The organism is Cobetia sp. BL01 (assembly GCF_056493605.1).
On sequence record NZ_JBVBEE010000014.1, the window covers coordinates 1 to 52,546 of the forward strand.

At 63.9% G+C, this 52,546-nt stretch carries 45 protein-coding genes, 3 tRNA genes and 1 pseudogene; 23 read left to right on the forward strand and 26 right to left on the reverse strand.

The window, feature by feature from the left end; translation table 11 throughout:
• Nucleotides 1-597 precede the first annotated feature (597 nt).
• On the reverse strand, nucleotides 598-1,494 hold the full coding sequence (locus ACZYGA_RS16545; protein ID WP_077373522.1) for a Tim44 domain-containing protein: 897 nt from the start codon (nucleotides 1,492-1,494) through the stop codon (nucleotides 598-600).
• A 74-nt stretch (nucleotides 1,495-1,568) separates the two neighbouring features.
• Between ACZYGA_RS16545 and ACZYGA_RS16550 the strand changes: the two genes are divergently transcribed.
• A complete protein-coding gene (locus tag ACZYGA_RS16550) occupies nucleotides 1,569-2,174 on the forward strand; it encodes an isochorismatase family protein (protein ID WP_240499636.1) in 606 nt (201 codons plus the stop codon).
• A 27-nt stretch (nucleotides 2,175-2,201) separates the two neighbouring features.
• Here ACZYGA_RS16550 and yaaA read toward each other — a convergent pair whose 3' ends face one another.
• From yaaA to ACZYGA_RS16565, 3 genes are all read right to left on the reverse strand, one after another.
• Complete coding sequence (gene yaaA, locus ACZYGA_RS16555; protein ID WP_077373525.1) at nucleotides 2,202-2,990, reverse strand: peroxide stress protein YaaA; 789 nt, start codon at nucleotides 2,988-2,990, stop codon at nucleotides 2,202-2,204.
• Nucleotides 2,991-3,098: 108 nt separating this feature from the next.
• Complete coding sequence (locus ACZYGA_RS16560; protein ID WP_479399683.1) at nucleotides 3,099-3,551, reverse strand: DMT family transporter; 453 nt, start codon at nucleotides 3,549-3,551, stop codon at nucleotides 3,099-3,101.
• A gap of 68 nt (nucleotides 3,552-3,619) precedes the next feature.
• Complete coding sequence (locus ACZYGA_RS16565; protein ID WP_077373531.1) at nucleotides 3,620-4,651, reverse strand: NADP(H)-dependent aldo-keto reductase; 1,032 nt, start codon at nucleotides 4,649-4,651, stop codon at nucleotides 3,620-3,622.
• Nucleotides 4,652-4,965: 314 nt separating this feature from the next.
• Here ACZYGA_RS16565 and ACZYGA_RS16570 point away from each other — a divergent pair, with 314 nt between their 5' ends.
• Together ACZYGA_RS16570 and ACZYGA_RS16575 are read left to right on the forward strand one after the other, a co-directional pair.
• Entirely contained in the window at nucleotides 4,966-5,451 is a 486-nt protein-coding gene (locus ACZYGA_RS16570; protein ID WP_077373534.1) for a tetratricopeptide repeat protein, read from the forward strand.
• Between the two features lie 198 nt (nucleotides 5,452-5,649).
• Nucleotides 5,650-6,150: a 3'-5' exonuclease gene (locus tag ACZYGA_RS16575; RefSeq protein WP_077373537.1), complete on the forward strand. Its 501-nt coding sequence runs from the start codon at nucleotides 5,650-5,652 to the stop codon at nucleotides 6,148-6,150.
• A gap of 94 nt (nucleotides 6,151-6,244) precedes the next feature.
• Here the strand turns inward: ACZYGA_RS16575 and ACZYGA_RS16580 are convergent, their stop codons facing one another.
• Nucleotides 6,245-7,213, reverse strand: coding sequence for an NAD(P)H-quinone oxidoreductase (locus ACZYGA_RS16580; RefSeq protein ID WP_279856333.1), 969 nt, complete (start codon nucleotides 7,211-7,213; stop codon nucleotides 6,245-6,247).
• Nucleotides 7,214-7,399: 186 nt separating this feature from the next.
• On the opposite strand from ACZYGA_RS16580, the gene olsF reads away from it, so the two are divergent.
• Entirely contained in the window at nucleotides 7,400-9,166 is a 1,767-nt protein-coding gene (olsF, locus tag ACZYGA_RS16585; protein WP_479399685.1) for a bifunctional ornithine lipid synthase OlsF, read from the forward strand.
• Between the two features lie 16 nt (nucleotides 9,167-9,182).
• Here olsF and ACZYGA_RS16590 read toward each other — a convergent pair whose 3' ends face one another.
• A complete protein-coding gene (locus ACZYGA_RS16590; protein WP_077373546.1) occupies nucleotides 9,183-9,737 on the reverse strand; it encodes an LOG family protein in 555 nt (184 codons plus the stop codon).
• A gap of 300 nt (nucleotides 9,738-10,037) precedes the next feature.
• On the opposite strand from ACZYGA_RS16590, the gene ACZYGA_RS16595 reads away from it, so the two are divergent.
• The gene (locus ACZYGA_RS16595) at nucleotides 10,038-11,378 is read left to right on the forward strand and encodes a sodium-dependent transporter (RefSeq protein ID WP_479399687.1); all 1,341 of its coding nucleotides are present in this window, start codon (nucleotides 10,038-10,040) and stop codon (nucleotides 11,376-11,378) included.
• A gap of 120 nt (nucleotides 11,379-11,498) precedes the next feature.
• Here the strand turns inward: ACZYGA_RS16595 and ACZYGA_RS16600 are convergent, their stop codons facing one another.
• The 9 genes and pseudogenes from ACZYGA_RS16600 to ACZYGA_RS16640 form a co-directional block, all read right to left on the reverse strand.
• Nucleotides 11,499-12,026, reverse strand: a complete 528-nt coding sequence (locus ACZYGA_RS16600; protein WP_479399689.1) for a DUF501 domain-containing protein — start codon at nucleotides 12,024-12,026, stop codon at nucleotides 11,499-11,501.
• Entirely contained in the window at nucleotides 12,004-12,333 is a 330-nt protein-coding gene (locus ACZYGA_RS16605) for a hypothetical protein (protein WP_077373554.1), read from the reverse strand. The genes ACZYGA_RS16600 and ACZYGA_RS16605 overlap by 23 nt, the downstream gene beginning before the upstream one ends.
• Nucleotides 12,334-12,390: 57 nt before the next feature.
• Nucleotides 12,391-12,870: an aminoacyl-tRNA deacylase gene (locus ACZYGA_RS16610; RefSeq protein ID WP_077373557.1), complete on the reverse strand. Its 480-nt coding sequence runs from the start codon at nucleotides 12,868-12,870 to the stop codon at nucleotides 12,391-12,393.
• A gap of 95 nt (nucleotides 12,871-12,965) precedes the next feature.
• Nucleotides 12,966-13,355, reverse strand: a pseudogene (locus tag ACZYGA_RS16615) (acyl-CoA thioesterase); the annotation flags it as partial.
• A gap of 48 nt (nucleotides 13,356-13,403) precedes the next feature.
• Complete coding sequence (locus ACZYGA_RS16620; protein WP_084207779.1) at nucleotides 13,404-14,225, reverse strand: hypothetical protein; 822 nt, start codon at nucleotides 14,223-14,225, stop codon at nucleotides 13,404-13,406.
• A complete protein-coding gene (locus ACZYGA_RS16625; RefSeq protein WP_479399691.1) occupies nucleotides 14,225-15,244 on the reverse strand; it encodes a zinc-binding dehydrogenase in 1,020 nt (339 codons plus the stop codon). Before ACZYGA_RS16625 ends, ACZYGA_RS16620 begins: the two co-directional genes overlap by 1 nt.
• A 216-nt stretch (nucleotides 15,245-15,460) precedes the next feature.
• Entirely contained in the window at nucleotides 15,461-17,002 is a 1,542-nt protein-coding gene (locus ACZYGA_RS16630) for an alanine/glycine:cation symporter family protein (protein ID WP_084207780.1), read from the reverse strand.
• A 67-nt stretch (nucleotides 17,003-17,069) separates the two neighbouring features.
• Entirely contained in the window at nucleotides 17,070-17,507 is a 438-nt protein-coding gene (locus ACZYGA_RS16635) for a universal stress protein (RefSeq protein ID WP_077373569.1), read from the reverse strand.
• A gap of 399 nt (nucleotides 17,508-17,906) precedes the next feature.
• Nucleotides 17,907-18,332, reverse strand: a complete 426-nt coding sequence (locus ACZYGA_RS16640; RefSeq protein ID WP_077373572.1) for a hypothetical protein — start codon at nucleotides 18,330-18,332, stop codon at nucleotides 17,907-17,909.
• A gap of 121 nt (nucleotides 18,333-18,453) precedes the next feature.
• On the opposite strand from ACZYGA_RS16640, the gene ACZYGA_RS16645 reads away from it, so the two are divergent.
• The gene (locus ACZYGA_RS16645) at nucleotides 18,454-19,617 is read left to right on the forward strand and encodes a MalY/PatB family protein (RefSeq protein ID WP_404627447.1); all 1,164 of its coding nucleotides are present in this window, start codon (nucleotides 18,454-18,456) and stop codon (nucleotides 19,615-19,617) included.
• Between the two features lie 517 nt (nucleotides 19,618-20,134).
• Here ACZYGA_RS16645 and ACZYGA_RS16650 read toward each other — a convergent pair.
• The 5 genes from ACZYGA_RS16650 to ACZYGA_RS16670 all read right to left on the reverse strand — a co-directional run bounded on the left by ACZYGA_RS16650 (nucleotide 20,135) and on the right by ACZYGA_RS16670 (nucleotide 22,174).
• A complete protein-coding gene (locus tag ACZYGA_RS16650) occupies nucleotides 20,135-21,103 on the reverse strand; it encodes a tetratricopeptide repeat protein (RefSeq protein WP_084207782.1) in 969 nt (322 codons plus the stop codon).
• Nucleotides 21,104-21,220: 117 nt separating this feature from the next.
• Entirely contained in the window at nucleotides 21,221-21,700 is a 480-nt protein-coding gene (locus ACZYGA_RS16655; RefSeq protein WP_404627449.1) for an EVE domain-containing protein, read from the reverse strand.
• A 158-nt stretch (nucleotides 21,701-21,858) separates the two neighbouring features.
• Nucleotides 21,859-21,935: transfer RNA gene (locus ACZYGA_RS16660), tRNA-Met, on the reverse strand.
• A gap of 43 nt (nucleotides 21,936-21,978) precedes the next feature.
• Nucleotides 21,979-22,055 (reverse strand) — tRNA-Met (locus ACZYGA_RS16665).
• Nucleotides 22,056-22,097: 42 nt separating this feature from the next.
• Nucleotides 22,098-22,174 (reverse strand) — tRNA-Met (locus ACZYGA_RS16670).
• Nucleotides 22,175-22,544: 370 nt separating this feature from the next.
• Here ACZYGA_RS16670 and phbB point away from each other — a divergent pair.
• A complete protein-coding gene (gene phbB / locus ACZYGA_RS16675) occupies nucleotides 22,545-23,291 on the forward strand; it encodes an acetoacetyl-CoA reductase (protein ID WP_077373584.1) in 747 nt (248 codons plus the stop codon).
• A 251-nt stretch (nucleotides 23,292-23,542) separates the two neighbouring features.
• On the opposite strand, the gene ACZYGA_RS16680 is transcribed toward phbB, so the two are convergent.
• Nucleotides 23,543-26,365 carry a DUF349 domain-containing protein gene (locus ACZYGA_RS16680; protein ID WP_404627451.1) on the reverse strand — a complete coding sequence of 941 codons (2,823 nt, stop codon included), beginning with the start codon at nucleotides 26,363-26,365 and terminating at the stop codon, nucleotides 23,543-23,545.
• A 605-nt stretch (nucleotides 26,366-26,970) separates the two neighbouring features.
• Here ACZYGA_RS16680 and minC point away from each other — a divergent pair.
• From minC to sbcB, 4 genes are all read left to right on the forward strand, one after another.
• Entirely contained in the window at nucleotides 26,971-27,753 is a 783-nt protein-coding gene (gene minC, locus ACZYGA_RS16685) for a septum site-determining protein MinC (protein WP_077373590.1), read from the forward strand.
• An 83-nt stretch (nucleotides 27,754-27,836) separates the two neighbouring features.
• Nucleotides 27,837-28,655 carry a septum site-determining protein MinD gene (minD, locus tag ACZYGA_RS16690; protein WP_077373593.1) on the forward strand — a complete coding sequence of 273 codons (819 nt, stop codon included), beginning with the start codon at nucleotides 27,837-27,839 and terminating at the stop codon, nucleotides 28,653-28,655.
• Nucleotides 28,652-28,912 (forward strand): cell division topological specificity factor MinE, encoded by a 261-nt coding sequence (gene minE / locus ACZYGA_RS16695; RefSeq protein ID WP_043336475.1) that lies wholly within the window; start codon nucleotides 28,652-28,654, stop codon nucleotides 28,910-28,912. Before minD ends, minE begins: the two co-directional genes overlap by 4 nt.
• Nucleotides 28,913-29,021: 109 nt before the next feature.
• Nucleotides 29,022-30,497: an exodeoxyribonuclease I gene (gene sbcB / locus ACZYGA_RS16700; protein WP_404627453.1), complete on the forward strand. Its 1,476-nt coding sequence runs from the start codon at nucleotides 29,022-29,024 to the stop codon at nucleotides 30,495-30,497.
• Between the two features lie 184 nt (nucleotides 30,498-30,681).
• On the opposite strand, the gene ACZYGA_RS16705 is transcribed toward sbcB, so the two are convergent.
• Both ACZYGA_RS16705 and ACZYGA_RS16710 read right to left on the reverse strand, forming a co-directional pair.
• Nucleotides 30,682-33,645 (reverse strand): insulinase family protein, encoded by a 2,964-nt coding sequence (locus ACZYGA_RS16705; RefSeq protein ID WP_404627455.1) that lies wholly within the window; start codon nucleotides 33,643-33,645, stop codon nucleotides 30,682-30,684.
• A 209-nt stretch (nucleotides 33,646-33,854) separates the two neighbouring features.
• Entirely contained in the window at nucleotides 33,855-34,565 is a 711-nt protein-coding gene (locus ACZYGA_RS16710) for an SOS response-associated peptidase (RefSeq protein WP_479399693.1), read from the reverse strand.
• 299 nt (nucleotides 34,566-34,864) lie between these two features.
• Here ACZYGA_RS16710 and ACZYGA_RS16715 point away from each other — a divergent pair, with 299 nt between their 5' ends.
• Together ACZYGA_RS16715 and ACZYGA_RS16720 are read left to right on the forward strand one after the other, a co-directional pair.
• Complete coding sequence (locus tag ACZYGA_RS16715) at nucleotides 34,865-35,509, forward strand: TetR/AcrR family transcriptional regulator (protein ID WP_077373605.1); 645 nt, start codon at nucleotides 34,865-34,867, stop codon at nucleotides 35,507-35,509.
• Nucleotides 35,506-37,398, forward strand: a complete 1,893-nt coding sequence (locus ACZYGA_RS16720; RefSeq protein WP_404627457.1) for an MFS transporter — start codon at nucleotides 35,506-35,508, stop codon at nucleotides 37,396-37,398. Before ACZYGA_RS16715 ends, ACZYGA_RS16720 begins: the two co-directional genes overlap by 4 nt.
• A 143-nt stretch (nucleotides 37,399-37,541) precedes the next feature.
• Here ACZYGA_RS16720 and ACZYGA_RS16725 read toward each other — a convergent pair whose 3' ends face one another.
• From ACZYGA_RS16725 to ACZYGA_RS16735, 3 genes are all read right to left on the reverse strand, one after another.
• Entirely contained in the window at nucleotides 37,542-38,801 is a 1,260-nt protein-coding gene (locus tag ACZYGA_RS16725; protein ID WP_176494508.1) for a multidrug effflux MFS transporter, read from the reverse strand.
• Nucleotides 38,802-39,030: 229 nt separating this feature from the next.
• Entirely contained in the window at nucleotides 39,031-40,308 is a 1,278-nt protein-coding gene (locus ACZYGA_RS16730) for an HlyC/CorC family transporter (protein ID WP_077373614.1), read from the reverse strand.
• 99 nt (nucleotides 40,309-40,407) lie between these two features.
• Nucleotides 40,408-41,205, reverse strand: coding sequence for a cytochrome C assembly family protein (locus tag ACZYGA_RS16735; protein WP_479399695.1), 798 nt, complete (start codon nucleotides 41,203-41,205; stop codon nucleotides 40,408-40,410).
• A 342-nt stretch (nucleotides 41,206-41,547) separates the two neighbouring features.
• Here ACZYGA_RS16735 and ffh point away from each other — a divergent pair, with 342 nt between their 5' ends.
• The 10 genes from ffh (at nucleotide 41,548) to ACZYGA_RS16785 (ending at nucleotide 52,298) form a co-directional block, all read left to right on the forward strand.
• Nucleotides 41,548-42,990 carry a signal recognition particle protein gene (ffh, locus tag ACZYGA_RS16740; protein ID WP_077373620.1) on the forward strand — a complete coding sequence of 481 codons (1,443 nt, stop codon included), beginning with the start codon at nucleotides 41,548-41,550 and terminating at the stop codon, nucleotides 42,988-42,990.
• 226 nt (nucleotides 42,991-43,216) lie between these two features.
• Nucleotides 43,217-43,468 carry a 30S ribosomal protein S16 gene (rpsP, locus tag ACZYGA_RS16745; RefSeq protein ID WP_065392604.1) on the forward strand — a complete coding sequence of 84 codons (252 nt, stop codon included), beginning with the start codon at nucleotides 43,217-43,219 and terminating at the stop codon, nucleotides 43,466-43,468.
• Nucleotides 43,469-43,476: 8 nt separating this feature from the next.
• Entirely contained in the window at nucleotides 43,477-44,043 is a 567-nt protein-coding gene (rimM, locus tag ACZYGA_RS16750) for a ribosome maturation factor RimM (protein WP_065392605.1), read from the forward strand.
• Between the two features lie 25 nt (nucleotides 44,044-44,068).
• On the forward strand, nucleotides 44,069-44,821 hold the full coding sequence (trmD, locus tag ACZYGA_RS16755) for a tRNA (guanosine(37)-N1)-methyltransferase TrmD (protein ID WP_065392606.1): 753 nt from the start codon (nucleotides 44,069-44,071) through the stop codon (nucleotides 44,819-44,821).
• A 196-nt stretch (nucleotides 44,822-45,017) separates the two neighbouring features.
• A complete protein-coding gene (gene rplS / locus ACZYGA_RS16760; protein WP_043336437.1) occupies nucleotides 45,018-45,374 on the forward strand; it encodes a 50S ribosomal protein L19 in 357 nt (118 codons plus the stop codon).
• 241 nt (nucleotides 45,375-45,615) lie between these two features.
• Nucleotides 45,616-46,524, forward strand: coding sequence for a site-specific tyrosine recombinase XerD (gene xerD, locus ACZYGA_RS16765; protein WP_077373623.1), 909 nt, complete (start codon nucleotides 45,616-45,618; stop codon nucleotides 46,522-46,524).
• A 39-nt stretch (nucleotides 46,525-46,563) separates the two neighbouring features.
• Nucleotides 46,564-47,334, forward strand: coding sequence for a DsbC family protein (locus ACZYGA_RS16770; protein WP_077373626.1), 771 nt, complete (start codon nucleotides 46,564-46,566; stop codon nucleotides 47,332-47,334).
• A 175-nt stretch (nucleotides 47,335-47,509) separates the two neighbouring features.
• Complete coding sequence (locus ACZYGA_RS16775) at nucleotides 47,510-48,826, forward strand: homoserine dehydrogenase (RefSeq protein ID WP_077373629.1); 1,317 nt, start codon at nucleotides 47,510-47,512, stop codon at nucleotides 48,824-48,826.
• 115 nt (nucleotides 48,827-48,941) lie between these two features.
• Nucleotides 48,942-50,333 carry a threonine synthase gene (gene thrC / locus ACZYGA_RS16780; protein ID WP_084207791.1) on the forward strand — a complete coding sequence of 464 codons (1,392 nt, stop codon included), beginning with the start codon at nucleotides 48,942-48,944 and terminating at the stop codon, nucleotides 50,331-50,333.
• A gap of 114 nt (nucleotides 50,334-50,447) precedes the next feature.
• Nucleotides 50,448-52,298, forward strand: a complete 1,851-nt coding sequence (locus tag ACZYGA_RS16785) for a single-stranded-DNA-specific exonuclease RecJ (protein ID WP_404627464.1) — start codon at nucleotides 50,448-50,450, stop codon at nucleotides 52,296-52,298.
• The last annotated feature ends 248 nt before the right edge of the window (nucleotides 52,299-52,546 follow it).

Consider the following 52,546-nt stretch of genomic DNA (forward strand, 5'->3'; position numbering starts at 1 on the left):
GAAAAAGTGGCACGAAAGAGAAGAGCGACAAAGGAAGGACTGCGTCGTGCTTGCCAAGAGAAGCTGTAGACGGGGAGCAGAGTTCCAGGGAGTCGCAGGGGGCAAGAGGGTGTGGAAAACCTCGCTGTACGATTCCTTGGGGTATTCACATCGTGTCGACTGTCGGGGTGATGCACGTGAGCGCCGTGAGGCTCGCATGAGTCCGTTGTTTCCGAGAGCGGAGGAAGTGCCATGGCGGCTTATCTTTATCGAGCGTCAAGCGTCGCGGGTTTCGCACCTCGGAGTTGCTCGACTTTTTCTTCATCAGGGTGAACTAAAGCGTCATGCCAGACTCTGAGTAGGTGAGTTTCGACGTTCCCTTGCTTAGAAACTTGTCTGTGCTATCCCATCAGCAGACTTTTTGAGATATGGCACTCCTGCCTTGCAGTCGAGCAGCCAGTCCGCCGGCCACTTCCCCAGTGGCCGGTTTTTTTATGTCTGCCGTCTGGCTCCTTGCCTTGCAGGCATGAAAAAGCGGCCGGATGAGTGATCATCCGGCCGCTCTGGTATCTGATGGAGTCCTCAGTGTGAAGACCGCATCAGGGAGGGAGGAGCTGTTTAGCTGTTCTGCTCGATACCCTGAATGTACCAGTCTGCACCATCGCGTAGCTCACGGACCAAGTGCCAGGTCTCGTTGAACTCGTTCTGCTCGCCATTCTCGTCGAGCACGCCGTGGAACAGCACTGTCGCTTCCGCCTGCTTGCCGATTTCCTGCACGCTGCCCAGTTCAGCGAACAGACGCACGACTTCGGTACGGTTGTTGGCTGGCTGCTGAGCGCGTTCTTCGCGCAGCATGTTGTAGAGCTCCGGCGTCACGTATTCCTGGATGCGCGGCAGGTCATTGTTGTCCCAGGCGCGTTGCAGGGTCATGAAGTGCTCCTTGGCACCACCGAGGAACTGTTCCTTGTCGAACCAGGCAGGCTCACTGACGGGAGCTCCGCCGCCCAGCCCTGCACCGATACCGCCAGCAGGCGCCAGCGACTCGCCCTGCTCCTGGTGCGCTTCACGTGCCTGCACGTTACGTGGCTGATCATCGTGACGGGGGGAGGCGCTACCGCTGCCTGCCGGCCCGCCGCTCGCCATGGCGGCCTTCTTGCGCGCGCTCAGGAACTTGAAGGCGATGAAGGCGATCACCGCGATGATCAGGAAGTCTGTCATGCGCAGACCATCGAAGGCGCCGCCGAAGAACAGCGATGCCAGCAGACCACCTGCCAGCAGACCTGCCAGCGGACCGGCAAACTTGGACAGACCGCTGGAGGGCTTGGACTTCGCTGCAGTGCTGCTGTTGGTGGCCTTGTTGCTGCCAAACAGTGAGCTGGAGGATTTTCCGCTGTCAGCGGATCGTGAGTAGCTACCGAAACTCTTGCCGCCGCCGAGGCGCTTGGCCTCCGCGTGTTCGACGCTCAGACCGAAGCCGAGCAAGCCGACCATCAGCATGATGAACAGATGGCGCATGTGGGATCTCCTTGGATGCGCTAGCGTGTAAGTGGAAGCCCCATTCTAGCCCTAGAATCGACGTGGGAGGACCAATGGACGACGAAAAGTCTCAACACCTGATGGCGAGGCGGTCATTGTTGTTGCTGATCGACTTTCAGGCCCGCCTGATGCCGGTACTGAGTGGCGGAACCGAAGCCATCAACAGTGCCATCTGGCTGGGCGGCATCGCCCAGGCGCTGGAAATTCCCGTGTGGCTGACGGAGCACTGTCCGGACAAGCTGGGCGAAAGTGCTCCCATGACACACTTGCTGAGCGAGCGAACCCGCTGCTTCACCAAGCGCAGCTTCAGCGCGCTGGAGGCGCAGGATTTTCGAAAGGCGCTGGAGCAGAGCGGATGTGATCAGCTGGTGGTATGTGGTGCCGAGGCGCATGTCTGCGTGATGCAGACCGTGCTGTCACTATGCGGTGCGGGGTATCGAGTGGCGCTGGTAGCTGATGGTGTCGCCAGTCGCCGCCCGCGTGAGGCAGCATTGGGAGTGACCCGCTGCGAGGCGGCGGGGGCCAGTGTCGTCAGCGCCGAGATGGTGGCTTACGAATGGCTTGGAAGCGCGGATCACGTCCTTTTCGGCGATATTCATCGCCGTTATCTCAAACCCCGGGCAGGAGAGCACCTGGCGTTCCCCGGGCTGGGTGGGTGAGTCGCAGGGCGACCTGCAAGGCGCGCGTCAGGCGCGTGCCGCGTCGGCTTCACTGCGCGTGAAGACCAGCGTATCGCCCTCTGAGGCGGCATTGGAGAAGCGGTAACCGGCCACATCGAAGTCCTTGAGGTCCTCGGCCGTCTCGATATCGTGCTTGAGCATCCAGGCGCTCATCAGGCCGCGTGCACGCTTGGCGTAGAAGCTGATGATCTTGGACTGACCATTCTTCTCGTCCTTGAAGACCGGCGTCACGATACGGTGGCGGAATGCCTTGGCGTCGATGGCCTTGAAGTACTCGTTGGAGGCCAGATTGACCAGTATTGGCGTGCCACTGTCTTCGACGGCCTGCTCCAGTGCCGGCGTCAGCGTCTTGCGCCAGTAGGCGTAGAGGTCCTTGCCGGCCGGGTTGCTCAGGCGGGTGCCCATCTCCAGGCGATACGGCTGGATGAGATCCAGCGGACGCAGTAGCCCGTAGAGGCCGGAGAGAATGCGCAGCCTGTGTTGCGCGCGCTCGAATTCTTCCTCGCTAAACGTTTCTGCCGCCATGCCCTGATAGACATCTCCCTGAAAGGCCAGTACCGCCTGCTTGGCGTTGTCTGGCGTGAAGGGGGGCTGCCATTCCTGAAAGCGAGCGGCATTGAGGCCGGCCAGCTTGTCGGAAAGCTTCATGAGGCTTGCGATGTCCTGCGGTGATTGCTCGCGCAGGATATCGATCAGTGGTTGAGCCTGATCAAGAAAGTCGGGTTGGGTATGACGGGAGGTCACGGGGGCGCTGTCGAAATCCAGCGACTTGGCGGGCGAAATCACACTCAGCATGAAGACCTCCTGACAGGGGAAAGGTCTCAGTATATCAGGCAGACAAGATGGCCCCGAGTCCGTCGGGACTATCGGGGCCATAGATTGCGATGCGTGACGCCAAAGGCATCAATAGCGTCGGATCAGGAAGACGCCAGCGAACAGCAACAGCACGCCCGCCACGCGCCCCAGCGAGAGATCTTGCTGCGGGAAGGTTGCCCAACCGAAGTGATCCAGAACGACCGAAGCCGTCAGCTGGCCCGCCAGGAAGGTGGCCATCATGGTGGCCGCGCCCAGCTTGGGTACCAGGATCACGCTGGCTGCCACGAAGAAGGCCCCCAGCAGACCACCGGTCCAGCTCCACCAGGGAGCCGCTTTCAGGGCACCAATACCCGGCATGGGCAATCGCATGGCCAGCACGATACCGATCAGGGCGATCGAGCCGATCACGAAGCTGACCATGGCGGCCATGAGCGAACTGTGGGTCTGCAGGGCCAGCGTGGAATTGACGCCGGCCTGGATCGGCATCATGGCACCGGCGGCCACGGCCATGAGAATCATGCTCAGTTCAGCGGGATTCATGGGGTTTCCTTGGAGACGAACAGGCCGGTCATTACGACCGGCCTGTCGGGTTGCGCGTCAGGGGCAGATCAGGGGCAGGGGTTCGGCGCGGTGTTGTGGATCATCTCGATCTCGGCCAGCACCTCGTCGCTCAGTTCCACCTCGAGGCTTTTGATGTTGCTCTCCAGCTGCAGCATGGTGGTGGCACCGATGATGTTGCTGGTCAGGAACGGACGCGTGTTGACGAAGGCGAGTGCCATCTGCGCCGGGTTCAGGCCATGACGGCGTGCGATATCCACGTAGCAGGCGATGACGTGCTGGGCCGGCTCCGCGTTGTAGCGCTGGAAGCGCTCGAACAGGGTCAGACGCGCGCCTTCCGGACGGGCGCCATCCAGGTACTTGCCGGACAGGGTGCCGAAGGCCAGCGGCGAATAGGCGAGCAGGCCCACATCTTCGCGGTGCGCGAACTCGGCCAGCCCGACCTCAAAGCTGCGGTTGACCAGATTGTAGGGATTCTGGACGCTGGCGACGCGCGGCAGATTCAGGCGCTCGGCCAGATTCAGGCACTGCATCACGCCCCAGGGCGTCTCGTTGGACAGACCCACGGCGCGAATCTTGCCCGCGGTGACCAGTTCGCCAAGGGCGGAGAGGCTTTCTTCCAGCGGCGTCATGTCCTCGTCTTCCACCGGCTGGTAACCCAGCTTGCCGAAGAAGTTGGTCTTGCGATCCGGCCAATGCAGCTGATAGAGGTCGATGTAATCGGTGCCCAGGCGGCGCAGGTTGTCGTCACAGGCGGCGATGATCTGCTCGCGGGTCAGGCGTGAACCACCGCGGAGGTAGTCCATGCCCGGGCCGGTGACCTTGGTGGCGATCTTGACCTGATCACGGTTGCCGCGTGCGGCCAGCCAGCTGCCGATGTACTGCTCGGTGCGGCCCTGGGTCTCGCCATTGGGCGGGACAGGGTACATCTCGGCGGTATCGATGAAGTCGATGCCGGCATCGAGCGCACGATCCAGCTGCTGGTGGGCATCGGCTTCGCTGTTCTGCTCACCAAAGGTCATGGTGCCAAGGCACAGCAGACTCACGTCAATGCCGGTGCGGCCTAGAGCTCTACGTTGCATGCAGGATTCCCCTGTCGGGTGGTTGGCAAAAGCGGGTAAGGCGAGCGTGCGTCGCCTGCGTGTGTCAGGGCAGGTGCGGCGGCGGTTTCACTCGCGGGACGGCGCACATATTAGCAGCGTAACAAAAACCCACAAGGCGGGCTTGAGTCCCCCTGATTGCGCGAGTATGCTTGGCGCCCCGTTGTCAGGGGAGCAGCCTCGCGAGGCCGCCCGCATGGGCAAACTGACAGCGTTGGCAAGGAGAACAGCGTCGCAGGCTCAGGAAAGGGCCAGATACGGCGTCATCCCTCTTATCTGTTTCAAGGTTACTCGTCATGCCGCAGGCCTCAACCCTGATGACCGGACTGAAATACCGCCTGGCGGAGCGTCTGTTCCACGCCTCCTGGCTTTCCGGCTCTCAGCAGAAGCATCGTCTGACCATGCGTCTGTTCAATCACTGCGCCAAGGCCGGTCATACCGGTGCGCTGTCATTGTACGGCCACATGCTGTTCCAGCGCGGCAGTTCGGCGCAGGAAAAGGCCAAGGGTGCCCGTTTCGTCGTCAAGGCGGCACAGGCGGGTGACATCCATGCCCAGTACCAGGCAGGGTGCATCTACGAGCATGGCTGCGCGCAATACCAGAGTGACCCGGCCAAGGCCGTGACCTGGTATGCACGTGCGGCAGAGCGTCATCATGCGCTTGCCGCGCAGCGTCTGGCACGTGCCTATCGTGAAGGCTCGCTGGGGCTGGCGGTCTGCCCGCACAAGGCGGAGCACTGGGAAGCGCATGCACGCAGCGGTGACGAAGCCGCCCTCCACTGAGCCAATCCGACGGCTGCTGCCGTCGTCGATCGCCTCCTCTGACAGCGCCCTCCTCGTGAGGGCGCTGTCGTCTCCGTCTCTTCTGATGCCAACCGGATGAGCAGGACTCGCCAAACGGGGGGCAATTCCCGTAACCTGAAGACATTCAACCCCTTCTTGCCTGGTCCTTGGCTGCCTGAGATACCGTGGGAGACGCGTGTGACGCTGCCTATTCTGCTCGATATTGAAGCCTCCGGCTTTGGCCGCGGCAGCTACCCGATCGAGATCGGTCTGGCGCGTACCGATGGCAGCAGCTGTGCCTTCCTCATCCAGCCGCTGGAAGAGTGGGTGCACTGGGACCCCAAGGCTGAGCTGTTGCATGGCATTTCACGCGCCCGATTGGCACGTGAAGGCCGCCCGGTGCGGGAAGTGGCGCAGTGGATCAATGATGAGCTGAGCGAGACACGCATCGCGTACAGCGACAGCTGGGGCTACGACAATACCTGGTTGTCGTTGCTGTTCCATCATGCCGGCATGCTGCCGCACTTCCGGCTGGAAGCGCTGCGCCGGCTGCTGGATGAGGAGCAGCTGAATCGCTGGGCCGAGCTCAAGGAAGCCGTGATCGCCGAAGGCGGCATCCAGCGCCATCGCGCTGGAGATGATGCCCGTCTGCTGCAACTGACCTGGCAGAAGGCCCAGGCCATCGAGCGCAACGACTGAGCGTTCAGCCCGGCGAAAGATGACCGGCATGAAAGCCCCTGCAGAAGGCAGCCCATCGGGCTGCCTTCTTGCGTTCTGCCAGTCGACGACGGACTCAGGCCCCGCTTACCGCCAGCAGCACCTTGCCGGTGCTGGCGTTGTCCTGCACATAGGCATGTGCAGCCTCGGCGTCCTGGATCGGCCAGCTCTTGTCGATATGCGGACGTATCTCGCCTCGCGCCAGGCGTGGCCAGACGTGGACATAGAGTGCATCCAGCACCATGCCCTTGCCCTTGGGCGAGCGGGAACGCAGGGTCGAGCCGATCAACCGCTGGCGCTTCATCAGCATGCGCCCCAGATCCAGCTCGTCCATGCGTCCGCCCATCAGGCCGATCAATACCATGCGGCCATCCTGATTCAGAACCTGCTGATTGCCTGACAGGTAGCCGCCGCCGACCGGGTCGAGAATCATGTCGGCGCCGCCCCATTCGTTCACGGCATCGACGAAACTGCCATCGTGGCGATTCCAGCCGGCATCGGCCCCCAGCCGCAGGCAGGTGTCCAGCTTCTCCTGACTGCCGACGGTCACGAAGCAGGGATGGCCGAACAGGCCGCACAGCTGGATGGCAGTGGTGCCGATACCGCTGGCCCCGGCGTGCAGCAGGACGCGTTCCTTGTGCTTGAGGTTGCCCTCGATGAACAGGTTCAGCCAGGCGGTGGCGAACATCTCCGGCAGGGCGGCCGCCTCACGCAGGCCGAAGCCCTCCGGCACCGGCAGTACCTGCAGGGCATTGACCACCACCTCTTCGGCATAGCCTCCGCCTGCCAGCAGGGCGCAGACCGGGTCCCCCACCTGGAAGCGTTCCACGTGTCTGCCTACCTCGAGGATGGTGCCGCTGACCTCGAGACCGAGAATCTCGCTTTCCCCGGCCGGGGGCGGATACTGCCCGGCGCGCTGCATCAGATCCGCGCGGTTGACGCCGGCCCAGGCCACCTGGATACGCACCTCGTCCGAGGCGATACCTGAAGGGGCCTCGGTTTCCTGCCAGACCAGCGCCTCGTTCTCGACGGCTATCGCATACATTCGCTATCTCCTTGGCTTGGCAATCGTGGCTGCCTTGCTGTGATCGCTCCGTCCTCAGACGGATGTCTGTCATCTCACTGTACGGGGACTGTGACGCACCTGTCATGAAGTGGCGCGATTCTGACGTGATATCAAGCCTCTGTTTCAGACTGCGAGTGACGCACCGCGTTGCGCAAAGGAGTGAGCATGATCGATACCGCCCGTGTCATCGCCGCCAAGTATCCCGCCTTTGCCAGGCGCCACCCTCTGATTCGTCGCCCGGCGCTGGCGCTGCTGCGGCGTCTGGTTCACGAGAGCGAGATCAATGCCTTCCTCGCCGAGCATGCCGGTCTGCGCGGTTTCGACTTCATCGACCGTGTGCTCGATCACTTCTCCTTCGCCTACTCCGTCTCCTCGCGGGAGCGCGAGAACATCCCTGCCTACGGGCGAGTGGTGATCGTCGCCAACCACCCGCTGGGCTCGCTGGACGGGCTCGCGCTGCTCAAGCTGGTCGGGGAGGTGCGGCGTGACGTGAAGATCGTCGCCAACGACATCCTGATGAAGGTCGAGCCGCTGGCGCCCTTGCTGCTGCCGCTGGACAACCTCAGTCGCCGCGGTTATCGCAGGAGCAGCACCCAGATCTGCGAGGCACTGATGAATGAAGAGGCCGTGATCATCTTCCCGGCCGGAGAGGTCTCGCGCGCAGGGCCGACCGGGCCGCGTGACGGCAAGTGGCTGTCGGGCTTCCTGCATTTCGCGCGCAAGACCAACGCGCCGGTACTGCCGATTCACGTCAGTGGTCGCAACTCGACGCTCTTCTATACCCTGTCATCGATCAACCGTGGCCTCGGCACGCCGCTGCTGGCCCATGAGATGTTTCGCCAGCGCGAACGTCAGCTCAAGCTGCGCATCGGGGAACTGATTCCGCTGGCGCGTCTCGACAGTGATGCCCTGAGCACCAATGCCAAGACACGCCTGCTGCGCAAGCATCTCTATCGCATCGGACGCGGCAAGCGCGGGCTGTTCGTGACCGAGAAGGCCATCGGTCATCCGGAGGAGCGCCAGGCGCTGCGTGAGGAACTGACGCCGTGTGAGCTGCTGGGTGAGACCCGCGACGGCAAGAAGATCTACCTGTTCGATGCCTTTCCCGGTTCCAGCGTGATGCGCGAGATCGGTCGGCTGCGCGAATTGAGCTTCCGCCGCGTCGGCGAAGGGACGGGAGAGCGTCGTGACATCGACCGTTACGATGCGCATTACCGTCATCTGGTGCTGTGGGATGACGCCGATCTCGAGATCGGCGGGGCCTATCGCATCGGTGAGGTGGGCAAGATCATGGCGGCGCATGGCGAGAAGGGGCTCTACAGTCCGACCCTGTTCCGCTTCACGCCGGAGATGTTCGCGCATATGCAGGAGGGCCTGGAGCTGGGGCGCAGCTTCGTGCAGCCACGCTATTGGGGGCGCCGCAGTCTCGATTACCTGTGGCAGGGGCTGGGTGCCTATCTGCGCCGTCACCCCGAGATTCGCTGGCTGTTCGGCCCGGTCACGCTCTCCAACAGCTACCCGGAGGCTGCTCGGGCGTTGATCGTCAGCTATTACCGCCACTACTACGGGGATGAGGAGGGACTGGCGCGTGCACGGGCACCGGTCGCGCAGAGTGCACCGGGCAGTGCCGCCCATGAGGCGGAGCGTCTGTTCGATGGTCAGGATGCCGAGGGTGATTTCCGTCGCCTGCGCGCCCAGCTGGACGCGATGGGCGTGACGGTGCCGACCCTCTACAAGCAGTACGCCGAGGTCACCGAGCCCGGCGGCACTCGCTTCCTCGACTTCAGCGTCGATGCCGATTTCGGCTACTGCATCGATGGGCTGGTGATGGTCGATATCCGACGCATCACCGCCAGCAAGCGCAGCCGCTATCTCGGGGAGCCGGCCTGTCGCGATCAGGCCGGTGCACGACACCCCGTCACGGAGGCTTGACCCATGCTGCTTGCCGTCAGGCCTGCTCGCCTGACGAGGGGGCCAGGCGGTCCAGCAGGGGAGTGATCTCGCGTTCGCTGATCAGGCGGGCGCGAGTATCCGCGTCGAGGAAGCCCGCCTCGACGGTGCGATCCAGAAATTCCAGCAGCGGCGCGTAGAAGCCGTCACTGTCGAGGACGGCGATCGGCTTGGCGTGAAAGCGCAGGTATTGCCAGGTCCAGGTCTCGAACAGCTCCTCCAGCGTGCCGATCCCGCCCGGCAGGGTCACGAAACCATCCGCCAGCGCGGCCATCTGCGCCTTGCGCTCATGCATGTCCGCCACTTCGATCAGCCGAGTCAGCCCGGTGTGTGCCTTCTCGTTGCGCACCAGCGCCTGCGGGATCACGCCGACCACCTCACCGCCTGCGGCCAGCGCGGCATCTGCCAAAGCGCCCATCAGTCCGGCACGTGCTCCTCCATAGACCAGTCCCCAGCCACGTTCGGCGATCGCGGTCCCCAGTGCCTCGGCCTGCTGGCGGTGATGGGGGGAGGCCCCCTCGCGGGAACCCAGATAGACACAGATGCGATGCATGTTGCTCTCCTGAAGGTGTGTTGTGGCACGCAAGGTCGAGTGCCACGCCAGAATGTCGTGGTCTCCATCCTACCCGAGTTGTGCGGCGGGGCCATGACGCCTTGGCGCAACCTTGCCTTGCAGAGTGAGAGAGCATGCTCGGCGTGGTACCTGCATTCACGGGCCTGCTCTGCTACCCTTGCCGCCCCCGCAGGCGACGGCTGGCGGGCGCTGACGCCCATGAGCCTTTTCATCGGGGTGCACTCCAACATGACGCGACGTCCTGACGGCGGGCGCGGGACAACAAGGCAGGAGAGACAGATGGCGCAGGTGCGCGGACGCTTCGCCAGTCGGCTGGGCTTCTTGATGGCCGCCGCTGGTTCGGCAGTAGGGCTTGGCAACGTCTGGGGCTTCCCGTCCCAGACCGCCAACAACGGAGGCGGGGCCTTCGTGGTGATGTATCTGGTGCTGGCCTTCCTGCTGGCGTGGCCGGCGTTGATGGCCGAGCTGGTCATCGGGCGGCATGGTCAGGCCAATATCGTCACCAGCATGAGTCTGGGGCGCGGCATCACCAAGCGCTTCGGCGCGCTGGCGGGCTGGGCGGGCATGCTGACCGCCAGCCTGATCCTGGCCTTCTACGCCATCGTCGCGGGCTGGCTGCTGGGCTATACCGCCGCGCCGGTCAGCGCGGCGCTGGGCATGTCGTCCGCCGCCAGCTGGCTGACCACCTTCGACTTCACGCGCAATGTCTCGCTGACGGCGGTCTTCCTCGCCCTGACCATGGCGATCGTGGTCGGTGGCGTGCGCGGCGGGATCGAGAAATGGTCCACACGTCTAATGCCGCTGCTGCTGGCCCTGCTGGTGGGGTTGATCGGCTACGTGCTGACCCTGCCGGGCGCCGATGAAGGCCTGAGTGTCTATCTGACCCCGCAGTGGGATCGCATCTTCGATGCTGACCTGATGCTGAGCGCGATGGGCCAGGCATTCTTCTCGCTGTCGCTCGGCGTGGGGGCGATGCTGATCTACGGCTCCTATCTGGGGCCGGAGCAGAACCTGCCGCGTCTCGGCGTGCTGGTGACGCTGATCGACGTCGGCATCGCCTTCCTGGCCGGCCTGCTGGTGATTCCGGCCATGTATGCCGCGCGTCATCTGGGCGTCGAGATCTTCGATGCCGACGGCCTGCTCAAGAGCTCCGACACGCTGCTGTTCGATACGTTGCCGGCGCTGTTCGGTCAGATGGGTGGCGCGGGAGACGTCTTGATGGTGGCGTTCTTCGCGCTGATGAGCGTGGCGGGCATCACCTCCTCCATCTCGATGCTGGAAGTGCCGGTATCCTTCGTGGTCGAGCGTGGCTGGCTGGGACGGCGCGCCGCCACCCTAACCGTCGGGGCCGCCATCATGGCCATCAGTCTGACCATCGCCGCCAACTTCGGGGCGCTGTTCGGTCTGGTGATCATGTTGACCACCCAGTACAGCCAGCCACTGGTCGCGCTGGTGATGTGTCTGCTGGTCGGCTGGGCAATGTCACGCCATGCGCTGCTCAAGGAGATCCAGAGCGGGGCGCCGGACATCGAGTCCAGCCTGTTCTGGAAGATCTGGCCGTGGTACGTGCGCCTGATCTGCCCGCTGTGCATCGCCTTGGTGTTCGCGCACTCGCTGTAAGCCGAAACGCCCCCTGCACGACGCAAGAAGCCCGCCAATTGGCGGGCTTCTTCGTCTTGTGCCTCCTGGCCGACGGCCTCTGCTCGAGGGACTGAGTGTCGGCTAGATCGCAGTCAGGGCTCAGGGCAGCTCGGACAGCACGTCGTAGTGGGCATCGACCCAGTGCCCGATGGCATTGCCCTCGGCATAGGCGAGGTGCTGGGCGTACTGGGTGTGCAGGCAGCGCACCTGATTCCAGTCGCGGATGCCGCCGACGCCACGCTCGCGCATCAGCTCAGCGAAGCCCTGGGACTCGATGGCGCTGCGCTCGGCCTCGCTCATGAAGCTCCAGCGCTCGGCGACATAGGCTTCATGACTGGCACGATAGCGCGCCAGCAGTTCCTCGTCGGTCTTGAGGCTCTCTTCCAGCTCCTTGATCACGCCTTCGGCCTCGATGCGTGACAGCGAGATCTTGAGGCGCTCGTCGCTCAGCCAGTAGAGGGTCGGGAAGGGTTTGCCATCCACCAGCGAATACATGCGCAGCACCAGCGGGGTGCCCTCGCCATCGGTGGCGGCCACGGCCTGGATGCCGCGCGGCTTGCGCCCGAGCTGGCGCTCGATGATCTCGAGCTCACGCGCGTCGGGACTATGATTGGTCAGGATCACCATGCTTGCAGTCAGGCTCCAGCACACACTTGTTGGACCGGGAGACGGCCCGGAAGAACGCCTGGTTGAGCTGCTGGGGGCTCGGCACATAGCCATGCCACTCGCGCTCGCAGTAGTCACTGCCGCGCGCCATCAGCTCCGGGGCCAGACGATTGAACCAGCCATCATAATCGTAGGGGTCAAGGCCCGGCAAGCTGATGTGCGGGTAGTCGGCGAAGCGCTCGCCGAACCACTGCTCCAGCGAGGCCTCGACCTGCGCATGCAGCTCGGTCATGTCCGGATAGATCCACTTGCTGTAGCGAATGCCCATCGGGCCTCCTCGCTGGCGTGGCGGCAGGTAGCGTCAGGGTGACAGGTGGCGAGAGCCTCAGTCCTCACGCGCCAGCGGCGCGAACTGCCCATTGCCCAGTTCACACAGTAGCGCGGGAGCGAGACCGATCTCCAGTCCTCGGCGTCCACCGCTGATGAACATCTCCTCCACCCCCTCGGCGCTGTCATCCACCCACAGCGGCAGCCGCTTCTTCTGGCCCAGTGGACTGATGCCGCCGACCACATAGCCGGTGGCGCGCTCGGCGGCCTCGTGGGGGGCCAGGGCTGCCTTGCGGGCATGGCAGGCACGCGCCAGTGCCTTGAGGTTCAGCGTGCCGGTGACGGGCACCACGGCGACTACCAGCGGCTGGCGGGCACTGCTGCCTTCCAGCTGACAGACGAGTGTCTTGAAGACCCGTGCCGGCTCAAGCCCCAGCGCCTGGGCAGCCTCTTCGCCATACGCAGGCGCCCGAGGGTCATGGGCATATTCCAGGGTTCGGTGAGGCTTGCCCTTGAGCAGCTTGAGCGCGGGTGTCATGCCGGTACGCTCCCGGCGGGCGCCGTGCTGTGCGTGCCGAGCGCGCGGGCCTTCTCGCGCAGGGCAGGGAGATCCAGCTCGGCGCTGTCAGTGTGTTCGTGCAGGTGGGAGAGCAGGGTCGTGCGCAGCTCGCCTTCGATGCGCTGCGACTGCTTGGCGTGATGATCGAACTGCACCAGCACGCAGTGGCCACGCGCCCCGCAGACACCGCGCTGCCAGGCTTCCTGGGTCACGGTGAAGGAGCTGCCGCCAAGCCGCGACAGCCAGGTGCGAATCTCGACATCCTGGCCGTATTGCAGCTCGGCGAGAAAGTCGACCTCGATGCGCGCCATGATCAGCGGCCATTTGCGCGGGTCGAGATCCGGCACGAAGACGCGGAACAGGTCATTGCGCGCCCACTCGAACCAGGCCGGCAGGCGCGTGTTGTTGATATGTCCGAGGGCATCGGTATCGAAGAAGGCCGGCTCCAGCGTCTTGAAGTACATGTCATCGCTCCTGTGCGTCCTTGCGGGCTTTTCAGCCTATCAGGAAGCTCAGACGCTGGCTGTACGCCGTGCGGCTAGTCGTCGTTGCAGCGGCGTGAACACGCCCAGCCATGCCGTCGCGATCACGAACCCCAGCAGGGTGCCCGCCGCGACCCCCATGCTCGGGTAGCTGAGCGAGACCACCAGTGAATAGCACAGCAGCGAACCAAGGCCCGCCGGGTAGTGCTTGATCACGGTAGCGACAGCGGCCGGCCCCTGAGTCAGATGCAGAATGATCAACAGCGGATACATGGTGACAGGGAAGGCCGCCACCAGCCCGGCCCAGGACGGTGGCAACAGATGGGCCAGCGCGGTGATGCCGAACACGATGCCGGCCGCGAGGCCCGCACGCGCCAGCAGCGAAGGCCACGAGAACGGGGCCTTGCGACTGCGGGTTTCCGGTACGTCGCGGTACAGGCGCATGCACAGCATGATGGCGATCAGCGTCACGATCACGCCGCTGACGCGGGTGAACTCGAACTGCGCCAGGATCACGCTGGCCGCCAGCCAGCCCAGCAGGCCACCCAGAGTACCGTTGATGACGCCGCGCAGCCCCTCGGCACGCCCGCATAGCCAGTAGCCGACCCCCAGGGCGAGGGTCGAGGAGAATCCGGCCAGCGTGTAGATGGCACTCTCACCGGCGAATTCGGGGGAAATCTCGACCCCGATGAAGCCCAGCGTGATGGCCGTGCCGAGCGGATAGCCGGACAGCAGCCCGGCCATGCGCGTCGAGAGACGCTCCGCGATCAACGACAGGCCGATCACCACCGCGACCGAAATCAGCAGCTTGAGCAGCTGCAGGCCAAGCTCCCCATGCAGTACCGCTGTCATCAAGTGGCGTCCCAGAACTGGCGGCGCAGCAGGGAGATCTTGCCCAGTGCCTTGCCGGAGGCCTGATGTCGGTGTGCCTCGGCGACTTCACGGAAGTCGAACTGGCGCTCGTCCAGGCGCACCTTGAACTCGCCTTCCTCGACCAGTTCTACCAGCTTGCCCAGTGCCTGACGCTGCTGCTCGTGACCGATGCCGGCGCTGAGCGGCAGCAGGATCGACAGCACTTCCAGGCTGCGACTACCGGCATGCAGCGGCGAGAGATCTACCGTGGTGCGCGCATTGATGGTCACGATGCGCCCGCCCAGCCTGCTGGCGGCGAAGCTGGCGGCCAGGTTGTCACCCCCGACGCAATCGAAGACCAGATCAAAGCCCTGGCCAGCCGTCAGGCGTTCCACGTAGTCGGCCACCGCTTCCTCGCGGTAGCGAATGACGTGGTCCGCGCCACAGGCACGTGCCAGCTGCGCCTTGTCATCCGTGGAGACGGTCGTGGCGACTTCCGCACCGATGCATCGGGCGATCTGCAGTGCGACATGACCGACACCGCCGGCGCCGCCGTGAATCAGTACGCGTTGCCCCGCCTCCAGCTGGCCACGTTCCACCAGCGCCTGCCAGGCGGTGATGAACACTGCAGGCAATGCCGCGGCTTCCATGAAGCTCAGGCGGCGCGGCTTGCGGGTGATCAGACGCTCATCGGCGATCATGTAATCCGCCAGCGCCCCGGGGTGAGACGCGACACCCCCGGCAAATCCGAGCACTTCATCGCCCGGTGAGAAGGTCAGCACATCGTCTCCGACGGCATCGACGATGCCGGCGACATCACCATGCAGGATGCAGGGTTCGGGGGGGAGAAGGGCGACCTGCCCGCTGGCCAGCTTGAGATCGAGCGGGTTGACGCTGGAAGCGGCGACGCGAATGCGCACCTGTCCGGGGCCGGGTTCCGGCAGTGGGCATTGCGTGCATTCGAAGTTGGCATCCGGGCCGGGGTTGCGCAGCACCATGGCGTGCATGGAAGCGAGCATGAGACGTCCTCGTTGAAACGAATTCCGGCCAGTTCGGCCAGTGAGCGCCACACCCTACCCATTGCGCTGCGCCGCGGCAATGCGACTTGGGTGGTTTCCGCCGTCCTGGTGACGGAATTGCATGATCGACAACGAAAAAGCCCCTGCCGAAGGGCAGAGGCTTTGGGTCATGCGGCGGGTGACGACTGCGTCAGACCCGCCTGAGAGGGAAAGGTGTCACGCGTTCTGGCGCTTGGTCTCCTTGTCGATCGGGGCGATCTCGCCGGACTTCAGCTTGGCGAGGTACTGGCTCAGCTCGCGCTTCACGACCGGCATCAGGTAGTAGAGACCGATGATGTTGGCGATGGACATGGCGAAGATCATGGCGTCGGAGAAGTCGATGACCGGACCGAGGCTCATGGAGGAGCCGATGACCACGAAGGCGAGGAAGATCAGCTTGTAGACGATCTCGGCACCCTTGCTCTCACCGAACAGGTAGGTCCAGGCTTTCAGGCCGTAGTAGGACCAGGACAGCATGGTGGAGAAGGCGAACATCAGCACCGCCAGCGCCAGCACATACGGGAACCACGGGAAGGCGGTCTCGAAGGCGTAGGACGTCAGCTGGACGCCGCCGAGGCCTTCGACCTGATAGGCGCCGGTGATGACGATGACCAGTGCGGTCATGGTGCAGATGACGACGGTATCGATGAACGGTTCGAGCAGCGCGACGATGCCTTCGGTGGCCGGCTGGGAGGTCTTCACGGCAGAGTGGGCGATGGCGGCGGAGCCGATACCGGCTTCGTTGGAGAAGGCGGCGCGCTTGAAGCCCTGGATCAGTACGCCGACGATACCGCCGCCGACCGCGACCGGTGCGAAGGCACCTTCGATGATGGCGCCGAAGGCCGCCGGAATCGCGCTGAAGTTGAAGCCCAGGATGATGAGAGCCGCGATCACGTAGATGACCGCCATCATCGGCACCAGCTTCTCGGTGACGCGAGCGATGGACTTGATGCCGCCGATGATGACCATGCCGACGATGGCGGCCATCACGAGACCGAACAGCCAGCCGTAGCCGATCAGGAAGCTGGCATCACCGCCGGTGACGTTGACGGCCTGCTGATAGGACTGGTTGGCCTGGAACATGTTGCCGCCGCCGATGGAGCCGCCGATGGCGCAGATGGCGAAGAAGATCGCCAGGATCTTGCCAAGCCCGGCCTTGCCATTCTCCGCGAAGCCCTTGGACAGGTAGTACATCGGGCCGCCGGAGATGGAGCCATCGGGATTGACGTTGCGGTACTTCACGCCAAGGGTACATTCGCAGAACTTGGAGGCCATGCCGAGCAGACCGGCCAGAATCATCCAGAAGGTCGCGCCCGGCCCCCCCAGCGAGACGGCGACCGCGACACCGGCGATGTTGCCCAGCCCGACCGTGCCGGAAAGCGCGGTGGCCAGTGCCTGGAAGTGGGACACCTCGCCTTCATCCTTCGGGTCGGTGTAGTCGCCCTTGACCAGACGCACGGCATGCCCGAACAGACGGAACTGCACGAAGCCGAAATAGAGCGTGAAGACGACGGCAGCGATGATCAGCCAGCCGACGATCAGCGGGAACTGGGTGCCTGCCACCGGCACGGAATAGAAGATGGTGGAGACGATCGGATTGACGATCGGCCCGACGATGTCACTGATGGCCTGATCCATGCCTTCGGCACGGGCAGAGCCTGCGGCCATGAGCGCTGCCATGGCAGCAGCCCAGGGGGCAAGGGAGCGGAATCGACTCATGAGAAGGGACCTCGGGAGCATGTTGTCATTGTTGTGGGATCAGTCTGCGGACGCCTGACGTCATTCATCAGGGCACGACGGTGACGGGGACCGAGGCTTCCTGGATCAGATGCGCGGTCACGCTGCCGAAGATACGAGAGCGCATGCTCTCCCCCTTGCGACCGACGATGATCTGCTCGGCATTCACTTCCCGCGCCAGCAGGCTCAGGATCTCGGCGGCGTCACCGTGACGAACGCGGCCTTCCACCTGATACCCCTCCTTCTCGAGCTCCGTGATGGCAGGCGCGAGAACGCGCTCGCGTGCCAGCTTGATCTCGCTTTCACGGCGACTCGCACGCTGGGCGTTCTCTTCCGGCGTGTTGAAGCTGTAGGGCGACCATTCGACGACATAGCAGAGAATGATGCGGGTTTCGGGGCCGACCAGCGTCGCGACGCGCTTGGCGTGTGCGATGGCACTGTCGCCGCCCGGCGTTCCATCCAGTCCGACAATCAGGGAGGTGGTCATTGAGAGCTCTCCAGAAGCTTGCCGGTCACTGTGTCTCGGCGACTCGGCCAGCGGATTCTTGTTGAATTACCGTTCTTGGACGGTTGAAAGCACTTTACTCCTCGGCAGGTGCAGAAATCCCTGCGTTTATCATGCTTCATGAAACGGTGATTAAACGTAAAAGGGCGGCAGGAGGCGCCTGGGGAAGGAGTCAGGCAGACACGCAGGAGGAGGCATGTGGAGGAGAGTCATGCCCGCAGAGACGAGCCATACCAGTCAGGCTGGCAACGAGGTTCGCCTAGAGTGCCCCACCACGCTTGTGGCCGGGGGGGGGGCGCCAGAGGTGGGGCGGGGGAAGGTGTCGTTGTCGTAGCGGGGAAGGGCATGCGCCCATGTGTCAAGGGACGACCGGGACAAGCGCTAGATCAGGCGCTGGTGGGTCAGATCCTTCCAGGCGCTTTCCATGGGCCAGGCCAGCGGCTTTCTGAGGTGGTCGGGCAGTGCCATGAGTGCGGCATCCGGACTTTCGTGCTCACGCATGCGTATCCAGCAGTACGCCCAGGCGCAGGCCTCGTCCTCATCCTGCGGCAGCGGGCGCACCGGCATCTGCATCAGCAGAAACAGGGCGGCCTTGGGAGCCCACAGTGGGGCGCCGCCGTCATGGGCCCAGCGTTCCAGCTGCTCGCCTTCCGGATTGCTCTCAGGTTGCCCCAGCTTCGCCACGCGGGCCGTATCGGCCAGCAATACCGCCAGGCGCTGGCTGTCGCCTCTTCCATGGGTCAGCCAGGCACGCAACAGGCCGGGGAGACCGCGTTGTGCTTGCGGGTAAAAGGTGTCTTCGGACATGCACAAAGCCTTATGCTGTAGTCATTCCACGGGGTTGTCCGCCTGTTGCCGGCGGTTCGAGCGGCAGGTGGTGCCTCATGTCTTCATGGCTCGCATGGGCCAGCACCGGGAGAGATTCTACATGGAGCACGATTTCATCACCCCCATTGACCGCAGTCAGTATCCCTCCCAGAAGTGGGAGCGCTACGGCGCGGATGTCCTGCCGCTGTGGATCGCCGACATGGACTTCAGCGCGCCGCCGGCCGTGACGCGCGCACTGGCGGAACGGGTTGCTCACCCGATCTACGGCTATGCCAAGCCCTCTCAGGGGCTCGACGACAGTCTGCGCGACTGGAGCCGTGAGCACTATGGCTGGGAGATACCGCGTGAGGCCATCGTCTGGCTGCCCGGCGTGGTGCCGGCACTGCATCTCGCCAGCCTGGCATTGACGTCAGAAGGGGCGGGGGTCGTGACGACCACGCCGATCTACCCGCCCTTCCTGCAGGTTGCGCAGAATACGGGGCGTATCGCGCAGATGGCGCCATTGGCGGAGCCTGCCGAGCCAGGTGGCCTGTGGCAGCTGGACCTCGAGGCACTGGAAGCCGCGATCACTCCCGAGACGGAACTGCTGCTGTGGTGCCATCCACACAATCCTACCGGCCGTGTCTGGCGCGAGGAAGAGCTCGAGGCGCTGGCAGCACTGGTGGAGTGTCATGATCTGCTGGTGGTGTCCGACGAGCTGCATGCCGACCTGGTGGTGGACCCCGCATCGCGGCATATCCCGCTGGCCAGCCTCAATCCGCGCCTGGCGGCGCGCTGCGTGACACTGTGGGCGCCTTCCAAGACCTTCAACACGGCGGGGCTGACCTTTGCCTGTGCGGTGATCACCGATCCGGACCTGCGTCAGCGCTTCGTCGCCGCGACCCGTGGCCTGATGCCGGATACCAATGTATTGGGCATGGTGGCGACGGAAGCGGCGTGGCGTGAGGGAGAGCCGTGGCGTCAGGAGCTGCTGGAGGTGCTGCGCGGCAATCTCGATCTGCTCGAAGCGCATGTGGCCGGCTGGGAGCGCGTTCGCATGACGCGCCCCCAGGCGACCTATCTGGCCTGGCTGGACATGCGTGAGGCCGGCCTGGGCGATTCGCCTCAGCAGACATTGCTGGAGGAGTGCGGTGTCGCGCTTTCCGATGGGGCCGACTTCGGTTGGCCGGGATTCGTGCGCCTGAACTACGCCACCACTCGTCAGCAGCTTGAGCAGGCATTGCAGCGTCTCGATGAACGCCTGAAAGGTGCGCTGCAGGGGTAGTCAGATGTCTGATCTGGATCAAGCGCCGATGAGATGCTGGCAGGAAGTGGCGAGCGAAACCTTGAATTGAGAATCATTATCGATAACTCTGAGGGCAGGCCGTTCATCGTGAGCGGGCATCCTCAGGAGGGATGATGATGAGACATGAGCTGGCAGAGACATCTCGTTGGGCGCGAGCCGATGTTGAGTCGTCCGGCGTGATGGCATGTCGAGAATGGTGTTGCAGGGGCGGGAGTCTCCGGTTGGCCAGGGCGAAGGAGGCGGGGGCCATCACGCCCGCGCTGGAAGAGCTCCCGCCTGGCTGTCCGCTCAGCGCCCGCGAAGCGCGTGCGAGGCCATCACTACTGAAAGGGTGGACGCGTCGGGGCGGCTGAATCCAGGGCTCATCCGCATCCTTTTCCGTCCTGCTGCACGCACACGCTTCACGACATTCATCCGCTACCTGCGACAAGGGGCCCCGAGGACAGCTCACGTCCTCGGGGCCCCTTGTCGTGGGAAGGTGGTTGCCGTCTGCGACTCAGTACATCAGGGCGAACAGCTGGCGGCGGAAGCGCACGGTCAGCTCATGGGTCGCGCCGAGGGCATCGAACACGCGCAGCAGCGTCTTGCGGGCCAGATCATCCCCGTATTGACGGTCGGTCTTCATCAGGCCGATCAGGGCATCGAGCGCCAGCTCGTAGTGGCCATCGGCAAGATCACGCATGGCGCGCTGGTAGCGGGCCTCGCTGTCATCCCGCTCGATCATGGCCTGGACCTCTTCCGGGCTCGGCGCCTCGGCGATGAAATCGATGCGTGCACGCACACCACGCGCCTTCGGGCCATCACGGTCTTCCGGCTTGAGAGAGTCCAGCAGCTGGCGGGCCTCTTCGCCGTTGCCTTCGGCGACCAGGACCGAGGCGAGCTGGATGCGGTAGTCCGGTGTCTCGGGGGATTCCTGCGCCAGCTGCTGGTAAATCGCCTTGGCGGTCGCCAGATCGCCGGTTTCCAGTGCGCTGGCGGCCTGCTCGACGAGGCTGGGGCCGGCACCGGCAGCAGGCATCACCTTGTGCTGCTCGAGGAACTGGCGAATCTCGGCTTCCGGACGGGCGCCGGTGAAGTTGCCTGCCAGACCGCCCTGGATGACCAGCTTGACGTCGGGTACCGAGCGCACTCCCAGCTGGGCAGCGATGTCCTGCTGTTCCTCGGCGTTCAGCTTGGCGAGGATGAAGCCACCGGCATACTCACGGGCCAGCATCTCGAGAATCGGCGTCAGGACGCGACAATGCTCGCTCTGGGGAGACCAGCAGTCCAACAGCACCGGTACCTGCTGCGAGGCCTCGAGGACCTGCTGCAGATTGCTCATGTCGACATCGATGATGTAGGTGTTGGCGTCTTCTGCCTGGCGGGGGGCGCTGGCAGCAGCTCCGCCTACCACGCCTTGCGGTTGGGCGGCGGTGGTGTCATTGCCGGTCAGTGGCTGGCCGGTATTGGGATCGATGATCATGATGCATGCCCCGGAAGTGTCTGCGATTCAAGGCTCGCACGCGAGCCGGCTGGCCTGATGATGCGGGCCGCGGTGGGCGAGTTCAAGATGTGCAGGGTTCATCTGGCGCGGGCGGGGGTCTCAAGGCTTGAGGTCGTCCCCGGCCAGGCGGGCGATGCATTGGATCTCGTCCTCGCTCAATGGCATGACGGAAAGGCGGGCACGGCGGACCAGGTGACTGTCGGCCAGCTCGGGCTTCGCCTTCAGGCGCGCGATGGGAAGTGCACTGCGCAGCGAACGCAGATAGCGCAGGCGCGGAGCGACCCAGCGCGGCGTCTTGCCGGCCTCGAGGTCCGCCATCTGGCGAGGGTCGAAGCCCTTGTGCTCGGGGGCGCTGGCTGTCGGGTCCGGCAGGGCGAGCTCGCTGACCACGGCCAGCCCGACCACTGCAGGTACCTTGCAGCTGGAGTGCTGGATGAGCACGACATCCCCGAGCTGCATCTCGCGCAGGAAGTTGCGCGCCTGATAGTTGCGCACGCCATCCCAGAGTGCCGGCGACTCGCGGCGCAGGTCTTCCAGCGAGAAGGCGTCGGGTTCGGTCTTGACCAGCCAGTGGCGCATGCAGGCACTCCTTCGAGACTGACGTGATGAGTGTGAAGGTGATGGGCGTGGAGAATGGGAGGAATGAGGTCCGGGCGCTGGCCTCGTCGATATCCTCGCACAGGAATGTCACGCATACGAAAAAGGCCTGATGCAGGGCATCAGGCCTTTCGAATTCTTGGTAGCGGGGACCGGATTTGAACCGATGACCTTCGGGTTATGAGCCCGACGAGCTACCAGACTGCTCCACCCCGCAACACTGGGTACTGCCTTTGCTCCAACTCTGACGCATCAGAGGTTGGTAGCGGGAACCGGATTTGAACCGATGACCTTCGGGTTATGAGCCCGACGAGCTACCAGACTGCTCCATCCCGCAACATCACGTTGTTTCCCAAGTGCCGAAACTGCTGGCGCTTGCTGGTAGCGGGGACCGGATTTGAACCGATGACCTTCGGGTTATGAGCCCGACGAGCTACCAGACTGCTCCACCCCGCATCAACGTGGGGCGTAGTATAAGGATATACAGTGCTGAGTCAACCGTTATCCCGTAATCAGCCGGAAGACTTTCCTGAGGCGGCCAGGCGATGGGGGGGGAGCGAGGGTGATGGAATTGACCTCAATCAATGTGAGAGATCTGCTACATACTTTCCGTGGGAATCCTGTCCATACTGAGAGTGACACGCCTCGCGCAGGGCGGTGACAGTCTTCACCGAGCGCACGGTTGTCGCCATGCTGTCAGAGACGCCTGTCAGTGTTTGTCGTTACCGGAAGATCGCCAGCCAGTCGATGAGCGATCAACTGCGAAATGCCATGCTGTGCTCCCTTGCGGGCACAGGACGTTCCAGGAACAGGGAGAGACAATAACATGACGCAAACAGCACCCGTTGCATGGGTCACCGGTGGCACCGGTGGCATCGGTTCCGCCATCTGTCGTGAGCTGGCGAGCCAGGGGTACCAGGTGATTGCCGGTTACAGGAACAAGGAAAAGGCAGAAGGCTGGTTGCAGGAACAGCGTGCTGCCGGGTTCGAGAACATCGCGCTTTCCGGTATCGAACTGGACAACTTCGAAGCCTGTCAGGCAGGCGTCAATGAAATTCGCGAGCGCTTCGGGCCGGTGGCCGTGCTCGTCAACTGCGCAGGGATCACGCGTGATACCTCCATGCGCAAGATGAGCTACGAGCAGTGGCGCGAAGTCATCAACTGCAACCTCGATAGCGTCTTCAATACCTGCCGTGCCGTCATCAATGACATGCTGGAGCACAAGTACGGCCGCATCGTGAACATTTCCTCCATCAACGGCCGCAAGGGCCAGTTCGGTCAGGTGAACTACTCGGCCGCCAAGGCGGGCATGCATGGTCTGACCATGGCGCTGGCACAGGAAACCGCGACCAAGGGCATCACCGTCAATACTCTGTCGCCGGGCTATATCGCCACCGACATGATCATGAAGATTCCGGAAGAGATTCGTGAATCCATCCGCGAGACGATTCCGGTCAAGCGTTATGGTCAGCCGGACGAGATCGCTCGCGCGGTGGCATTCCTCGCGGACGAGAAATCCGGTTTCATCACCGGTGCCAATCTGGACATCAATGGTGGCCAGTTCATGGGCTGATGTCCGTTCGTGCTCATGCGCCCCGGCGTCTCGCGACGTACCCGCAGGGTGGCAGAACCCGGCAGGGCGGAAGAGGCCATCAAGCGTACAAGAGGCCGCAGAGCGCACTCACAGGAACCAGGATCTGACAGGAGAGGGGCAAGCGCACTTTTCCTGTCGTGAAAACCACGAAGCCCCCGTCTCGAGGAGAGACGGGGGCTTCGTCGTCGTAGGGTGTCGGTCAGCTGACTGTCTATGCCGACCCGACGCCGTCAGTGGTTGAACAGGGCATCGAAGCGCGGCAACTCGGCCTGCCAGGCTTCCCAGTCCAGCGGACCATTGGCCAGCAGCGCATCCAGCACCTCGTCGAGTTCCTCATCACGCTCAAGGCGCTCGCCCAGTTGCTGATTGATGCGGGCCACCTGAACGGTCAGGCGCCGCGATTCGTCTTCCGCACCCAGCGGCGCCTCGAACAGGATCGCCAGATGGACACGCAGCTCCGCGAGGCGCTCATTGGCGGCGTTGGCGCTGACCGGCTCGGCACGGCGCATCTGGTTGCGCGCGGCATTGGCCTGGCGGCTGGCATCGTCGAACGCCGGTGACTCGGGGAGTTCGACATCCTCGATATTGCCCTGGCGTGCACTGGCATCGGCGACGGCATGTTGCTCCAGCAGGTCGCGCCACTGCTGCCATTCCTGGCGCAGCTGCTGGGCATGGAGTTCATCCAGGCGCTGTTCGCGACGCTTGAGAATGCCATTCCAGCGTCGACGCATGCCGTCACCGCGCTTGCCACGCGGCAGGGCGCCCAGCGCGTCGGCTTCCTTGAGGGCGTCGTCCAGCTGGGCGGCGTCTTCCAGGGTCGTCGGTTCCCAGCTATCGAGGCGCTCGATCAGGGCCTGCCATTGTTCGAGGCGGACCTGCTCGCGCGTGTCACGCGCTTCACGGTCCTGATCACGTGCGGCGAAGATGCGGTCGCAGGCGGCGCGGAAGGCAGACCACAGGCGTTGCTCCTCGCCCTTGGGGGCACGGCCCAGTTCCCGCCAGCGAGTCTGCAGTGCCTTGGCCTGCTCGGCGCGCGCACGTGCCGGAGCGTCTTCATCGGCCAGCGCTTCGGCGGCGTCCACCAATGCCTGCTTGGCCGCGGCGATCTCGCCGGCGCGCTGGTCGATCAAGCCTTGCAGCGCGGTCAGCGCTTCACCGAAGCGATGCGACAGCTGGCGGCCCGGGCCTGCCGGTACCGGAGTGTGACGGCGCCACTCTTCGCGTGCGCGGTCGCGGATCTGGCGCAGGGCGTCCGGGTCCGCATCGCCCATGGCGTGTCCATTGAGCGATTCCAGCTGCTCACAGAGCGCCTCACGCATGGCAAGGTTGTGCTCGCGTGCCTGCTTGCGCGCTTCGCGGTAATCCTGCAGCTGTTGCTTGATGCTGTCCGAGGCGCTGCGGAAGGACTGGCTGGACTCACGGCTGGCAGCGGCATCGCCCAGGCTGCGCCACTGCTGAATCAGTTGCTGATGCTGGCGGTCGCGCTGCTCATCACTGAGGTCCTCGCGCTCGGCCAATGTGGTGATGGCTTCCAGCAACTGTTCACGCTTGGGAGCGGCGACGAAGTTCTGCCAGTCACGCAGCTCCGCGACGCGAGCGCCCAATTGACGAAGGCGCGTCTGACGCTCGCTGTCGAGCTGGCCTTCGGTGCGGTCGCGCAGTGAACGATGCAGGCGACTGGCGGGCTTGAGCTTGCCGGCTTCCAGGTAGGTGTCCAGCTGATCCAGTTCGGCGCTGATGGCTTCCAGATCAAGCGTTCTGGGCTTGTCGCTGCTGTCCGTGGCGGGCTCATCGGTCGCGGCGGCCTCGTCGGCACTCTCTTCATCGGTCGTCGCCGGCGGTGCAGCTGCCTCCAGCGCCTGGCGCACGGCATGCAGCGTTCTGGTGAGCGGCAGCTCTGCTGGCCAGGCGATCTCACGCTCGAGACGTGCCATCTGCTCCAGGTCATTGTCGACCAGCGCCGCGTCCATCTCGCCCTGGCACAGCTGATGGCGATACCAGGCATCGAGCGGGTCCTGCAGCTGTTGCTGCAGGCGCTGATGACGTTCGAGCAGCTCGGCAGGGGCCGAGAACTGGTCGGTCAGCTCGCGCCAGCGTTCGCCTTGCAGACGACGCTGAGCCTGAAGGCTGGCGAAGTCATGATCATTGACGCACTCGCGACTGAGGAGGTCCGCGCGCGCCTGGTGCAGGGCCGTGAGGATCTCTTCCAGGTGGGTGCTCAGGTTGGCACTCAGGCGTTCATGCTCACGGATGGCCTGTTCACGGGCTTCGTGATCGCTGATGACCTTGTACGCCTGCAGACGCGCTTCCTCGAAACGCTGCTGGACGTCGTGGTCGGCGGCCGGCAGTCGCTCCCACTCGCGCAGCAGTGAGCGATAGCGTGATGGCACGCTGTCTTCCCAGGCCTGACGCGGCAGCTTCTCCATCTGACCCAGCAGGTTGTCACGGCTGGCATTGAGAGCGTCTGCCTGCTGGGCATCCGCGCGGCGTTGGGCGAGCGTGTCGCGGGCCTGACGCTGGACGTGACGATCGCGTCTGGCGCCGCGCACCAGCTGCTCCAGCCCGTCCTGACTGGTGATGCGAGCGGCGGCGGCATGGCGCACCGCCGCGATGCTGTTGTGGCAGGCCTGATGGATCAGGGCGGCTTCATCGGTGAGACGTTCCAGCGCGACCAGACGCAACTGTTGATTGTCCCCGCGCGCCGCGATGGCGGCCAGCAGCTCATTGTCATCGAGGCGTGCGACCAGCTGTTCGCGATCCAGCAGGGAGGGGGCATCCTGACCACCGCTCAGCAGCTCGACGAGTCGCTCGCGTACCAGCCCGTCGGCCCGGTCCAGCAGCGGCAGCAGTCGCTCCGGTGTCGCCATGCGTGCCAGAGCGGCATGGCGCACCTCAAGCGCAGGGTCCTCGAGAATCAGAGACTCGAGTATCTGGCGCTGATCCGGCGTTTCAGGGTCCAGCTGGGCCGCGGCAGCGGAGCGAATGGTCGGGTTGGCATGCTGCCAGCGAGGGGCGAACAGGCGGCCAGTGAGGCGGGAAAGCAGTCCGGTCATGAGAGAGCGGTTATCCAGGCAAAAAAATAGAGGGGCGCAACAGCGGCCAGTCACTCGGACAGGACCAGGACACTCGGGTCTGTCGGTGAACCGGGGTGACGGCGCATGAATTTCGTCACCCCGCTATCTTATCAGTCACGGGGGCATGTTGTGTGGTCTCACGCGCCCATCGGTGCAGCGAAACCGGGGGAGAGTGTCTGCCGAGCGCCTTCGCGCGGGATGAGTCAGGTCATCATGAGATGACTCTTTCGTGCGTCGTGGCCTCGCGACACCTGACAGTGTGGACTGCTGGCCGTATCATCAGTTGCAGCGCCGTGTCAGCTCACATAGCTTTGTTCAGCAGAGCGATGGTTCATGAAAGGCCATTCCTCGCTCGGGTGATACGTCATCACGAAGCTCGCTTCCTGCAGAAGTCGCACTGCGTCGCGGGGAGATGGGGCGTCTGGCCTCGGCGTTTCACCGCATGAGTCGTCGGGCAGGTATCTGCCTGCCGGGCAGATGGCCTTCTGCTTCGGGATGCCATCCCAGGGATGTCTCGAGCGTCACGAGCTTCTTTCACGAGTGTCGGAGGGTGTCACTTCCCTCACGCAACCCGGAGTCAGGTCATGAGTCTCAGTACGGACAGGGCCTCCCAGGCCTTCACCTTCAAAGGCGGCATGCTGCCGATGACGGTCATGGAACTGGTCAGTGGAGACCCGGAGCAGATCCGTGCCCAACTGGTCAGCAAACTCAGCCAGTCCCCCGCCTTCTTTCAGCACACGCCGGTGGTGTTGAGCGTCGAGAAGCTCGACGAGCCGCACCTGGCGCTGGAGCGTATCTGCGCCGTGTGTCGCGGCCACAAGCTGTTGCCGGTGGCGGTGCGCGGTGGTGGCGACCCGGTGCGCCAGTCTGCCTGGGCATTGGGTCTCGGGTGGTTCCCGCCCCAGGAAAATCGCGGCCGGACGCTGGAGTCCGTGCCGCCGGTCACGACTGTCGAGCCTGAGGCGAAAGCGACTCCCGCCGACGAGCCAGAGGCGACTGTCGCGGACGAAAAAGCCGCGGTCGTTGAGGTGCCGGCCCATGCCAGCAAGGTTTACCGTGGTACCGTGCGCTCAGGGCAGCAGGTCAGCGCGCCAGAGGGTGATCTGGTGATCATCGGTGCCGTGAATGCCGGTGCCGAGATTCTGGCCGCCGGCAGCGTGCACATCTATGGCGCCCTTCGCGGCCGGGCGCTGGCCGGCATCCATGGCGATCGCAACGCCAGCATCTACTGCAAGGAACTGCATGCCGAACTGCTTTCGGTAGCGGGAACCTACAAGCGCCTGGACGACATCGACAATCGTCTGCTGGGTGCCAGTGTTGAAGTCGTGCTCGAACACGACCAGCTTTGTATCGCACGCCTCGGTTGAGTGATGCCGGCGTGCCTCGAACGATATCCAATATTTACCGGTGATCCCCGTTTCACGGGGGACTCTCAGCAAGGAAGATACCTTTGGCCAAGATTATCGTAGTGACGTCAGGCAAGGGCGGAGTCGGCAAGACGACCAGCGCCGCCGCCATTGCCACCGGACTGGCTCTGCGCGGCAACAAGACCGTCGTGATCGATTTCGATGTGGGTCTGCGCAACCTGGATCTGATCATGGGTTGCGAGCGGCGCGTGGTCTACGACCTCGTCAACGTCATCCAGGGCGAGGCCAATCTCAAGCAGGCGCTGATCCGCGACAAGCGCATCGACAACCTGCATATCCTTCCGGCCTCCCAGACCCGTGACAAGGATGCGCTGACGCTGGAAGGCGTCGAGAAGGTGCTCGAAAGCCTGCGGGAAGAATTCGACTACGTCATCTGTGACTCCCCGGCCGGTATCGAGCGCGGTGCCCAGCTGGCGATGTACTTCGCGGATGAAGCGGTGGTGGTCACCAACCCGGAAGTCAGCTCGGTGCGCGATTCCGATCGCATCATCGGTCTGCTGTCTTCCAAGACACGCCGTGCCGAGAACGGCGATTCTCCGGTGCGCGAACACCTGCTGATCACCCGCTACCATCCGGCGCGCGTGACCGGGGGGGACATGCTGAATCTGACGGACATCCAGGAAATCCTGTCGATCCCGCTGATCGGCCTGATTCCCGAGTCGGAGGCCGTGCTGCGCGCCTCCAACCAGGGGGTGCCGGTGACCCACGACCAGAAGAGCGATGCTGGTCAGGCCTATGTGGACTGCGTTTCCCGCCTGTTGGGCGAGGAAGTCCAGCTGCGCTTCCATGAAGTCGAGAAGCGCGGTCTGCTGGCCAGAATGTTTGGAGGGGGGCGCAAGTGAAATTACTGGATTTTCTGAAGCGAGAGCGCAAGAAGACGGCCAATGTCGCCAAGGAGCGGCTGCAGATCATCGTGGCTCACCAGCGCAGTCAGCGTGATCAGCCGGATTACATGCCGATGCTGGAGCGTGAGCTGCTGGAGGTGATTCGCAAGTACGTTCAGGTCGATCAGGATGCCATCAACATCTCGCTGGACCGCGAGGATGATTGTTCGGTGCTCGAGCTGAACGTCACCCTGCCGCGCCCCGGCGAGGCATGAGCAGACTCGATAACCGCTGATTCGTACGACTTTCCTGCCAGAACATCGCCCCCCTCGGGCGCGGTGTTCTGGCATGTGCATTTTCTGACCGTCCGCGTGGAGATTTCCTGTGGCAGAGCCCACCTTCCTGTGGCACGACTACGAGACCTTCGGTGCTGACCCGCGCCGCGACCGTCCATCGCAGTTTGCCGCCATTCGTACTGATGCGGAGCTCAACGAGATCGGTGAGCCGCTGACGCTCTTCTGCAAGCCCGCTGACGACTTCCTGCCTCATCCGATGGCGTGCCTGATCACGGGGATCACGCCGCAGCAGGCCGAGCGTCGCGGCCTGCCGGAGGCCGAGTTCGCCGGGCGCATCAACGACGAGATGAGCGTGCCGGGCACCTGCTCGGTGGGCTACAACAGCCTGCGTTTCGATGATGAAGTCAGCCGTCACCTGTTCTATCGCAACTTCCTCGACCCCTACGGGCGTGAGTGGCAGAACGGCAATTCGCGCTGGGACCTGATCGATGTGGTGCGTGCCTTCCATGCGCTGCGCCCCGAGGGGATCGAGTGGCCGCGGCGCGAGGACGGAGCCCCCAGCTTCCGTCTGGAAGATTTGACGGCCGCCAATGGCATCGAGCATGCCGGCGCGCACGATGCCCTGGTCGATGTGCGGGCCACCATCGCCCTGGCGCGTCTGCTCAAGTCACGCAATGCCCGGCTGTTCGAGTATCTGCTCAAGCTGCGCAACAAGCGTCATGTCGCCAGCCTGCTGGACATCGGTGCGCGCAAGCCGATGCTGCACATCTCACGTCGCTATCCGGCCTCGCGAGCATGCGGTGCGCTGGTGGTGCCGCTGGCGGAGCACCCCTCCAATGCCAATGGCGTCATCGTCTATGACCTGTCGGTGGACCCGGCACCGCTGATGGATCTCACTCCCGAGGAGATTCGGGCGCGGGTGTTCGCCAGTGCGGATGATCTGGCGGAAGGTGAGGAGCGCATCCCCCTCAAGGTCATTCATCTCAACAAGAGCCCGGTGCTGATGCCGGCGACGGCGCTCAAGGATGTCTCCGGCCCTCACCAGGGGGAATACGGCGAGATCGTCGCGCGCCTCAAGCTCGACCCTGCACGATGTCGTGAGCACTGGAAGTGGCTCAAGGACAATGCGGGGGTCGGCGTGAAGGTCGCCCAGGTGTTTGCCGAGACGCCGCCGGCCGGCCCGGCTGACCCGGACCTGATGCTCTATTCGGGAGGCTTCTTCTCGCCCGCGGACCGCAAGGAGATGGAGCGCGTGCGTGCCTCTCACCCCGAGGCACTGGATGACACGCCCTTCGCCTTCCAGGATGGGCGGCTCGAGGAGATGCTGTTCCGCTACCGCGCACGCAGCTACGGCTACACGCTTGATTCAGCCGAGCGGGAGCGCTGGGAGCAGTGGCGCTGGGAGCGCATGAATGACGAGCAGGTCGCCAGCCTGACCGTGAAGGGCTTCGTCAGCGAGATCCAGCGTCTGGCCCAGCACGAGCAGGATCCGGCGCGCGTGCAGATTCTGGAAGAACTGGCGATGTATGTGGAAGGCATCATGCCGCCACAGGCCTTTGGCTGATTCTCGAAATTCTCGCAGCCACAACGACACGACCCCGGCGAATTCGCCGGGGTCGTGTCGTTCATCTCTCAGAAAAATCTGACGCTCCACTCGTCTCTGATCTGCCCTTCACTTCACGGCTCCGTCCTTCACGGAAGCGTTCTGACTGACCCGCCTGGCCGTCGGGCATGCACGCGTGGCGCGATCAATGCTGGGCATTGCCCGCAGGTTGCGCCGAGGGAGCGGCGGTGGTGGCACCGTGTTTGGCACGTGGCGCCTCCGGCAGCAGGGGGAGCGCGAGCGTCGGCAGGCGCTGATCGAAGTCGCTGGGGATCTCGGGATCAAAGGCCAGTTCCAGCGGCGCCGCCTGGGTCACCTGCTGCCAGGCGTCACGGATATCCTGGACGCTGACCTGCTCCACGGCGTGGATCAGCTGCTGGCGGCGATCAAAGTCGGTCCAGCCGAAGCTCAGTTCGCTCCAGTTGCGTGATGCAAGCTCGGAGAGGCGGCGCGGCTTCTGCTCGAGACCATCGATCACCGCACTGCGATAGCTGGCGAGCGTGGCCTCATCCAGCGCCGTGATGCGCTCATCGAAGGTCGTGAAGAAGGCATCCATGCGCGAGAACAGGGTCTTGCTGTCCTTGGAAGGCGACTGGACCAGCAGGCTCAGGCCCGGGGCATCCAGCATGGGGGAGTAGCTGGCCGAGACGATGTAGCCCAGTTGCTCATCGGTGCGCAGCCGGCTGTAGAACGGGGCTTCGATCAGCTGGCCCAGCACGGCCAGACTGGACTGACTCTCGAGCGTGCGATCCTTGCCCTGCAGGTAGCGCAGTGCGCCGGCATCACCGCGTGAGCTCTCCGGTCGCAACGCGAGGGGCTGGTCCACCCGGTGGATAGCAAGCTCCGGGATGCCGTCGCGCGTGACGCGGGGGGCCAGGCCATTGATCACCAGCTGACCGGTCTCGCGTGCCTGAGTGTCGCTCAGGTTGCCTGTCACCATGGCCTGGACATGCAGGCGTGCCAGAAAGCGCTTGCGGAAGGCGTCCAGACGTTCGCTGGTGACCTGCGCCAGCACGTCCTGCTGCTGCGAGACGGTGGTGGGCTGGCCGACCAGCGCTTCACTGAGACTGCGGCCCAGCTGCGTATACAGGGGCGCCTGGGCGCGATTGCTCAGGCTGCGTGTCATGCGCTGCGTGATGCGTGCCAGTCGTTGAGAGTCGATGTCACCATTGACCAGTTGATCCAGCACCTCGCGCATTTCCGGCTGCTGGCCGTCGCGCCAGCCACTGAACTGCAGCGTGATGCCGCGGCCATGGGCATAGGCCAGAGCATCCTGTCCGGCCAGACGTGCCGGGTACAGGCGGGCATTCAGGCTGTCGTTCAGCCATGCCGCCAATACGCGACTCATGACCTCATCCTCGACCGAGGCACTCACGGCGGGGTTGAGCAGCCCGAAGCGCCACTCGGCCTTCGGGACCCCGAAACTGTCATCACCCTGATACCAGAGTTCGGCGCCGGGCTCGTCGATCAGCTGACGTGGCGGCGCATCGGGCAGATTCAGGACCTGGAAGTCGCTGGCCAGATAAGGATTGGGGGCCGGAAGGGCAAGCCGGGCGGCCAGCGAGGGATCGTCTCCGGCACGGGCGACGGCATCGTCCGTGAGGCGCGTCAGGGTATAGGGCGCCTTGAACCATTTGCCCTGTTGGTCGCCCGTGACATCAGGGCCGGAGTAGACCTCCAGCAGATTCTCTGGCGTCAGGCGATCAAGGGTCGACTCGATCAGCTCGGCGTCATAGTCCTGCATCAGGTAGGGCGCGGCCAGCACATCCTTGACCGGATAGCGCGTCATCATCATGGCCAGGCTGCTGGCCAGGTCCACGGGAGAGCTGCGCTGCTGGAAGCGGAATTCCTGCTCGCCCAGCGCCGCCTGCTCCTGGTAGCGCCACTCCTCCAAGCCCTGCTGGCGAATCAATGCCAGATAGTCGAACAGCGCGGCGCGGATTTCCGGCTGGTGCCGGGCGCCCTCGGGCGTCAGGGTGACATTGATGCTGAGCAGGGCATTCTCGCCATCGCTGGGGCCGCCGCCGGCCGAGAGCCCATCCGCCCAGCCCTTGTCCTTGAGCACCGCCAGCAGGCTGCCTTCCCCTTCATGTCCGATGAGATTGGCAAGGTAGCTGACCGGTTTGACGCGATACTGTGCGACGGGGTCCTCGATGGGGAACATGAAGTCGAGCTCGCGCTCCTGCTTGAGTGCCTTGACCTCCACGCGTGCGGGCAGCTCATCGGCAGTGACCAGCGGCGCGTCGATCTGTGGCCGTGAGAGCTCGCGATTCGGGACATCGGAGAAGTTGTGGCGCGTCAGTGACTCCAGCGTGTCCAGCGTTTGGGGGCCGACCAGGGTGAGGCGCATCACGCCGGCGCCGTAATGCGCCTGATAGAAGTCCACCAGGCGTTGGCGCAGGCTGCCGGCCTCGCTGTCCTTGAGTGTCTCGAGGCTGCCGACGCTGAAGCGGTTGAAGGGGTGCTCTGGATTGAGCGCCTGCTCGACAGCCTCATTCACGCGCCGCCCGTCATCCTGCAGGCGTGCCTGATATTCGGAATGCACGGCGTGACGCTCGCGGTCGACGTAGTCGGCATTGAACTGTGGTGCGACGAAGAAGCGGGCAAAGCGCGGCAGGGCCTCGGCGAAGGCATCCGGTGCGATATCGAAGAAGTAGTTGGTGTCCTGGCTGGCGGTGAAGGCGTTGTGCTGCCCGCCGTGACGGGTGATGAATTCCTGATAGGCATCAGGCTCTGGATAACGATCGGTGCCGAGGAACAGCATATGCTCGAGGAAGTGAGCAAGTCCGGGAACGTCATCGGGGTCCTGGGCGCTGCCCACCTCCACGTCCATGGCAGCGGCAGCCTTGTCAGCCGCCGGGTCGCTCACCAGCAGCACCTTGAGGCCATTGTCGAGCGTCAGGCTGCGATAGTCGCGCTGGTCATTGGCGCTCTTGATCACCGGGCCTGCCTGGGTGATGGCAGAGGCCGCGGTGGCTGTCGTCATGGAGGACGGTGCGGGGGGCGTGGAGGAATCGGCCAGGCTGACGCCGGGCGACAGGCCGGTGATGACGATGGCGGCAATGGCAGCGCTCAATGCGAGCGGACGGAATCCTGATGGCAAGGACATCTTCTCTCCTGGTTCACGGCACCGATGACACTGGCATGGTGGTTCGATAAGGGCGATTCATGCGTCGCAAGCGCGCAGGTAGATCAGCAACGCCTCACGAGCAGCGCAGGTCCGAGGATGTGCTCCCCTTCTAGCGATACGCGTGTCTGACCGGCCTGGATTCAGCGTTCCCGATCTGAGCATGCTGTCCGGGCGCCGAGTGGCGTCTCTCAGCTCAGCATCGGGCCGGTGGGGTGCGCGACGCTCCATTCCTGGTGCGCGGGATCATTGACCCGGCGAGCGACGGGGAAGGCCGCGAGGCTGGCGTCCGGTGTCAGCATGGCACGTACCCTGTCCAGCGGGGTATCGGCGCTCAGCCACTCCCGCACCTGATGCGGGGCGATCACCGCCGGCATGCGGTCGGTCAGACGTGCGGTGACACCCGCGCACGCCACGCTGATCAAGGCGAAGCTGTCGCGCCCCTCGGGGGGCAGTCCTTCCATCAGCGGGGGGCTGAAGTGGCGGGTCCACAGCGCGGCGAGCAACAGCGGAGCGCGGGTGGCGTGCGTGACCAGAAAGGGCTGCTTCATGCGCGGCTGTTCCTTCCAGACATAGACCCCACCGACGGGAATCAGTGCCCGTTGACTGGTAAAGGATTCGCGGAACATGCGTCGCGTTTCCAGCGACTCGGCGCGCGCCACGTGGGGCGCGTGGTCCATGACCTCCAGCCAGCTGGGCGTCAGCCCCCAGAACGCTGGCACCTGGCGAAGCCTCGGGCCTTCCAGGCGCAGCATCGAGACCGGCAGGCGCGGAGCGCGATTGGCGCTCACCAGGCGCTCCTCCCGCAGTTGACGCGTGAGGGCAGGCGTCGCGAGTGATCCGAACAGTTCACTGGGCGGCAGGTCTTCGGGAAACGGGGGAAGGTACAGGCGTCCGGCCACGGAAATCCTTTGAGATGAAGGGCAGGGGGGAACATGCAGGGCGACGCATTGCCCAATCATGAGCGCGAGAGCCCCGCTGCACGCGGCAGTCGCCAGCATGCCACACCTTGGTGGCGCTTGCGTTTGTGCTCAGTCTCGATATGCTGGACGGAAACACTGTTCGATTCAATGGCTGACACGGGGCGCTTCAAGAGCAGGATGCTCAGGTATCGTGACTCTCTCTGCCAACCCGCGCAGTCCGGACACACACCGCGCCAGATTCGCTGCGCGGTAACGCATCTCAGCACCAGAGGAATTCGATGGCCCGTCCACGTCAGCATGCACCGGAAGCGCTGCATGCGCGGGTAATGGAGACATGCGATGAATGGCTCAAGCAGCAGCCCGTTCACGCCTTGTCCTTGCGCAACCTGGCTCGCGAAGTCGGTTGCGCCCCCAGTACCCTGCTCAAGCTCTACGGCAGTTTTGGCAACCTGCTCCAGCACGTCAATCTGACGACCCTGGACCGTCTGCGCGATGCGATTGCCGGGCAGGAGACCCCGAGCCCCTCCCAGCGTCTCAAGGCATTGGCGCGAGCCTATTGGGGCTTTGCCCAGCGCGACCCCTATCGCTGGCAGCTGCTGTTCGATTTCCCGCTGGCTCAGGAAGGGGAGCTGGATCAGCGTCAGAACGCCATGATCGAAGGCTTGTTCGAGCGAGTGGAGCTGGCTCTGGTCGAGTACGCTCCCAAGGTGGAGTCAGTGGAAGCCAAGCGCATGGCGCGAACCCTGTGGGGCAGCGTGCATGGCCTGGTCCAGCTGGGCATGAATGAACGCCTGGGTCTGTGGCAAGGACAGCCGCTGGAAGTCACGGAACTGCTCGACCAGCTGCTGGATACCATGCTGGCGGGGCTCAAGGTGCGCAGCGAGGCTGCAGGCTCGGGGGATGCCACGGAAGCAGGGCGATGAGTCGAGACCTTCTGCGGCGGCCACGCTTTGCCCCCTTCTTCTGGACCCAGGCCCTCGGGGCCTTCAATGACAATCTCTTCAAGAACGCGCTGCTGCTGCTGCTGACCTTCGTGGTCATCGAGCAGCGCGGTTGGGACACCGGCGTCGTCAACAATCTGGCCGCCGGATTGTTCATCCTGCCTTTTCTGCTGTTTTCCGCCTGGGGCGGCCTGCTGGCGGACCGCCTCGACAAGCAGCGGCTGATCGTCAGGCTCAAGTGGCTGGAGCTTGCCACCATGAGCGTGGCGGCGGGTGCCTTGATCTTCGAGGCCTGGGAGCTCTTGCTGGCGCTGCTGTTCATGATGGGCACCCAGTCCGCGCTGTTCGGCCCGGTCAAGTACGCCATCCTGCCTCAGCATCTCAAGGCCGATGAGCTGGTCAGTGGCAACGCCTGGGTCGAACTGGGTACCTTCCTCGCCATTCTGGTCGGTACCCTGGCGGCCGCGGCCTTGATGGCGCTGGGCGGTGAGCTGGCGCGCTGGGCGCTGTCGGCATCGCTGGTGTCGCTGGCGGTGCTGGGCGTACTGGCTGCCATGCGCATTCCGCCGGCGCCTTCCGCTTCTCCGGGGCCGGTGCCCTGGCGGCCGCTGTCCGGCAGCGTGGCGGTGATGCGCGAGGGGCTGAGCAATCGTCGGCTACGTTGGGCGCTGCTTGGCATCAGTGCGTTCTGGTTCCTCGGCGCGAGCTATCTGACGCAATTGCCGGCGTATGCGCGGGATATCGTCCATGGGGCCGAAGGGGCGACATCGGCCCTGCTGGCGGCCTTTGCCATCGGCATCGGCCTGGGGTCGCTGGCCTGTGAGCGTGTCTCGCGCGGACGACTCGAGACAGGGCTTGTGCCCTTCGGGGCGCTGATCATCTTTGCCGGCGGGCTGGACCTTGCCTTGCGCCCGGCGCTGGCTGAGGCCCAGATGGCCACGCCGCTGATCGAGCTGCTGGGCATCGCCGGATTCTGGCGCATGTGGCTGGATCTCGGCGTCATCGGCTTCGGCGGCGGCCTGTATATCGTGCCGCTTTACACGCTGTTGCAGCTGCGCAGCCCCGAGGGCCATCGCGCGCGCATGATCGCGGCCAACAATGTGCTCAATGCCTTGCTGATGGTGCTCTCGGCCGGTGCCGGCATTCTGGTGCTGGGCGTGATGGGGCGTGATATTCCGGACTTCCTGCTGCTGCTGTCCTTGATCAGTGGATTGATCGCGGTGATCTGCATGCTGCGTGACCCGCGGCCCTTCCTGCGGCTGATCATCTTCATCCTCATTCACCTGATGTATCGGCTGCACCTCAAGGGACGCTGGCGGATACCGGCGGAAGGCGCGGCACTGGTGGTGTGCAACCACGTCAGCTTCATGGATGCGCTGATACTCGGCGGCGCCAGCCCGCGCCCATTGCGGTTTCTGATGGATGCCGAGATCTATCACTCTCCCTGGCTCAAGTGGTTCTTCCGCATTGCGGGGGCCATTCCGGTGGATTCCTCGCGCAAGGATCCCGCCGGTGTGCGTCGTTCACTGGAAGAGGTCGGCAAGGCGCTGCGCGAGGGCGAGGTGGTCATGATCTTCCCGGAAGGCAAGCTGACGCGAGATGGGGAAGTGGGACGCTTCCGGCGTGGGCTGGAGCTGATCCTGGCGCGTGATCCGGCGCCGGTGATCCCGATGGCTCTGGGGGGCTTGTGGGGGTCGTGGTTCTCCCACGGCGGCGGACCGGCCTTTGCCAAGTGGCCGCGTCGCCTGCGTGGTCGGGTGGAGTTGTGCGTCGGTCGCACCTTCGCGCCGGAGAACGTCAAGGCTGCGGAGCTGGAAGAGGCCGTGCGCGATCTGCATCGCAAGGCGACACGCCTGGCGGACTGCCAATGACGGGGTGAAGCTGCTCTGGTCGAGGGTGGCTGCCCCCTCACGTGGTGAGCGCAAGAGCGTTCCCTGAAAAAAAGACGCCGTCCGTGGCTTCACGGGCGGCGTCTTTGCGTATGCGGTTCACGTTCTGCGGACAGTGATGGCGCTTACGCGGGGGCGCTGGAGCTGCTGCCGTGGGCGGCAGGCTGATTGGATGGCGCGGTGTGGCGGGTGACCCAGAAGCCGATGCCGCCCACCAGGCATGCGGCAAGCATGACCAGCGGTACCGGCAGCATGTTGGAGCCGTTCAGCCACAGGCTGGCAATCGCACCGTAGAGTCCGCCGCCCAGGAAGAGCGCGGTGCCCGAGATGGCGTTGGCGACCCCGTGGCCGCGGGTGAACAGCGACTGGTAGTCCGCCATCACGTTGGGGGTGATCATGGCGCCTGCGCCAAGTACCACCAGCATGCCGGGAATCAGGGTGGCGGCGCTGATCGTGCCAGTGAGGCCCAGTCCCAGCAGCCAGGTGATGCCGGTCAGCTGGACGCTCAAAGCCAGCTTGACCAGCGTGCGCGTGCGCAGGTGCTTGAGGCCGAGGTGATTGAGACGGTTGCCGACGAACATCGCGACCACATTGGCGCCGAAGGCCAGCGCGAACTGCGGCGGGGTCATCCCGAGCAGCCCTTGATACAGGTAGCTGGCATTGGTGATGAAGGTGAACATGATGCCGGGCCCGCACAGGATCAGCATCAGGTGCCCCGGGACTCCCCGGGTGGTGAGGACGTCGCCATAGCTGCGCAGCACGTTGCGTGGTCTGAAGGGCGTGCGCTCGCTGGCGGGGTGGGTCTCCGGCAGCCAGCGATGGATGATCAGACCGACTATCAGCCCGTAGACTCCCAGCGCGAAGAAGATCGTCGTCCAGTGGCTCAGCGAGATCACCAGGGCGCCCAGGGACGGCGCTATCAGTGGCGCCGTCATCAGTACCATGGTCACGTTGGTCATCAGGCGCGCGGCGTCCTTGCCGGTCGCGACGTCTCTCACCACGGTGCGCGAGACACCGCCGGTCATGCCGGTGGCGATGCCCTGAAGCACTCGCCAGACCAGCAGCCAGTGGAAGTCTCGTGTCAGTGCGCAACCGAGTCCGGCGACGAGAAACAGCACGAAACCACTCAGGGCGACGGGGCGGCGTCCGAGACTGTCGGACAGCGGACCACCGCCCAGCTGACCCATCGCGTAGCCGAAGAAGAACATGGTGATGGTCAGGCCGATGCGATGCTCGTCCACACCGAAGTCGCCTGCCATGGAAGGCATGGCGGGCAGGTAGGCGTCGGTCGCCAGAGGCGCGAGCGCCACCATCAGTGCCAGCATCAGCGTGAAGCGTGCGGGGTGGTGGTGCAGGACAGTCGTCGGGGAAGAGGCTTGGGTCATGAGGGCCATTTGCGGGTAGTGGGCAGTGCAGGAAAAGGTGGTCCGGCGATCCGGCGGCCCGGCGAGCCGGCGGCCCGGCGTTCCGGGCAGGCACAGGATAGCGTGTGTCTCCGGCATTGGCCGCCCCGTGGCGTGCAACACCGCATTGCAATGGACGTGAACGCGCAGGGCCCGCCAGATGGCGGGCCCTGCGCGCATGACGCTGCAACGTTACCCTGCAGGCGCTGGATCAGGTACGCGTGGTGCGCGAGGCCTGCCAGCAGCGTGCCGAGGTGATCTGGTTGTCCTTGACCTGCTGGATCTCGATGCGGGTCGTGCCGATGGCCAGACTGGCTGGCGCATCCGGGAAGGATTCCAGGTGCTCGAGGATCAGACCATTGAGCGTCTTGGGGCCATCGGTCGGCAGCTGCCAGCCGATGGCCTTGTTGATCTCGCGGATGTTGGCGGTACCCTCGATCACGTAGCTGCCGTTGTCCTGAGGATGGATTTCCTGATGGGTGCCGGCCACGTCGGTGGTGAACTCGCCGACGATCTCCTCGAGGATATCCTCCAGTGTCGCCAGCCCCTGCACATCGCCATACTCGTCGACCACGATGCCGATGCGGCGCTTCTGCTTCTGGAAATTGAGCAGCTGGGTATGCAGCGGGGTGGATTCCGGGATGAAGTAGGGCTCGCGGGCCTCCTGGATGATGGAGGCCTTGGTGACCTCGTCCAGTGACAGGAAACGGGCCGCATTTCGCAGGTGCAGGATGCCGATGATGTTGTTGATGTCACCCTTGTAGATCGGCACTCGCGTGTGCTGACTGGCGCGGATATGACTGAGAATGATGTCGAGATCATCATCGAGGTCGATACCGAAGATTTCCTGACGCGGCACCATGATGTCATCGACGGTGACGTTCTCGAGGTCGAGGATCGACAGCAGCATGCCCTGGTGACGGCGCGGGATCATGCTGCCAGCCTCGTGGACCACGGTGCGCAGCTCGTCACGGGTCAGGCTGTCGGCCCCGCCGCTGACATCGCGAACGCCGAACAGGCGCAGCAGGCCATTGGAAATGCCATTGACCAGCCAGACCAGCGGATAGAGCAGCTTGAGCATGGGTTCGAGAATCACCGACGCCGGATAGGCGATACGCTCGGGATTCACGGCGGCCATGGTCTTGGGCGTCACTTCGGCGAAGATCAGCACCACGATGGTGAGGACGGCAGTGGAGATGGCAGGGCCGGAGACATCACCGAAGTAATGGATGGCAATGATGGTGGCCAGAGACGCTGCCAGATTGTTGACGAAGTTGTTGCCGATCAGGATGACGCCGATCAGACGGTCCGGGCGAGATAGCAGGCGGGTGACGCGCTTGGCGCCGCGCTCACCGCTCTTCTCGCGGTGGCTCAGGCGATAGCGGTTGATCGACATCATGCCGGTCTCGGAGCTCGAGAAGAAGGCAGACAGGAAGATCAGGATGACCAGCAGGCCGAACAGCAGCCCCAGCGGGGTGTCGTCGCTCAAGAGTGAAGGGTCCTCGGTGGCGGATTTACGCGCATGATACTGCTGCCGTGACGGCAATGCACCAGCTGCTGCGGGTGCTGCCCGTCACGACAGCGACGCTCAGTGGGAAAACACGACCTGCAGGGCGAACTTGGTGCCGAAGAAGGCCAGCGCCAGCACCAGGCAGCCGCCCAGCGTCCAGCGCGCCGCGCGCTGTCCGCGCCAGCCCAGGACATGATGGTCGAACAGCAGCACGGCGAAGATCACCCAGGCGCCGAAGCTCAGGACCGTCTTGTGCGCGAGGTGCTGGGCGAACAGGTTGTCGAGGTAGATCATGCCGCTGAGAATCGACACGCTGAGCAGGATCATTCCGGCCCAGATCAGCTCGAACAGTGCGCGCTCCATGCTGGTCAGCGCGGGCAGTACCTGGACGATGCCGCGGGTGTGACGCTTCTTCAGCGCATGCTGCTGCAATGACAGCAGACCGGCCTGCATGGCCGAGATGCTGAAGAAGGCCAGTGCCGCCACCGAGGTGAGGATGTGGGCGATGAGCCCCGCGGAAAGTGGATTCTCGGTATTGGCGCTGGGAAGATTCATCACGCCAAGGACGCAGATGGCCGCCACGGGGAAGAGGGCAGCACCGCCGGCAATCACCGGCTTGAGCATGCTGGCCAGGATCAGCAGCAGGCTGATGGCCCAGCTGACCAGCGAGGCGCTCTCGAACAGTCCGAGGTGCAGCTCGCCGCCATGGCTGATGGTGAGCCAGACGATCACGGCATGGCAGGCGACGGCTACCAGTGCCAGGCCGCGTACCAGACGTGGTCTGGACGGTACCCGGCGGATGAGCGTCAGGCCCTGCCACAGGCCGGCGCCGAGATAGAAGATGATGGCCAGAAAGGCAAAGGGCAGAGCCTGCATGTGCTGTTGTCCAGGTGCCGAGGATGTACGAGGAGGCAGGTCCTGTACGAGACGCTGCCTATATGATGTGACTATACCGAATGCACTCATGTGATTGCATCCACGCCACGCGCTTTGAGGAGGCTGGCGGAGCCGTGTCGGGGAGAGAATTCCCGGCGAGAGAGGATTTGGTCGGCGCTTGAGTGTCCCCATCATGGAGACAGACCCGCCCTGTGCGTATAATGCGCCACAGGATGAACCATTCACGCGCTGGGGCGTCATGCCGTGACCCCCGGAATCGAGGACAGCACTGTCCTCGAGCCGCTGCGAGCGGCCCCCAGACGTCCCTAGCCGGAGAGGCCCATGTTTCAAAGTTTGAGTGATCGCCTGTCGCAGACGCTGAAGTCGATTACCGGCCAGGCCAAGCTGACGGAAGACAACATCAAGGACACGCTGCGTGAAGTGCGCCGTGCGTTGCTTGAGGCGGATGTCGCACTGCCGGTGGTCAAGGCCTTCATCGACCGCGTGCGCGAGCGTGCCGTCGGTCAGGAAGTGTCCAAGAGCCTGTCGCCGGGTCAGCAGTTCGTCAAGATCGTCCAGCAGGAGCTGGAAGCGATCATGGGCGAAGCCAATGAAGGTCTGGTGCTCAAGGGCAGCCCGGCCGTCATTCTGATGGCGGGTCTGCAGGGTGCGGGCAAGACGACCACCGTCGCCAAGCTGGCGCGTTATCTGCGTGAGCGCGAGAAGAAGAAGGTGCTGGTGGTCTCGGCGGACGTCTATCGTCCGGCCGCCATCGACCAGCTGGAAACGCTGGCCAGGGAAGTCGAGGTGGATTTCTTCCCCTCCGACTCCTCCCAGCAGCCTGTCGCCATCGCTGAAGCGGCGATGAAGCACGCGCGTATCCAGTTCCACGACGTGGTGCTGGTGGATACCGCCGGCCGTCTGCATGTCGATGCCGACATGATGGACGAGATCGCGGCGCTGCATCGCAGCGTCAATCCTGATGAGACGCTGTTCGTCGTCGATGCGATGACCGGTCAGGATGCCGCCAATACCGCCAAGGCCTTCCATGAAGCCCTGCCGCTGACCGGTGTCGTGCTGACCAAGGCCGATGGTGATGCGCGTGGTGGTGCGGCGCTGTCCGTTCGCCACATCACCGGCAAGCCGATCAAGTTCATGGGGATGGGGGAGAAGGTCGATGCCCTCGAGCCCTTCCACCCGGACCGCATCGCCTCGCGTATCCTCGGCATGGGCGACATGCTGTCGCTGATCGAGGAAGCCGAGCGCAGCGTCGACAAGACCAAGGCCGAGCAGCTGGCCAAGAAGGTCCAGAAAGGCTCGGGCTTCGATCTCGAGGACTTCCGCGATCAGCTTCAGCAGCTCAAGAACATGGGTGGCATGGGCAGCCTGATGTCCAAGCTGCCGGGCATGGGGCAGCTGGCGGAAGTCGCCCAGAGCCAGGCCAGCGAGAAGGAGCTGGGCAAGCTCGAGGCGATGATCAACTCCATGACACCCAAGGAGCGTCGCAACCCGGATCTCATCAATGGCTCGCGCAAGCGTCGCATCTGCATGGGCTCCGGTACCCAGGTGCCGGACCTCAATCGTCTGCTCAAGCAGCACAAGCAGATGGCCAAGATGATGAAGAAGGCCGGCAAGAAAGGTGGCATGCAGAAGATGATGCGTGGCATGTCCGGCATGATGGGCGGCGGCGGTCCCGGTGGCATGGGTGGCCCCGGCGGCATGGGCGGTCCCGGCGGAATGGGAGGCATGGGTGGCCCGGGCGGCGGACGCTTCCCGCGTCGCTGAGTCTCCGGCAAGGCTCTGAGGTTCTCGCCGACAGGATTTCGTGGCGTCAGAGTCACGAATCGCGCCCCGTGACACGGCTCGTGTCGCGGGGCGCGCGTATGGCCATGGAAAAAGGTTTCCAAGGCTTGGCATTTTCCGTAGAATGTCGCCTCTTCGTGTGGACCCTCCATGCGAAGCCGAGTTCTGTGGCACGATTTTCACTTCAACACGAAGGACAGATTACGCAATGGTTACCATTCGTCTGGCACGTGGTGGCGCCAAGAAGCGTCCCTTCTACCACCTGGCTGTAGCTGATTCCCGCACAGCCCGTGATGGCCGCTTCATCGAGCGCGTCGGCTTCTTCAACCCGGTCGCTCGCGGCCAGGAAGAGCGTCTGCGCATCGATCTCGAGCGCATCGCTCACTGGCAGCAGCAGGGCGCACAGGTCTCTGACCGTGTCGCTCAGCTGATCAAGGAAGCTGGCAAGCAGCAGGCTTGATTTCCAGGATGCCTACTCACTCGAACAACCCGCAGCCGACCGCACACACCTCGCATGGCGATGATGTGGTGGTCATGGGGAAGCTTACCAGCCCCTATGGCGTGAAAGGCTGGCTCAAGGTGTACTCCTACACCAGCCCGATCGATGGCATCTTCGACTATGCCGGCTGGATCCTGAAGCTTGACGGGAAGCAGATTCCCGCGCGACTTGCCCAGGCACGTCGTCATGGCAAGGGTCTGGTGGCGCAGCTGGAAGGTGTCGACGATCGCGAAGCGGCGCAGGCGCTGGCCGGGGCGGAGATTCTCCTGCCCAAGCAGCAACTGCCGCAGCTCGAGGTGGGTGAGTACTACTGGCATCAACTGGAAGGTCTCGAGGTGGTGACGCTGGATGGCCAGCGCCTCGGACAAGTGAACACCCTGATGGAAACCGGTGCCAACGACGTTCTGGTGATCAAGCCGAACGACGACAGCATCGATGAGAAGGAACGGCTCGTGCCGTACCTGCCCGATCAGGTGGTTCGCGATGTGGATCTCGTCAATGGACGCATGAGCGTCGATTGGGATCCCGAATTCTGATGAAAAGCACAGAGAGCTGACGCCTGTGTGGATTGGTGTAGTAAGTCTGTTTCCGGAAATGTTCACGGCGATCACCGCCAGTGGCGTGACCGGCCGAGCGGTCGACAAGGGCCTGCTCGAGGTCGATTTCTGGAACCCGCGTGACTACGCCACCGACAGGCACCGTACGGTCGATGATCGTCCCTACGGCGGTGGTCCCGGCATGTTGATGAAGGTCGAGACCCTGCGAGGCGCCATTCGTGACGCCCGTGCCGCTGGCGGTGACGACGCCCGCGTGATCTATCTCTCCCCGCAAGGCCGCAAGCTGGATCAGGCCGGTGCCCGCGAACTGGCGACGAATGAGCGCCTGATCGTGGTGGCCGGACGCTATGAAGGCATTGACGAACGCGTGGTGGAAGAGGAGATCGACGAGGAATGGTCGATCGGCGATTACGTCCTGTCTGGCGGTGAGCTGCCAGCCATGGTCCTGATCGATACGGTAGCGCGCCTGGTGCCGGGCGTACTCGGGCATGAAGCCAGTGCGGAGGAGGATTCCTTCACCGACGGCCTGCTCGATTGTCCGCACTACACTCGCCCCGAAGTCATCGACGGCAAGCGAGTGCCGGAAGTGCTGCTCAGTGGCAATCATGCCCTGATCAAGCGCTGGCGGTTGCAACAGTCTCTGGGACGTACCTGGCTCAGGCGTCCGGATCTGCTGGAGAGCCGCACGTTGACTCGTGAGGAGCGCAAGCTGCTTGACGAGTTCATCGCGCAGCACGCCCGGAAAGGCAAGGCCTGACCTTCGCGGACCTCGCGTTCGCCGTCAGGAGAAGGCCGCCACCGTGGCGGAGGTGCGGCACGGCCCGGAGTCATCTTGCGGGAGCCCCGTGGCGCGTCACACACAAGGTCGATCCCCGTGTTCAAGGCCGTTTGCGGTGCCGGGGTCATGACGAACATCAGCCTCAGGGTTGATGCTAACGAATTTGGAGCTAGCGATGAGCAGCAAGAACAAACTGATCCAGGCGATCGAAAACGAGCAGATGGCCAAGGAAATCCCGGCCTTTGCACCGGGCGACACCATCGTCGTCCAGGTCAAGGTCGTCGAAGGTACCCGCGAGCGTCTGCAGGCCTTCGAAGGCGTGGTGATCGGCAAGCGTAACCGCGGTCTGAACTCCGCCTTCACCGTCCGCAAGATCTCCCACGGTGTGGGCGTCGAGCGTACTTTCCAGACTTACAGCCCGCAGGTTGCTGCCATCGACGTCAAGCGTCGTGGTGACGTCCGTCAGGCCAAGCTGTACTACCTCCGTGAGCGTAGCGGCAAGTCTGCACGCATCAAGGAAAAGCTGGGCTAAGCGCTCCGCATTCCCTGACTGCAGAACTCGGCAGTACGGCGGAGGAGCGAATTGCCACTTGCTCCTCCGCCACACAAAGACCCCGCCATGCCTCGCATGGCGGGGTCTTTGTGTCTGTGGATGAGGGAAAGTTGCCGCAGTGACCGTCGGATTCATTTCAACGTCAGGGCGTCACGGTAGAATTCGGCAGTCGTCGCGCCGGAAGGTGCCGGTTGCGCGCATCGGGAAGGAGGAAGCAGGCATGAAGGATGACGAGACGCTGGTCGCGGCATTTCTCGATACGTTGTGGCTGGAGCGCGGCGCCAGTGACAACACGCTTGGTGCCTATCGAAGTGACCTCGAGAGCTGGCAGCGGTGGTTGCTGGAGCAGCAGGAGTCCGGAGGCGAAGCCACGCCATTGCTGGAGGCGACCCCTGTGCAGGTGCAGGCATTCTGTGACTCACGACGTGAATCGCATGCGCTGCGCTCCACCGCGCGACTGTTGTCTGCGTTGCGGCGGTTCTATCGCTGGGCACTGGCCGAGGGCATGATCGAGGCGGATCCCGTGCATGAGGTGCGCCTTCCCCGCGTGATCCCCAGCCTGCCTGGCACGCTCGACGAGGAGGAAGTCGAGCGCCTGCTGGAGGCGCCGGATCTCGAGACGGCCATCGGCCTGCGCGACCGTACCATGCTGGAGGTGCTCTATGGCGCGGGATTGCGCATCAGTGAACTGGTCGGTCTGCGGGTCGATGCGCTCAATCTGCGCCAGGGCGTGGTCAGAGTGATCGGCAAGGGCGATCGCGAGCGGCTGGTGCCGTTGGGCGAGGAGGCCTGTGACTGGCTGTCACGCTGGCTGTCGGCTGGCCGACCTGCGATGATGGCCGACCAGACGCGCCCGGCGCTGTTTCCCGGTCGGCATGACAAGGCCATGACGCGGCAGACCTTCTGGCACCGCATCCGGCGCCACGCCGTCACGGCCGGTATCGACAAGCCCCTGTCACCGCATACCCTGCGCCACGCCTTTGCGACGCACCTGCTCAATCATGGTGCCAACCTGCGTGTCGTGCAGCTGTTGCTGGGTCATCGTGATCTATCCACGACCCAGATCTATACCCATGTGGCTCAGGCGCGTCTGGAACGCCTGCACGCCGAACATCATCCGCGTGGTTGATACCAGGCACTTCGCCCCGCGGACGCCAAGGAGAGTCTGATGAGCAAGTTCACCCGCCGCCCGCAGCGCCTGCCACAGGCGTTGCGTCTGTTGAGCGCTGCTACCCTGCTGAGCGTGATGGCACCGCTCGCCCAGGCTGACGCGCTGGATGATCTGCGTGACAAGCTGGTAGTCAATGGCCAGCCGTTGCCGGTGGAGTCGCTGGCTTCCAGTCCGATCGAGGGTCTCTTCGAGGTGAAGCTCACCAGCGGCGAGACCTTCTTCACCGATGCGACGGGCAAGCACCTGATCGTGGGGGAAATGTACCGCAACGACGGTGACAAGGGGCTGGTGAATCTCAGCGAGCAGAAGGCCAATGGCGAGCGCCAGAAGCTGCTGGCCGAGGTCAGTGAGGACGACATGGTCATCTTCCGCCCGGCGGGTGAGGTCAAGGCGGTGATCAGCGTCTTCACTGACACCACCTGCCCCTATTGCCGCAAGCTGCATGAGGAAGTGCCGGAGCTCAATGCGCGTGGTGTCGAAGTGCGTTATCTGGCCTTCCCGCGTGGCGGTCTGCGCTCGCAGGGCGCACGCGAGCTGGCTCAGGTATGGTGTGCCGAGAATCGCACCGAGGCGATGAATCAGATCAAGAATCAGAGGCAGGCGCCCAAGCAGGAAGCCAGCTGTGATGCCCCGGTGGAAAGCCAGTATCAGCTCGGTACGCGCATGGGCGTGCAGGGCACACCGGCCATCGTGATGCCGGATGGCAAGATGGTGCCGGGCTATCTGCCGGTGGATCGCCTGACCACCATGTTGGGACTGGATGGCTGATGGTGTGACGCCTCAGAGTGGCTGCGCGTTGACAGGGCGTCCTGCCTTGCTACCGTGGTCACGAAAGACACAGACGCGAGCTGTCTGGATAATAGACCGACGACAGGTCGGCAAGGCCATGGCGCTCCGGCGCGGCCTCCAAGGCTGGATACCGTAACAAGAGAGGAAAGCGACGTTGAAACCGGTGAAAGTAGGAATCTGTGGTCTGGGTACCGTAGGCGGCGGCACGTTCAACGTGCTGGTACGCAATGCCGATGAGATTGCGCGTCGTGCTGGACGCCCGATTATCGTCGAACAGGTTGGCGCTCGTCGTGACAACCCTGACTGCGATATCACCGGCGTCAGCCGCACGCATGACATCTTCGAGGTCGCGCGCAACCCCGAGATCGATGTGCTGGTCGAACTGATCGGTGGCTATGACGTGGCCTATGAGTTGGTGATGGAAGCGATCGCCAACGGCAAGCATGTCGTGACCGCCAACAAGGCGCTGATCGCCGTGCACGGCAACGAGATCTTCCGCGCCGCAGCCGAGAAAGGGGTGATGGTGGCCTTCGAGGCAGCGGTCGCCGGTGGCATCCCGGTCATCAAGTCCCTGCGGGAAGGCCTGGGCGCCAACCGTATCCAGTGGCTGGCCGGCATCATCAACGGCACCGGCAACTTCATTCTCAGCGCGATGCGCGATGAAGGCCGCAGTTTCGATGACGTGCTGGCCGAGGCGCAGGCGCTGGGCTATGCCGAAGCGGACCCGACCTTCGACGTTGAAGGCATCGATGCCGCCCACAAGCTGACCATCCTGGCCTCCATCGCCTTCGGCGTGCCGCTGCAGTTCGACAAGGCCTACACCGAAGGCATCTCGCGCATCACGGCCGATGACATCGAGCAGGCCGACAACCTGGGCTATATCATCAAGCACCTGGGGATCACCCGCGCCACGGCCAAGGGCCTTGAGCTGCGCGTGCATCCGACGCTGATTCCCAAGGAGCGCCTGCTGGCCAACGTGCATGGCGTCAAGAATGCCATCGAGGTGATGGGCGATGCAGTGGGCCCCACCCTCTACTATGGTGCCGGCGCCGGTGCCGAGCCGACGGCCTCTGCCGTCGTGGCGGATCTGCTCGATGTGGCGCGCGATATCGCCACCGACCACCGCTACCGCGTGCCGTATCTGGCCTTCGCTGAAATCAATCAGCACGGTGACACCCTGCCGATCCTGCCGATGGAAGAGATCGAGACGGCCTGCTACCTGCGTCTGCATGCGGTGGATCGTCCGGGGGTCCTGGCGCGTGTCGCGTCGATTCTCTCCGAACAGGGTATCTCCATCGAGGCGATCATCCAGAAGGAGGCCACCGAAGGCGAGCTGGTGCCGATCATTCTGCTCACGCACCGCGCGCGTGAACTGCACATGAACGAAGCGATTCGCCAGCTGGAAGCGCTGGTGGATGTCGCCGGTTCCGTGGTGCGCATTCGCGTCGAGGATCTCGACGACAACGCCTGATCGCGGGCAAATGGTACCGGGTCATCGAGGTAGATGGCTCGGTACCGCTGGGCAGCCGGCGCAGGCCGGAAGAGCAAGAATCATAACGGTGGCGAACGCCACGGGAAGACACGACATGCGTTATATCTCCACGCGCGGCCAGGCGCCGGCGCTCGGTTTTGAAGATGTGGTCCTCACGGGGCTTGCCAGCGATGGTGGCCTGTATGTGCCGGAAACCCTGCCGCAGTTCAGTGCCGAAGAACTGACGGCGATGGCTGGTGAGTCCTATGCGGAAATCGCCTTCCGTGTCATGAAGCCCTTCGTCGATGGTGCCATCGATGACGAGACCTTCCGTGAACTCGTGCGCGAGACCTACGCGACCTTCAGTCACGATGCGGTCGTGCCACTCAATCAGCTCGACAGCAACCATTACCTGCTGGAGCTGTTCCACGGCCCGACGCTGGCCTTCAAGGATGTCGCGCTGCAGCTGCTGGGTCGCCTGCTCGATCACTTCCTCGCCAAGCGTGGCGAGCGAGCGGTGATCATGGGCGCGACCTCCGGTGATACCGGTTCTGCCGCCATCGAGGGCTGCCGTGCCTGCGATCACGTGGATATCTTCATCCTGCATCCGCACAACCGCGTCTCCGAAGTACAGCGCCGCCAGATGACCTCCGTGCTGGCGCCCAACGTCTTCAACGTCGCCATCGAAGGCAACTTCGACGATGCCCAGGCGATGGTGAAGGCCAGCTTCGCCGACCAGGATTTCCTGGATGGCACGCGTCTGGTCGCGGTCAACTCGATCAACTGGGCGCGCATCATGGCTCAGACCGTCTACTACGTGGCCGCCGGTGTGGCGCTGGGCGCTCCGGCGCGTCAGGTCAGCTTCACGGTGCCGTCGGCCAACTTCGGCAACATCTTTGCCGGCTATCTGGCCTCGCGCATGGGGCTGCCGGTACGTCAGCTGGTGATCGCCACCAACGCCAACGACATCCTGCATCGCACCATCTCCTCCAACGACTTCTCGCGTCAGGAGCTGAAGGCGACGCTGGCACCGTCAATGGATATCGTGGTGTCCTCCAACTTCGAGCGTCTGCTGTTCGAAGCCTATGGCCGTGATGGTCAGGCGATCCGTGAACTGCTCGAGCACTTCTCGCGCGAACCGGCGGCGCTGGCAGATGCCCCGCTGGCCAGGCTGCGTGAGCTGTTCTCCAGCCACAGTGTCGACGACGAGACGATTCTCGAAGTCATCCGTGAAGCGCATCAGCGCACCGGCGAGATCCTCGATCCGCATACGGCGACAGGCTATCGCGCGGCAGAAGTCTGCCGGACGGATACCGCGACGCCGATGATCACGCTGGCGACGGCGCATCCGGCCAAGTTCGCCGAAGCGGTGGCGCGTGCTGGTTTCGCGGGTGTCGATCTGCCGCCACATCTGCATGACCTGCTGGAGCGCGAAGAGCGCTACAGCGTGCTGCCGGCCGAACTGGCCGCCGTGCAGGACTTCGTGCGCGAGAATCGCCGCGGGTGATCGCATCAACGACGGCTCAGGCCTCCGGGGCTGAGTCGTCGTCCTTCTTTCATGGCCGTCATTTTCGCAGTCCGCTGTCGAAATGACGGCCATGTCGTTTGTCAGGAGTTCTTCATGTCTGTCACTCCCTCCTTGTCACCCTCCTTGGCACAAGGCACCGCATCGCGCCCTGATGAGCGTACGCTGGCGGCCAGCATCGCGCGGGTCATCCAGCCTCGCGTCAGAGATGAGCGCCTCTACCAGCAGGGGATCGCGACGGGGCTCAGCGAACTGCAGGCACGAGTACTGGCAGGGCGGTTGACGCTGGAGAGCTGCAAGGCGCCGCTGGAGGCGCTGGTCACGCCGGCGCTCCGGCATATCGAGCATCCCGAGCGGCTGGCGGATGGCCGGCGGGCGGCAGAGCGCATCGCGCGTGCTGTCGCCGAGGGTGAGCATATCGGCATCCTCACGGACTATGACGTGGACGGCATCACCTCGCATGTGGTGATGCTGCGCACGCTGACGGAGCTGTTCGATGTGCCCTACGACCGGGTGCACAGTCTGATCGGTCATCGCATCCACGATGGTTACGGCATCAGTCTGCCGCTGGTCGAGCGCATCATGACATTGTCGCCGCGCCCGAGCCTGATCGTCACCGCGGATTGTGGTTCCAGTGATGAGGCGCGCCTGGCGCTGCTCAAGGAAGCGGGGATAGAGGTCGTAGTGACGGATCACCATGCGCTGCCTCAGGAAGGGCCGCCGGCTTCCGCCTACGCGACCGTCAATCCGACACGTGACGATTGTGCCTATCCGGATGCGACCATCGCCGGTTGCATGGTGGCCTGGTTGACCATGTCATTGACGCGCAATGTGCTGATCGAGCAAGGCAGATTGCCGGGGGATGCACCCAAGTTGTCGCCATGGCTGTCATATGTGGCGCTGGGGACGGTGGCGGACTGTGTGTCACTGGGGGGCAGTGCGATCAATCGTGCGGTGGTCAATCTGGGTCTGACGTTGATCAATCGCATGCAGGAGCCCTGCTGGCGAGCCATGGCAGAGCGGCTCGGGGCCGATAGCGTGCCCTTCGATGCCGAGACGCTGGCCTTCCAGATGGGGCCGCGCATCAATGCCCGCTCACGACTGGATGATCCTTACGCCGCACTGCATTTCATGCTGGCGCGTGGAGATGAGGCTGCTCAGCGCGCGCTGGAGGTGCTCGATCAGGACAATCAGTCGCGCAAGGCGATCGAAGCCGAGATGGTGGAGTCGGCGCGCGCCTTGGCGCTCGCCTCGTTGCGGGAAGGGCATCAGGTGATCGTGGTGCATCTGGAAGATGGACACCCGGGAGTGCAGGGCATTGTCGCTTCACGTCTCGTGCAGCAGTTCGGGCGTCCGACCGTCGTGCTGACACCAGCCGCGGTGCCCGGCATGTTGACCGGGTCCGGGCGCTCCATCGAAGGATTGCATCTGCGGGATGCGTTGCAGCGAGCGCATGACCTGGCACCGCAGTGTCTGCCGCGTTTCGGTGGGCACAGAGGTGCGGCAGGGGTGGGCTTGCCCCTGGCGGAGAAGGATACCTTCACTCGTGCTCTGCAACAGGCGGCCGCGGAGCAATTGAGTGAAAGGGCGCTCAACCCCTTGATTCTCAGTGATGGTGAACTGGCAGAAGGGCAGTTGAGCCTGGAGACCCTGGATGAACTCGAGCGTCTGGCGCCCTTCGGGCGTGAGTTCGAGGCGCCTCTCTTCGAGGGCAGTTTCCTGGTCGAGAGTCTGCGACCAGTAGGTGCCGATGGCACACATCTGTCGCTTGAGCTCTCGCTCGGGCGTACACGCCTCAAGGCGATCTGGTTCCGGGCGCTGTCGCCGGGGGAATCGCCGGCATTCGGCGTGGGGGCCGCTCTGAAGTGTGCTTACAAGCTGTCGCGCAATCGCTGGCGGGGGAGAGAATCGCTGCAGCTGATGCTGGAGCATGCCGTACCAGCATGAGCGTGCTTGAATGAATTGCGGTATCTGGCCAGAAAGCCCTTGTGCTCAGCCCGGATCGTGCGTAAAGTACGCATCCGCTGCCGGGGACGCATGGCGTTACCAGCGGTGAAAGAGGTTTGCAGGTGGTTGTTTTGTTTGATGTTTTTGAAGTCCGCTTCCAAATCATCAGTTGACAATCCCGGGCGATTCGCTAGAATACGCCGCACTCCTTACGGAACAGGTGATCGAGCAACGCTCCTCACCGCTTG

Coding starts and splice junctions, on each gene's coding strand:
- ACZYGA_RS16545 (WP_077373522.1), bottom strand. CDS start 1,494: ATGCGCCATCTGTTCATCATGCTGATGGTCGGCTTGCTCGGCTTCGGT.
- ACZYGA_RS16550 (WP_240499636.1), top strand. CDS start 1,569: ATGGACGACGAAAAGTCTCAACACCTGATGGCGAGGCGGTCATTGTTG.
- yaaA (WP_077373525.1), bottom strand. CDS start 2,990: ATGCTGAGTGTGATTTCGCCCGCCAAGTCGCTGGATTTCGACAGCGCC.
- ACZYGA_RS16560 (WP_479399683.1), bottom strand. CDS start 3,551: ATGAATCCCGCTGAACTGAGCATGATTCTCATGGCCGTGGCCGCCGGT.
- ACZYGA_RS16565 (WP_077373531.1), bottom strand. CDS start 4,651: ATGCAACGTAGAGCTCTAGGCCGCACCGGCATTGACGTGAGTCTGCTG.
- ACZYGA_RS16570 (WP_077373534.1), top strand. CDS start 4,966: ATGCCGCAGGCCTCAACCCTGATGACCGGACTGAAATACCGCCTGGCG.
- ACZYGA_RS16580 (WP_279856333.1), bottom strand. CDS start 7,213: ATGTATGCGATAGCCGTCGAGAACGAGGCGCTGGTCTGGCAGGAAACC.
- olsF (WP_479399685.1), top strand. CDS start 7,400: ATGATCGATACCGCCCGTGTCATCGCCGCCAAGTATCCCGCCTTTGCC.
- ACZYGA_RS16590 (WP_077373546.1), bottom strand. CDS start 9,737: ATGCATCGCATCTGTGTCTATCTGGGTTCCCGCGAGGGGGCCTCCCCC.
- ACZYGA_RS16595 (WP_479399687.1), top strand. CDS start 10,038: ATGGCGCAGGTGCGCGGACGCTTCGCCAGTCGGCTGGGCTTCTTGATG.
- ACZYGA_RS16600 (WP_479399689.1), bottom strand. CDS start 12,026: ATGGTGATCCTGACCAATCATAGTCCCGACGCGCGTGAGCTCGAGATC.
- ACZYGA_RS16605 (WP_077373554.1), bottom strand. CDS start 12,333: ATGGGCATTCGCTACAGCAAGTGGATCTATCCGGACATGACCGAGCTG.
- ACZYGA_RS16610 (WP_077373557.1), bottom strand. CDS start 12,870: ATGACACCCGCGCTCAAGCTGCTCAAGGGCAAGCCTCACCGAACCCTG.
- ACZYGA_RS16620 (WP_084207779.1), bottom strand. CDS start 14,225: ATGACAGCGGTACTGCATGGGGAGCTTGGCCTGCAGCTGCTCAAGCTG.
- ACZYGA_RS16625 (WP_479399691.1), bottom strand. CDS start 15,244: ATGCTCGCTTCCATGCACGCCATGGTGCTGCGCAACCCCGGCCCGGAT.
- ACZYGA_RS16630 (WP_084207780.1), bottom strand. CDS start 17,002: ATGAGTCGATTCCGCTCCCTTGCCCCCTGGGCTGCTGCCATGGCAGCG.
- ACZYGA_RS16635 (WP_077373569.1), bottom strand. CDS start 17,507: ATGACCACCTCCCTGATTGTCGGACTGGATGGAACGCCGGGCGGCGAC.
- ACZYGA_RS16640 (WP_077373572.1), bottom strand. CDS start 18,332: ATGTCCGAAGACACCTTTTACCCGCAAGCACAACGCGGTCTCCCCGGC.
- ACZYGA_RS16645 (WP_404627447.1), top strand. CDS start 18,454: ATGGAGCACGATTTCATCACCCCCATTGACCGCAGTCAGTATCCCTCC.
- ACZYGA_RS16655 (WP_404627449.1), bottom strand. CDS start 21,700: ATGCGCCACTGGCTGGTCAAGACCGAACCCGACGCCTTCTCGCTGGAA.
- phbB (WP_077373584.1), top strand. CDS start 22,545: ATGACGCAAACAGCACCCGTTGCATGGGTCACCGGTGGCACCGGTGGC.
- ACZYGA_RS16680 (WP_404627451.1), bottom strand. CDS start 26,365: ATGACCGGACTGCTTTCCCGCCTCACTGGCCGCCTGTTCGCCCCTCGC.
- minC (WP_077373590.1), top strand. CDS start 26,971: ATGAGTCTCAGTACGGACAGGGCCTCCCAGGCCTTCACCTTCAAAGGC.
- ACZYGA_RS16705 (WP_404627455.1), bottom strand. CDS start 33,645: ATGTCCTTGCCATCAGGATTCCGTCCGCTCGCATTGAGCGCTGCCATT.
- ACZYGA_RS16715 (WP_077373605.1), top strand. CDS start 34,865: ATGGCCCGTCCACGTCAGCATGCACCGGAAGCGCTGCATGCGCGGGTA.
- ACZYGA_RS16720 (WP_404627457.1), top strand. CDS start 35,506: ATGAGTCGAGACCTTCTGCGGCGGCCACGCTTTGCCCCCTTCTTCTGG.
- ACZYGA_RS16725 (WP_176494508.1), bottom strand. CDS start 38,801: ATGACCCAAGCCTCTTCCCCGACGACTGTCCTGCACCACCACCCCGCA.
- ACZYGA_RS16735 (WP_479399695.1), bottom strand. CDS start 41,205: ATGCAGGCTCTGCCCTTTGCCTTTCTGGCCATCATCTTCTATCTCGGC.
- ffh (WP_077373620.1), top strand. CDS start 41,548: ATGTTTCAAAGTTTGAGTGATCGCCTGTCGCAGACGCTGAAGTCGATT.
- rpsP (WP_065392604.1), top strand. CDS start 43,217: ATGGTTACCATTCGTCTGGCACGTGGTGGCGCCAAGAAGCGTCCCTTC.
- rimM (WP_065392605.1), top strand. CDS start 43,477: ATGCCTACTCACTCGAACAACCCGCAGCCGACCGCACACACCTCGCAT.
- rplS (WP_043336437.1), top strand. CDS start 45,018: ATGAGCAGCAAGAACAAACTGATCCAGGCGATCGAAAACGAGCAGATG.
- xerD (WP_077373623.1), top strand. CDS start 45,616: ATGAAGGATGACGAGACGCTGGTCGCGGCATTTCTCGATACGTTGTGG.
- ACZYGA_RS16770 (WP_077373626.1), top strand. CDS start 46,564: ATGAGCAAGTTCACCCGCCGCCCGCAGCGCCTGCCACAGGCGTTGCGT.
- thrC (WP_084207791.1), top strand. CDS start 48,942: ATGCGTTATATCTCCACGCGCGGCCAGGCGCCGGCGCTCGGTTTTGAA.
- ACZYGA_RS16785 (WP_404627464.1), top strand. CDS start 50,448: ATGTCTGTCACTCCCTCCTTGTCACCCTCCTTGGCACAAGGCACCGCA.